Annotated in this window: 59 protein-coding genes, 2 tRNA genes and 1 pseudogene (2 of these 62 cut by a window edge); 36 read left to right on the top strand and 26 right to left on the bottom strand. The window is 57.6% G+C overall.

Annotated features, from left to right (window positions below):
* On the bottom strand, positions 1-596 hold the 5' portion of the coding sequence (gene thyX / locus ACR0MO_RS00865; protein ID WP_480872304.1) for an FAD-dependent thymidylate synthase. Its footprint begins 316 nt before the window's first position; the window shows 596 of its 912 coding nt (coding positions 1-596); the start codon lies at positions 594-596; its stop codon lies beyond the left edge, outside the window.
* Between the two features lie 177 nt (positions 597-773).
* On the opposite strand from thyX, the gene ACR0MO_RS00860 reads away from it, so the two are divergent.
* The 3 genes from ACR0MO_RS00860 to ACR0MO_RS00850 are packed head-to-tail and all read left to right on the top strand — an operon-like array spanning position 774 to position 2,661.
* Positions 774-1,202: a VOC family protein gene (locus ACR0MO_RS00860; protein WP_170449626.1), complete on the top strand. Its 429-nt coding sequence runs from the start codon at positions 774-776 to the stop codon at positions 1,200-1,202.
* Positions 1,199-1,900 carry a DUF1194 domain-containing protein gene (locus tag ACR0MO_RS00855; RefSeq protein ID WP_480781103.1) on the top strand — a complete coding sequence of 234 codons (702 nt, stop codon included), beginning with the start codon at positions 1,199-1,201 and terminating at the stop codon, positions 1,898-1,900. The genes ACR0MO_RS00860 and ACR0MO_RS00855 overlap by 4 nt, the downstream gene beginning before the upstream one ends.
* Positions 1,897-2,661 (top strand): DUF1194 domain-containing protein, encoded by a 765-nt coding sequence (locus ACR0MO_RS00850; protein WP_480626202.1) that lies wholly within the window; start codon positions 1,897-1,899, stop codon positions 2,659-2,661. Before ACR0MO_RS00855 ends, ACR0MO_RS00850 begins: the two co-directional genes overlap by 4 nt.
* Here the strand turns inward: ACR0MO_RS00850 and ACR0MO_RS00845 are convergent.
* The 3 genes from ACR0MO_RS00845 to ACR0MO_RS00835 all read right to left on the bottom strand — a co-directional run bounded on the left by ACR0MO_RS00845 (position 2,608) and on the right by ACR0MO_RS00835 (position 3,829).
* Positions 2,608-3,105 (bottom strand): winged helix DNA-binding protein, encoded by a 498-nt coding sequence (locus ACR0MO_RS00845; RefSeq protein ID WP_170449617.1) that lies wholly within the window; start codon positions 3,103-3,105, stop codon positions 2,608-2,610. The two genes, ACR0MO_RS00850 and ACR0MO_RS00845, sit on opposite strands and share 54 nt — an antisense overlap.
* A 77-nt stretch (positions 3,106-3,182) precedes the next feature.
* Positions 3,183-3,440 (bottom strand): succinate dehydrogenase assembly factor 2, encoded by a 258-nt coding sequence (locus tag ACR0MO_RS00840; RefSeq protein WP_170519632.1) that lies wholly within the window; start codon positions 3,438-3,440, stop codon positions 3,183-3,185.
* Positions 3,437-3,829: a helix-turn-helix domain-containing protein gene (locus ACR0MO_RS00835; protein ID WP_170622043.1), complete on the bottom strand. Its 393-nt coding sequence runs from the start codon at positions 3,827-3,829 to the stop codon at positions 3,437-3,439. Before ACR0MO_RS00835 ends, ACR0MO_RS00840 begins: the two co-directional genes overlap by 4 nt.
* A 91-nt stretch (positions 3,830-3,920) precedes the next feature.
* Here ACR0MO_RS00835 and ACR0MO_RS00830 point away from each other — a divergent pair, with 91 nt between their 5' ends.
* Together ACR0MO_RS00830 and ACR0MO_RS00825 are read left to right on the top strand one after the other, a co-directional pair.
* Positions 3,921-5,123, top strand: a complete 1,203-nt coding sequence (locus tag ACR0MO_RS00830) for a pyridoxal phosphate-dependent aminotransferase (protein ID WP_170622044.1) — start codon at positions 3,921-3,923, stop codon at positions 5,121-5,123.
* A 12-nt stretch (positions 5,124-5,135) separates the two neighbouring features.
* Entirely contained in the window at positions 5,136-5,537 is a 402-nt protein-coding gene (locus ACR0MO_RS00825) for a hypothetical protein (protein WP_170622045.1), read from the top strand.
* A 3-nt stretch (positions 5,538-5,540) separates the two neighbouring features.
* Here ACR0MO_RS00825 and ACR0MO_RS00820 read toward each other — a convergent pair whose 3' ends face one another.
* Positions 5,541-6,893: an MATE family efflux transporter gene (locus ACR0MO_RS00820; protein ID WP_480626204.1), complete on the bottom strand. Its 1,353-nt coding sequence runs from the start codon at positions 6,891-6,893 to the stop codon at positions 5,541-5,543.
* A gap of 127 nt (positions 6,894-7,020) precedes the next feature.
* Positions 7,021-7,944 carry a polyphosphate kinase 2 gene (gene ppk2, locus ACR0MO_RS00815; protein ID WP_170449603.1) on the bottom strand — a complete coding sequence of 308 codons (924 nt, stop codon included), beginning with the start codon at positions 7,942-7,944 and terminating at the stop codon, positions 7,021-7,023.
* Between the two features lie 120 nt (positions 7,945-8,064).
* Between ppk2 and ACR0MO_RS00810 the strand changes: the two genes are divergently transcribed.
* Positions 8,065-8,946, top strand: a complete 882-nt coding sequence (locus tag ACR0MO_RS00810; protein ID WP_480708376.1) for an alpha/beta fold hydrolase — start codon at positions 8,065-8,067, stop codon at positions 8,944-8,946.
* A gap of 3 nt (positions 8,947-8,949) precedes the next feature.
* Here the strand turns inward: ACR0MO_RS00810 and ACR0MO_RS00805 are convergent, their stop codons facing one another.
* On the bottom strand, positions 8,950-9,558 hold the full coding sequence (locus ACR0MO_RS00805) for a peroxidase-related enzyme (protein WP_170449600.1): 609 nt from the start codon (positions 9,556-9,558) through the stop codon (positions 8,950-8,952).
* Between the two features lie 198 nt (positions 9,559-9,756).
* Here ACR0MO_RS00805 and ACR0MO_RS00800 point away from each other — a divergent pair, with 198 nt between their 5' ends.
* Both ACR0MO_RS00800 and parE read left to right on the top strand, forming a co-directional pair.
* On the top strand, positions 9,757-10,749 hold the full coding sequence (locus ACR0MO_RS00800) for a Hint domain-containing protein (RefSeq protein WP_170449597.1): 993 nt from the start codon (positions 9,757-9,759) through the stop codon (positions 10,747-10,749).
* A gap of 139 nt (positions 10,750-10,888) precedes the next feature.
* Positions 10,889-12,847 (top strand): DNA topoisomerase IV subunit B, encoded by a 1,959-nt coding sequence (gene parE, locus ACR0MO_RS00795; RefSeq protein WP_480889289.1) that lies wholly within the window; start codon positions 10,889-10,891, stop codon positions 12,845-12,847.
* Between the two features lie 5 nt (positions 12,848-12,852).
* On the opposite strand, the gene ACR0MO_RS00790 is transcribed toward parE, so the two are convergent.
* Positions 12,853-13,350 (bottom strand): hypothetical protein, encoded by a 498-nt coding sequence (locus ACR0MO_RS00790; protein ID WP_170628453.1) that lies wholly within the window; start codon positions 13,348-13,350, stop codon positions 12,853-12,855.
* A gap of 464 nt (positions 13,351-13,814) precedes the next feature.
* Between ACR0MO_RS00790 and ACR0MO_RS00785 the strand changes: the two genes are divergently transcribed.
* The gene (locus tag ACR0MO_RS00785; protein ID WP_480889287.1) at positions 13,815-14,096 is read left to right on the top strand and encodes a hypothetical protein; all 282 of its coding nucleotides are present in this window, start codon (positions 13,815-13,817) and stop codon (positions 14,094-14,096) included.
* Positions 14,097-14,102: 6 nt separating this feature from the next.
* Here the strand turns inward: ACR0MO_RS00785 and ACR0MO_RS00780 are convergent, their stop codons facing one another.
* Entirely contained in the window at positions 14,103-14,942 is an 840-nt protein-coding gene (locus tag ACR0MO_RS00780) for an EamA family transporter (protein ID WP_480889285.1), read from the bottom strand.
* A gap of 91 nt (positions 14,943-15,033) precedes the next feature.
* Positions 15,034-15,804, bottom strand: a complete 771-nt coding sequence (locus ACR0MO_RS00775) for an alpha/beta hydrolase (protein WP_480580551.1) — start codon at positions 15,802-15,804, stop codon at positions 15,034-15,036.
* Positions 15,805-15,908: 104 nt separating this feature from the next.
* Here ACR0MO_RS00775 and ACR0MO_RS00770 point away from each other — a divergent pair.
* A pseudogene (locus ACR0MO_RS00770) lies at positions 15,909-16,655 on the top strand (hypothetical protein); the annotation flags it as partial.
* Positions 16,656-16,662: 7 nt separating this feature from the next.
* Here the strand turns inward: ACR0MO_RS00770 and ACR0MO_RS00765 are convergent.
* Positions 16,663-17,337: a TIGR04283 family arsenosugar biosynthesis glycosyltransferase gene (locus ACR0MO_RS00765; RefSeq protein WP_480889282.1), complete on the bottom strand. Its 675-nt coding sequence runs from the start codon at positions 17,335-17,337 to the stop codon at positions 16,663-16,665.
* A gap of 73 nt (positions 17,338-17,410) precedes the next feature.
* On the opposite strand from ACR0MO_RS00765, the gene ygfZ reads away from it, so the two are divergent.
* Together ygfZ and ACR0MO_RS00755 are read left to right on the top strand one after the other, a co-directional pair.
* Complete coding sequence (gene ygfZ / locus ACR0MO_RS00760) at positions 17,411-18,148, top strand: CAF17-like 4Fe-4S cluster assembly/insertion protein YgfZ (RefSeq protein ID WP_480890868.1); 738 nt, start codon at positions 17,411-17,413, stop codon at positions 18,146-18,148.
* 111 nt (positions 18,149-18,259) lie between these two features.
* Entirely contained in the window at positions 18,260-19,201 is a 942-nt protein-coding gene (locus ACR0MO_RS00755; RefSeq protein WP_480889279.1) for an ABC transporter transmembrane domain-containing protein, read from the top strand.
* Positions 19,202-19,252: 51 nt separating this feature from the next.
* Here ACR0MO_RS00755 and efp read toward each other — a convergent pair whose 3' ends face one another.
* On the bottom strand, positions 19,253-19,816 hold the full coding sequence (efp, locus tag ACR0MO_RS00750) for an elongation factor P (RefSeq protein ID WP_170449576.1): 564 nt from the start codon (positions 19,814-19,816) through the stop codon (positions 19,253-19,255).
* A gap of 218 nt (positions 19,817-20,034) precedes the next feature.
* Between efp and ACR0MO_RS00745 the strand changes: the two genes are divergently transcribed.
* Positions 20,035-20,355 carry a DUF6280 family protein gene (locus tag ACR0MO_RS00745; protein WP_480889277.1) on the top strand — a complete coding sequence of 107 codons (321 nt, stop codon included), beginning with the start codon at positions 20,035-20,037 and terminating at the stop codon, positions 20,353-20,355.
* Positions 20,356-20,421: 66 nt separating this feature from the next.
* On the opposite strand, the gene ACR0MO_RS00740 is transcribed toward ACR0MO_RS00745, so the two are convergent.
* Positions 20,422-20,991 (bottom strand): cobalamin biosynthesis protein CobQ, encoded by a 570-nt coding sequence (locus tag ACR0MO_RS00740; protein ID WP_480889274.1) that lies wholly within the window; start codon positions 20,989-20,991, stop codon positions 20,422-20,424.
* Between the two features lie 61 nt (positions 20,992-21,052).
* Here ACR0MO_RS00740 and ACR0MO_RS00735 point away from each other — a divergent pair, with 61 nt between their 5' ends.
* Positions 21,053-22,510 (top strand): cobyric acid synthase, encoded by a 1,458-nt coding sequence (locus ACR0MO_RS00735; RefSeq protein WP_480889272.1) that lies wholly within the window; start codon positions 21,053-21,055, stop codon positions 22,508-22,510.
* A gap of 4 nt (positions 22,511-22,514) precedes the next feature.
* Here ACR0MO_RS00735 and ACR0MO_RS00730 read toward each other — a convergent pair whose 3' ends face one another.
* From ACR0MO_RS00730 to ACR0MO_RS00720, 3 genes are all read right to left on the bottom strand, one after another.
* On the bottom strand, positions 22,515-23,291 hold the full coding sequence (locus ACR0MO_RS00730) for a hypothetical protein (RefSeq protein WP_480889270.1): 777 nt from the start codon (positions 23,289-23,291) through the stop codon (positions 22,515-22,517).
* A gap of 74 nt (positions 23,292-23,365) precedes the next feature.
* Positions 23,366-24,784 carry a TolC family outer membrane protein gene (locus ACR0MO_RS00725; RefSeq protein ID WP_480889268.1) on the bottom strand — a complete coding sequence of 473 codons (1,419 nt, stop codon included), beginning with the start codon at positions 24,782-24,784 and terminating at the stop codon, positions 23,366-23,368.
* A 95-nt stretch (positions 24,785-24,879) separates the two neighbouring features.
* A complete protein-coding gene (locus tag ACR0MO_RS00720) occupies positions 24,880-25,533 on the bottom strand; it encodes a protein-L-isoaspartate O-methyltransferase family protein (protein WP_170449561.1) in 654 nt (217 codons plus the stop codon).
* A 228-nt stretch (positions 25,534-25,761) separates the two neighbouring features.
* Between ACR0MO_RS00720 and ACR0MO_RS00715 the strand changes: the two genes are divergently transcribed.
* Positions 25,762-25,835, top strand: a tRNA-Cys gene (locus ACR0MO_RS00715).
* Between the two features lie 73 nt (positions 25,836-25,908).
* Here the strand turns inward: ACR0MO_RS00715 and ACR0MO_RS00710 are convergent.
* Positions 25,909-27,087, bottom strand: a complete 1,179-nt coding sequence (locus ACR0MO_RS00710) for a tyrosine-type recombinase/integrase (protein ID WP_480889266.1) — start codon at positions 27,085-27,087, stop codon at positions 25,909-25,911.
* Between the two features lie 137 nt (positions 27,088-27,224).
* Entirely contained in the window at positions 27,225-27,821 is a 597-nt protein-coding gene (locus tag ACR0MO_RS00705; RefSeq protein WP_480889264.1) for a hypothetical protein, read from the bottom strand.
* 364 nt (positions 27,822-28,185) lie between these two features.
* Between ACR0MO_RS00705 and ACR0MO_RS00700 the strand changes: the two genes are divergently transcribed.
* Entirely contained in the window at positions 28,186-29,991 is a 1,806-nt protein-coding gene (locus ACR0MO_RS00700) for an AAA family ATPase (RefSeq protein ID WP_480889262.1), read from the top strand.
* 322 nt (positions 29,992-30,313) lie between these two features.
* On the opposite strand, the gene ACR0MO_RS00695 is transcribed toward ACR0MO_RS00700, so the two are convergent.
* Together ACR0MO_RS00695 and ACR0MO_RS00690 are read right to left on the bottom strand one after the other, a co-directional pair.
* Positions 30,314-30,550, bottom strand: coding sequence for a helix-turn-helix domain-containing protein (locus tag ACR0MO_RS00695; RefSeq protein WP_480889259.1), 237 nt, complete (start codon positions 30,548-30,550; stop codon positions 30,314-30,316).
* A 67-nt stretch (positions 30,551-30,617) separates the two neighbouring features.
* On the bottom strand, positions 30,618-32,465 hold the full coding sequence (locus ACR0MO_RS00690; protein ID WP_480889257.1) for a phage major capsid protein: 1,848 nt from the start codon (positions 32,463-32,465) through the stop codon (positions 30,618-30,620).
* A gap of 914 nt (positions 32,466-33,379) precedes the next feature.
* Between ACR0MO_RS00690 and ACR0MO_RS00685 the strand changes: the two genes are divergently transcribed.
* A tRNA-Ser gene (locus tag ACR0MO_RS00685) sits at positions 33,380-33,480 on the top strand.
* 68 nt (positions 33,481-33,548) lie between these two features.
* On the opposite strand, the gene ACR0MO_RS00680 is transcribed toward ACR0MO_RS00685, so the two are convergent.
* Genes ACR0MO_RS00680 through ACR0MO_RS00670 form a run of 3 tightly spaced genes read right to left on the bottom strand, consistent with a single transcriptional unit; the run spans position 33,549 to position 34,987 of the window.
* A complete protein-coding gene (locus ACR0MO_RS00680) occupies positions 33,549-34,580 on the bottom strand; it encodes a tyrosine-type recombinase/integrase (RefSeq protein ID WP_170449559.1) in 1,032 nt (343 codons plus the stop codon).
* Positions 34,577-34,768 (bottom strand): hypothetical protein, encoded by a 192-nt coding sequence (locus ACR0MO_RS00675; protein ID WP_024096637.1) that lies wholly within the window; start codon positions 34,766-34,768, stop codon positions 34,577-34,579. The genes ACR0MO_RS00680 and ACR0MO_RS00675 overlap by 4 nt, the downstream gene beginning before the upstream one ends.
* 24 nt (positions 34,769-34,792) lie before the next feature.
* Positions 34,793-34,987: an Arc family DNA-binding protein gene (locus ACR0MO_RS00670; protein ID WP_024096636.1), complete on the bottom strand. Its 195-nt coding sequence runs from the start codon at positions 34,985-34,987 to the stop codon at positions 34,793-34,795.
* An 84-nt stretch (positions 34,988-35,071) separates the two neighbouring features.
* On the opposite strand from ACR0MO_RS00670, the gene ACR0MO_RS00665 reads away from it, so the two are divergent.
* Entirely contained in the window at positions 35,072-35,386 is a 315-nt protein-coding gene (locus ACR0MO_RS00665; RefSeq protein ID WP_040103946.1) for an Arc family DNA-binding protein, read from the top strand.
* Positions 35,387-35,388: 2 nt separating this feature from the next.
* On the opposite strand, the gene ACR0MO_RS00660 is transcribed toward ACR0MO_RS00665, so the two are convergent.
* A complete protein-coding gene (locus ACR0MO_RS00660; RefSeq protein WP_170574424.1) occupies positions 35,389-36,030 on the bottom strand; it encodes a hypothetical protein in 642 nt (213 codons plus the stop codon).
* 158 nt (positions 36,031-36,188) lie between these two features.
* Here ACR0MO_RS00660 and ACR0MO_RS00655 point away from each other — a divergent pair, with 158 nt between their 5' ends.
* A complete protein-coding gene (locus tag ACR0MO_RS00655; RefSeq protein WP_040103945.1) occupies positions 36,189-36,401 on the top strand; it encodes a helix-turn-helix domain-containing protein in 213 nt (70 codons plus the stop codon).
* 2 nt (positions 36,402-36,403) lie between these two features.
* Positions 36,404-36,604 carry a hypothetical protein gene (locus ACR0MO_RS00650; RefSeq protein ID WP_170449555.1) on the top strand — a complete coding sequence of 67 codons (201 nt, stop codon included), beginning with the start codon at positions 36,404-36,406 and terminating at the stop codon, positions 36,602-36,604.
* A 189-nt stretch (positions 36,605-36,793) separates the two neighbouring features.
* Here the strand turns inward: ACR0MO_RS00650 and ACR0MO_RS00645 are convergent, their stop codons facing one another.
* Positions 36,794-37,471 carry an IclR family transcriptional regulator gene (locus tag ACR0MO_RS00645; protein WP_170449553.1) on the bottom strand — a complete coding sequence of 226 codons (678 nt, stop codon included), beginning with the start codon at positions 37,469-37,471 and terminating at the stop codon, positions 36,794-36,796.
* Between the two features lie 92 nt (positions 37,472-37,563).
* Between ACR0MO_RS00645 and ACR0MO_RS00640 the strand changes: the two genes are divergently transcribed.
* From ACR0MO_RS00640 to ACR0MO_RS00605, 8 genes are all read left to right on the top strand, one after another.
* The gene (locus tag ACR0MO_RS00640; RefSeq protein WP_480470251.1) at positions 37,564-38,538 is read left to right on the top strand and encodes a Bug family tripartite tricarboxylate transporter substrate binding protein; all 975 of its coding nucleotides are present in this window, start codon (positions 37,564-37,566) and stop codon (positions 38,536-38,538) included.
* Complete coding sequence (locus ACR0MO_RS00635) at positions 38,538-39,026, top strand: tripartite tricarboxylate transporter TctB family protein (protein ID WP_170449549.1); 489 nt, start codon at positions 38,538-38,540, stop codon at positions 39,024-39,026. Before ACR0MO_RS00640 ends, ACR0MO_RS00635 begins: the two co-directional genes overlap by 1 nt.
* Positions 39,027-39,029: 3 nt before the next feature.
* Positions 39,030-40,535: a tripartite tricarboxylate transporter permease gene (locus ACR0MO_RS00630; RefSeq protein WP_170449546.1), complete on the top strand. Its 1,506-nt coding sequence runs from the start codon at positions 39,030-39,032 to the stop codon at positions 40,533-40,535.
* A 127-nt stretch (positions 40,536-40,662) separates the two neighbouring features.
* Positions 40,663-41,697 (top strand): zinc-binding dehydrogenase, encoded by a 1,035-nt coding sequence (locus ACR0MO_RS00625; protein ID WP_170449544.1) that lies wholly within the window; start codon positions 40,663-40,665, stop codon positions 41,695-41,697.
* A 735-nt stretch (positions 41,698-42,432) separates the two neighbouring features.
* On the top strand, positions 42,433-43,431 hold the full coding sequence (locus tag ACR0MO_RS00620; RefSeq protein WP_480889250.1) for an ABC transporter substrate-binding protein: 999 nt from the start codon (positions 42,433-42,435) through the stop codon (positions 43,429-43,431).
* A gap of 57 nt (positions 43,432-43,488) precedes the next feature.
* On the top strand, positions 43,489-44,577 hold the full coding sequence (locus tag ACR0MO_RS00615) for an ABC transporter ATP-binding protein (RefSeq protein WP_170449540.1): 1,089 nt from the start codon (positions 43,489-43,491) through the stop codon (positions 44,575-44,577).
* Complete coding sequence (locus tag ACR0MO_RS00610) at positions 44,574-45,476, top strand: ABC transporter permease (protein ID WP_170449538.1); 903 nt, start codon at positions 44,574-44,576, stop codon at positions 45,474-45,476. Before ACR0MO_RS00615 ends, ACR0MO_RS00610 begins: the two co-directional genes overlap by 4 nt.
* 10 nt (positions 45,477-45,486) lie before the next feature.
* On the top strand, positions 45,487-46,290 hold the full coding sequence (locus ACR0MO_RS00605; protein ID WP_170449536.1) for an ABC transporter permease: 804 nt from the start codon (positions 45,487-45,489) through the stop codon (positions 46,288-46,290).
* An 8-nt stretch (positions 46,291-46,298) separates the two neighbouring features.
* On the opposite strand, the gene ACR0MO_RS00600 is transcribed toward ACR0MO_RS00605, so the two are convergent.
* Positions 46,299-47,006: an IclR family transcriptional regulator gene (locus ACR0MO_RS00600; protein ID WP_170449533.1), complete on the bottom strand. Its 708-nt coding sequence runs from the start codon at positions 47,004-47,006 to the stop codon at positions 46,299-46,301.
* A gap of 106 nt (positions 47,007-47,112) precedes the next feature.
* On the opposite strand from ACR0MO_RS00600, the gene ACR0MO_RS00595 reads away from it, so the two are divergent.
* The 8 genes in view from ACR0MO_RS00595 to ACR0MO_RS00560 are tightly spaced (each overlapping or abutting the next) and all read left to right on the top strand, a layout consistent with a single transcriptional unit that may run on beyond the window.
* On the top strand, positions 47,113-47,862 hold the full coding sequence (locus ACR0MO_RS00595) for an arginase family protein (protein WP_170449531.1): 750 nt from the start codon (positions 47,113-47,115) through the stop codon (positions 47,860-47,862).
* Entirely contained in the window at positions 47,855-48,529 is a 675-nt protein-coding gene (locus tag ACR0MO_RS00590; RefSeq protein ID WP_170449529.1) for an arginase family protein, read from the top strand. The genes ACR0MO_RS00595 and ACR0MO_RS00590 overlap by 8 nt, the downstream gene beginning before the upstream one ends.
* Entirely contained in the window at positions 48,529-49,404 is an 876-nt protein-coding gene (locus tag ACR0MO_RS00585; RefSeq protein ID WP_170449527.1) for an arginase family protein, read from the top strand. The genes ACR0MO_RS00590 and ACR0MO_RS00585 overlap by 1 nt, the downstream gene beginning before the upstream one ends.
* On the top strand, positions 49,401-50,411 hold the full coding sequence (locus ACR0MO_RS00580) for an agmatinase family protein (RefSeq protein WP_170449524.1): 1,011 nt from the start codon (positions 49,401-49,403) through the stop codon (positions 50,409-50,411). The genes ACR0MO_RS00585 and ACR0MO_RS00580 overlap by 4 nt, the downstream gene beginning before the upstream one ends.
* Positions 50,408-51,103 (top strand): hypothetical protein, encoded by a 696-nt coding sequence (locus tag ACR0MO_RS00575; RefSeq protein WP_170449522.1) that lies wholly within the window; start codon positions 50,408-50,410, stop codon positions 51,101-51,103. The genes ACR0MO_RS00580 and ACR0MO_RS00575 overlap by 4 nt, the downstream gene beginning before the upstream one ends.
* Positions 51,100-52,545, top strand: coding sequence for an aldehyde dehydrogenase family protein (locus ACR0MO_RS00570; RefSeq protein WP_170449520.1), 1,446 nt, complete (start codon positions 51,100-51,102; stop codon positions 52,543-52,545). Before ACR0MO_RS00575 ends, ACR0MO_RS00570 begins: the two co-directional genes overlap by 4 nt.
* Complete coding sequence (locus tag ACR0MO_RS00565; RefSeq protein ID WP_170449517.1) at positions 52,545-53,741, top strand: CoA transferase; 1,197 nt, start codon at positions 52,545-52,547, stop codon at positions 53,739-53,741. Before ACR0MO_RS00570 ends, ACR0MO_RS00565 begins: the two co-directional genes overlap by 1 nt.
* Positions 53,738-54,513: the 5' portion of a citryl-CoA lyase gene (locus ACR0MO_RS00560; RefSeq protein ID WP_170449515.1), read on the top strand. The gene runs 52 nt beyond the window's last position; 776 of the gene's 828 nt are visible here — the first part of the coding sequence; its start codon is at positions 53,738-53,740; the stop codon falls past the right edge of the window. The genes ACR0MO_RS00565 and ACR0MO_RS00560 overlap by 4 nt, the downstream gene beginning before the upstream one ends.

The following is a 54,513-nucleotide window of genomic DNA, read 5'->3' as shown; positions in this document are numbered from 1 at the left end:
AGGTTCATCCGCGCCAATTCGCGCGCCAGCCCCTGTTGGCCGTCCTGATTGATCATCGCCTCGTAATTGTCATAGCAACGGGTGCTGTCTGCCTTCAGGATTTCCAGCACGCGCGCGGCCTCTTCTCCTTCCAGCGCCGAACCGCGCCCCTGATTGTTCACCTCGGACTGGGCGGCGACATGTTCGGGCGCGGGGATATAGAACTCACGATCCAGAATCGAATACCGCGCCGAGTATTCGTTCACATTGGCGGTCCGGTGGCGAATCCACTGACGGGCCACAAAGACCGGAAGCTTGACGTGCAGCTTGACCTCGCACATCTCGAACGGGGTCGAGTGCCAGTGCCGCATCAGATAGCGGATCAGCCCCTCATCATTCTGGACGGATTTCGTGCCTTTGCCATAGGACACGCGCGCCGCCTGACAGATCGCGGCATCGTCGCCCATATAGTCGATCACGCGCACAAAGCCGTGGTCCAGCACCTGATGCGCGGTATACAGGTGATTTTCCATTCCCGCTGCAACGACGCGGCGTGTTTGATGCGACTGCGCGCGTTGCGCTTCGATCTCGGCCTGTTGGTCGGCAGACAGCGGCATGAAAACATCCTTTCCGATAATGAGTCGCCGCCTACTATATATCGTCAATTCCGGCGCTGGAACCGCATGATGTGCCGCACATGGACGATTTCCGGAAATGTGTTCGCAGCCCCCCTCGACACGCCCCCGCAGCGCGCTAAGCTGATGGCGAACTCATGCAGAATAAGGATTGCCGTGATGGGGCTGAAATATCTTCACACTATGGTTCGGGTGAAAGATCTGGAAAAATCTCTGGCGTTCTACGAGTTGCTCGGCCTCAAGGAAACACGCCGCTATGACAGTGAAGAGGGCCGGTTCTCGCTGATCTTCATGGCGCCTCCGGGGCAAGAGGATCGACCGATTGAACTGACCTATAACTGGGATGGCGACGACGAGCTGCCAAATGACAGCCGCCATTTCGGCCACCTCGCCTATGGGGTCGACAATATTTACGAGACATGCCAGCACCTTCAGGACAATGACGTGGTGATCAACCGGCCCCCGCGTGACGGGCGCATGGCATTTGTGCGCTCGCCCGACAATATCTCGGTCGAACTGCTGCAGAACGGCGATGCGCTGGAACCGGCGGAACCCTGGGTCAGCATGGGCAACACCGGCCACTGGTGATCCGCACCTTGATAGCCGTGGGTCTGGCCGCGCTGGCCAGCCCTGCCCAGGCCGAGACCTGCCGTCTGGCCCTGGCACTGGCGCTGGATATTTCGGTGTCGGTGGATGAAAGCGAAGACTCGCTGCAACGGCAAGGGCTGGCCGCCGCCCTGATCGCGCCCGAGGTTCAAGAGGCCTTTTTCTCCTCACCCATGCCCGTTGCCCTGGCTGTTTACGAATGGAGCGGGCGGTCCACGCAGCATATCATCATGGATTGGCGGATGATCCGGAACACCGGCGATCTGCTGGCCGCCGCGACACAGATCAGCCAATCCGAACGGTCGGATGCCGGGTCGGCTACGGCGATGGGCTATGCGCTGGCCTTTGGGGCGACCTTGCTGCAACGGGCCCCGCCCTGCCTGTTTCAGACGATCGATCTGTCGGGGGACGGGTCGAACAATGACGGGTATGGCCCGCAGAACGCCTATCGGCACTTTCCGTTCCGCGACGTGGTGGTCAACGGGCTGGTCATCAATGCCGCTGATTTTGAAGGCGAATTGTTCCTGATCCCGTTTTTTGAGAACAACGTTCTGCACGGCCCCGGCGCGTTTCTTGAGGTGGCGCAGGGGTTTGAAGATTTCGAACGCGCAATGCGCCGGAAACTGGAACGGGAATTGCGGGGCCTGCAAATTGGGGCGTTGCAGGACGTGACCGAATGATGCTGCGCATCCTGATGACATCGCTGTGTCTGCTCGCGACTCACGCCACCGCTCAGTGCAGGCAGGCTCTGGCCTTGGGGTTGGACGTGTCGGGCTCGGTCGACGCGCAGGAGTACAGGTTGCAACTGCGCGGGCTTGCGGCAGCTCTGCGTCGTCCGGACGTAGCGCGTTTGATCCTGTCCAATCCTGGCGCGCCTGTACGGATTGCCGTGTTCGAATGGAGCGAACCCGATCATCAGAAACTGCTGTTGGACTGGACCGAGATCCGCACCCAGTTTGATCTGACCCGCATTGGGCAACAGCTAGATGCCGTGAAACGCAGCCCTGCCCCGCAAGGCACCGCCGTGGGTTCGGCCATGGCCTTCGGTGCCAATCTGCTGATCCGGCAAGAGTGTTGGAAGCGGACGCTGGACCTATCCGGCGATGGCAAACACAATCTGGGGCCGCATCCGCGCAAAGTAAAATCTCAACTGCACTCCACCGGCATCACAATCAACGGGCTGGTCATTGGCGCAGACGATCCGAGACAAGGCGATCAACGGCAGGTGCAGGTCGGTGAGCTTTCAGCCTATTACAACACTTGGGTCATCCTCGGCCCGGATGCGTTTGTCGAGGTCGCCCTGGGATTTGATGCCTACGAAGATGCCATGGCGCGCAAACTGATCCGAGAGCTGGAGGGCCTTGTGCTGTCGGACGCGCGCCCCGGATCAGTAGATATAGCGGATTTGGTCCGTCCAGTAACGCTCGACCCGGCGCAATGAGTTTGTAATATCATCGATCCCTTCCAGGCCCAGCACACCGCGATTTTGCAACCCTTCGGCATGGCGGGCAAACAGGTCTGACACAATGTCCCGAATCTCGCGCCCGCGCGGCGTCAGGCGCACCCGGACCGAACGTCGGTCTATCTCGCACCGTTGATGGTGCATATACCCCATCTCAACCAGTTTCTTGAGGTTGTAGCTGACATTGCTGCCCTGATAGTAACCCCGGCTCTTCAACTCACCCGCCGTCACCTCATGATCGCCGATGTTGAACAGCAACAGCGCCTGAACTGCGTTGATTTCCAGCACGCCGACCCGCTCGAACTCGTCCTTGATCACGTCCAGAAGCAAGCGGTGCAACCGTTCCACCAGGGCCAGCGCCTCAAGATAGCTGGTCATGAACCCTTTGGTCCCCGGTGCCGAGACCTGCAATTCCATACTCATCCAACCCTCCGATTCAGTCGTGCCTTTCCGACACGATGAACCGAAATCCCGAAAAATCAGTTAAGTCTGTTTTATCCTTACTTTTGAAAGGTCTGGGCGATATCCGCGATCAGGTCGGCCAGTGCCTCGGGCGGTTGGACCTGCCCTGTCACCCATTGATACAGGTCCTGATCGTTTTCGCTGAGCATCGCATCATAGGTGTCCAGACCGTCGGCATCCATTCCGTCAAGATTGCGGTCAGCATAGGCGGTCAGGATCAGGTCCATCTCTTTGATGCCCCGCCGCATCGACCGCATTTTCATCCGTTTGATCCGAATATCGCGGGGTTCGGTCATTTGCTGGCCTCCAGCATCAGGCGCAGTTTCTTTTCCAGCCGCGCGGCGCGTTCCGAGCAGGCGCGCATCTCGCCCCGGATGGCGCGCAGTTCGGCCACGGCCCCCGCCAGATCCAGATTTGCATGCTCTTCGTCCACAGGCGCATCCATCCCCTCGCCTTCGCCGGTCAGCAGCCACTTGATCGAGACGTTGACCATCCCCGCCATCATCGACAGACGGTTGGCGCGCGGCTCGGACAGGTCGTTTTCCCAATCCCCGATCGTTGACTTCTTGACCCCAAGCCGACGCGCCAGTTCGGCCTGAGTCATCCCCGCCGCCTCGCGCGCGCCTGCCAGCCGATCCCCAAATGTCGCCGCGTCTGGTCCGAACCAATCGTTTTCGTCGCTCATTCAGGTCTCCGATTCCCGGTTTCATATCGCTTGATCGTCATTCGGGCGCACCCTATGACAGTCAGGCTGAACATACAAACCGAGGCCGCCCATGAGTTTCCTGTCTGCGACATTGTCCCGCGTCAAACCTTCGCCGACCGTCGCAATGACGGCTAAAGCGGCCGAATTGAAGGCCGCCGGGCGGGATGTCATTGGCCTCAGCGCCGGTGAGCCCGATTTCGACACGCCGCAGAACATCAAGGACGCCGCCGTTGCCGCGATTGCCGCTGGCAAAACCAAATACACGGCCCCCGACGGCATCCCCGAGCTGAAACAGGCCGCTTGTGCCAAGATGAAGCGCGATCACGGTCTGGATTACACACCCGCACAGATCTCGGTCGGGACCGGCGGCAAGCAGACGCTTTATAACGCGCTGATGGCCACGATGAATGACGGGGATGAGGTTATCATTCCCGCCCCCTATTGGGTCAGCTACCCGGATATGGTGCTGCTGGCCGGTGGCACACCGGTTGTTGTCGAAACCAGCGTCGAGAACAGCTTCAAACTGACACCCGAGCAGCTTGAGGCCGCGATCACCCCCAAGACCAAGTGGTTCATCTTCAACTCGCCGTCGAACCCCACCGGCGCAGGGTACAGCCGGGATGCGTTGAAAGCTCTTACCGATGTGCTGATGCGCCACCCGCAGGTCTGGATCATGTCGGACGACATGTATGAACATCTGGCCTATGACGGGTTCGAGTTTTGCACCCCTGCCGAGGTGGAACCGGGGCTTTATGATCGCACGCTGACCTGCAACGGGGTTTCCAAGGCCTATGCGATGACCGGCTGGCGCATTGGTTACGCGGCCGGGCCGGTCGAGATCATCGCAGCCATGCGCAAGATCCAGTCTCAGTCGACCTCGAACCCCTGCACGGTCAGCCAATGGGCGGCGGTCGAGGCACTGAACGGAACGCAGCATTTTCTGGCCACCAACAACGAGATTTTCAAACGCCGCCGCGATCTGGTGATCGGCATGTTGAACGAGATTGACGGGGTGCAATGCCCCACCCCCGAAGGCGCGTTCTATGTCTATCCGTCCATCGCCGGGCTGATCGGCAAGACCACCCCTGCAGGCACCCTGATCGACAATGATGAAGCCTTTGCCACCGCCTTGCTGGAAGAGGCCGACGTCGCCGTCGTCTTTGGTGCCGCCTTTGGCCTGTCGCCGAACTTCCGCGTCAGCTACGCAACCTCGGACGAGGCACTGACCGAGGCCTGCACCCGCATTCAGACCTTCTGTGCGTCCTTAACCTAGGCGGAGCCTTTCATGTCCACTGAATTGCCAGAATACTACTTTCGTGTCCGCGAGAATGGTGCGGCAGTCTTTCGGATCGACACCGAGAACCGCCAGCGCCGGATCGAGATGGACCAGATCGCGGTCATCAATATCCGCAACGGCGAGGTCAAACCACACGGGCAACGCACGCTGAGCGAGGCCGACAAGACCGAAATCGCGCGCTGGATGGACGAACGTAAGGCCCTGCTGGCCCAGCGCGACATCGACGACATCCATCGCGCGGTCGATTACCTGAACCTGACCACCCAGTGGGCGCAGTCCAAAGCGACGGACGAACAGCTGGAAGACGTCACCGACAGGCTTTTGATGGCAATGCACGATCTGCGCTCGGTCCTGGTGCGCAAAAAAGCGGACCGGATGGGGAAAGAGTAACGGCTATTCCGCCGGAACCCCAACCTCGCGCACGGAACGCATCCAGAACCGGGCCATCAACAGCACCGCCGCGCAGGCCAGTCCAAGCACAAGGCCCAGCCAGACGCCAATTCCGTCCATCCCGCGGATAAAGCCGAAATAGTATGACGACGGAAGCCCCACGACCCAATAGCTGAGCGCCGCCATCAGCATCGGAATTTTCGCATCCTGCAAGCCGCGCAACAGCCCCAGCGCAATGACCTGAGCACCATCCACCAGTTGGAACAACGCGGCCATCGCCAGCAGCCCGGTACCGATCATCAGGATCTGCGCGCGCTGCGGGTCGTCCGCCTCCATGAACAGGGAAATCAGCGGCTCGGCGCAGGTCAGGAACAGGATGATCGTCAGCACGGACATAACCAGCGACATGGCAGTGACCGCGATTGCACCTTTCTCAAGGTGCGGGCGATCCCGACGGCCCAGCGCGTTGCCAGCCCGAATGGTCGCGGCGTTGGACAGGCCCAGATGCACCATGAAGGTGGCCGATGCCAGATTGAGCGCGATCCCGTGCGCGGCCAGAGGTACCTGCCCCAGCCAGCCCATCATGACAGCCGATGTGGCGAACAACGTCACCTCGGCCAAAGTCGTCAATCCGATGGGTACACCAAGGCGCAGAACGCTTCCGAACATCTCCCAATCGGGCCGCCAGAACCGGCGGAACAGGCTGTGTTCCGGCAGCACTTTCACGGCATAAATCACAACCGCCACCAGCGACACGACCTGCGTCACGATCGAGGCGATCGCCGCCCCCATGACCCCAAGCTCGGGCGCGCCCCAATTGCCGAAGATCAGCGCATAATTCGTCAGACCGTTGACGACCGCAGCGACAACGGTGATCCAAAGGACGATCTGTGTGCGCTCCAGCGCCGCAAGGTAGGATTTCAGCACCATCACCAGCAGCGCCGGGAACAGACCCCATCCGGCCACACGCAAGTATTCCGCTGCGGTTTCAGCCACTTGCGGCTCTTGCTTCAAGGCGATCAGGATCGGGTGCGACCACCACAGCAGCGGCATCATCAGCGCCGCATACAGCAAGGACAGCCACAGCCCCATCCGGGTCGAGCGGCGAATGCTGGTCTCATCCTCTTCGGCCGCAGCGGTGGCCACCATGGGCATGACAGCCCAGCCGAACCCGGCCCCAAACAGGAACAATACAAAGTAATAGCTGCTGGCCAGCGTCACCGCCGCCAAAGCCTCGACCCCGTACCAGCCCAGCATGATCGTATCGGTCAAGCCGATGGCAAACTGCGCCAGATGTCCACCGACCAACGGCAGGCCCAGAACAGCAATGGCCTTGAAATGGGCCGGATATGTCATCACCTTGTTCATCCGACCAGCCATATGCCCGGCTTGACGCCGGGACAAGACCAGATCAAGCAAATTTCAAATTGAGACTAATCCGGCCTCTGCCTGCCATCGGTGCAACGCGAAACAGGGGGAACCTTCAGCGCGTCTCGGGGTGCAGGGCAGTACCCAGAATATGCTCGGACCGGTGGATGACGTGATGGGCCTGCCCGACGATCAGGGGATCGGGTTCGCCAACGATCTCATGATCCTTGCCGGGGTAGTCCAGCGTCGATAGGAAATGGCGCATACAGTTCAAACGCGCGCGTTTCTTGTCGTTCGATTTGACAATGGTCCAGGGCGCATCAGCGGTATCGGTGTAGAAAAACATCGCCTCTTTCGCCTCGGTATAGTCGTCCCATTTGTCCAGGCTTGCCTTATCGATGGGCGACAGCTTCCATTGTTTCAATGGATCGGTCTCGCGGCTTTTGAACCGGCGCTGTTGCTCGTCCTGCGTGACCGAGAACCAATATTTGTAAAACTGAATGCCCGAGCGGACCAGCATCCGCTCCAGATCCGGTGTCTGCCGCATGAATTCCAGATACTCGTTGGGCGTGCAGAACCCCATCACACGTTCCACCCCTGCCCGGTTGTACCAGGACCGGTCGTAGAACACCATTTCGCCCACTGTCGGCAGTTCCTGCACGTAGCGTTGGTAATACCACTGGCCCTTCTCTTCCCATGTCGGTTTGTTCAACGCGACCACACGCGCCTGACGCGGGTTCAGATGCTCCATGAACCGTTTGATCGTGCCGCCCTTGCCGGCCGCGTCGCGCCCTTCGAACAGCAGGACAAAGCGCTGCCCTGTCTCCTGTGCCCAAAGCTGCACTTTCAGCAGCTCGGCCTGTAACAGCGCCTTTTGCTTTTCATAGGCCGGACGGGCCATCTTGCGCCCATAAGGGTATTTCCCACTTTCAAACGCCTTGCGGATTTCTTCCGGGCCGGGTGTTGAGTTTTGCGTGTTTTGAGGCGGAACCTGCTGGTTCGGAACGGATTTCAGATCGAGTTGAGCCACTGCGTCCATGCACATTTTCCTTTTTCACTGTCCTGCAGAAGCTCTAGCAGAAACAGGGAAAATGCGCTTTGATTGGTATCAAACTGATGCCCGAAAACGCCGATTGTTCCGAAGTCGTAGGAGAGAGAGTTGGACAGCACCTTCACCGATCTGAACGGCCAGACATTTTTTGTCCGAACATGGGGCGACAAGGCTAATCCTCCGTTGCTGATGCTGCACGGGTTTCCGGAATATGGCGGTGCGTGGGTCGATCTCGCCCCGTATCTTTCACAGCACTTCCTCTGCGTCGCACCGGATCAGCGCGGATACGGACAAAGCTGGGCGCCAGAAGGCGTTCGGCACTATGCGCTTTCAAAGCTGGTCGGGGACATGGCGACGCTGATCGAACAACTGGGGGCACCGCTTGCCGTTCTTGGGCACGACTGGGGTGCATCGGTGGCCTACGGGTTGGCGATGTTCCGGCCTGATCTTGTCAGCCATCTGATCATCGCCAACGGTGTGCATCCGGTTCCGTTTCAGCGGGCCATGGCGGCGGGAGGCGCGCAATCCGAGGCCTCGCAATACATCAACCTACTGCGCGCGTCCGATGCCGTGCAAAAGCTGGCCGATAACCGCTTTGCCAGGCTAGAGCGGTTCTTCCGCCACGGTATGGGCCTTGACTGGCTGTCTGATGACCGGATGGAGGACTACCGGGCCGAGTGGGCGCGCCCCGGACGGCTGGAGGCGATGTTGAACTGGTACCGCGCCTCACCCCTGGTCGTGGCCAAACCGGGTGAACCGCTGACCCACCTGCCTGAATTGCCGCTGGACCGGCTTCATATCACCTGCCCCCATCTTCTGCTTTGGGGCCCAGAGGACAAGGCCCTGTTGCCCGAAACAACAGAAGGGTTAGAGGACTTTGCGCCAGACCTGACGCGGATCGCGATTCCGGGAACCGATCATTGGCTGCACCACCAGAACCCCAAAGCCGTGGCTGAGGCAATTCTGGGCTGGCTCGGACATCCCTCATAAACCTTACCGATGCCCCCAATCGTCAGGATTGTCCGAATTGTTGGGCGACAGGCCCAGCACATCGCCCTTGGTCGAGCAGCCCAGCCCCAGAACCGTGCGGTTCGCGTAAGAGAAATAGGCGCAGACCTGATTGATCTCGAGGATTTCGCCATCGTCCCACCCGGCCTCCCGCAGGGCAATCACATCCGCCTCGACCATTTCCGCCGGAGCTTCGGTCAACTTTCGCGCATACCCCATCGCCGCAATCTGCGCCCTGTTCAGCGGCGCATCATCGGGACGACGCTGCTCAATCGCTGCTCGGATCTTATCGCCACGTGCCGGGTCCTTCAGCAGCCTTTGCAAGCCGTTGAAATGATGCTCGACACAATAGCTGCATTGATTGAGCGAACTGACCCAAACACCAAGCGTCTCAAGAAACCACTTCGGCACCGTGTTGCCCGAATGATGCAGCACGTTTTTGTAGATCGCCATATGGCCTTCCATCGAATGTGGCCGCAGCGAATGCGCCATCATGATGTTGTCCACATTGTTGCCGGGCCCCGTGACCCGCTCATAAAGGGTTCGTAGCTTCCCCGTAGCTTCGGCAAAGGGAATTGTTCTGATCCAGCTCATACGCGGCCTGCCCGTTTTGGAGAGTTTCAGGCAACATATAAACAACAGAACCCATGCCCGAGAAGAGCGTGTATCGCCTGAATATCCCTGCCAGCCCCCGGTAATCACTAAACACGACTGAAATGTGTTTTTTCACACCCATGTCGTGTATTGTAGAATTCTATTTGTTGAAAAAGTTGTACCGCGCGAGTTGGCAGAATGAAATTTGTCACGATTCTAGAAATAGATAACGACCCGCTTGGCTTTACGGATGTCACCGTCCTGAATTCCTTTCAGGTCGCCGTTATTGACGATGACGATACGCTGGAAGACCCTGATGCCGATGGCAGTCAGCAGTTGGATGTATCCAGCGTTCCGGGGTTCATCGGTGATTCAACAAACTTTCAGACCTTTGAAACTTATAGCGGAGACATTGGCGGATCGCCGGTCACATTCACGCTGATTCAGTTTTCCGACCCCCAATACATCATTGTCACATCAGGCAATGTGGATGTTGGCGACACGATCGAAAACACCAACAATTCGATCATCACCGCCCCGCCGGTGGATTATGACACCCTGCCCTCTTTCGTCTGCTTCACTGCCGGGTCGCTGATCCTGACCCCGTCTGGAGACAAGCGGATCGAGACCCTGCGCCCGGGCGACCCCGTAATCGTTGCGGATGGCAGCAGCCGCCCTGTCCGGTGGATCGGACGGCGGCACCTTTCGGTGCGCGACCTGAGAAGACAACCGAAATTTTGCCCCATTCGCATCAGAGCCAACAGTTTTTCGCACGGCTGCCCGGCGCGCGACCTGCTGGTTTCGCCGCAACACCGGATCGTTGTGTCGTCTTACAATACGCAGCTGTTTTTCGGCGACGACCTGATGCTGGCCCCGGCCAAGGGTCTTGTAACCGGCGACGCGATCTCTCAACTGCCGCCGGACCGGGACGTGGATTATGTTCATATCCTGTTCGACCAGCACGAACTTGTCCGTGTCGAAGGCGTCTGGTCCGAGACATTCTTTCCCGGCGACACAAGCCTTGACGCCATGACACGTGCCACCCGGCAAGAGCTTCTGGACCTGTTTCCCGAGCTCATGACGCCCAATGGTCCATTCAGCGAAACCGCCCTACCTGTCCTGAAACCGCATGAGGCGCGTTTGCTGCGATCTGATCTAACCTCTCCTGCCGGAACTGTCTTTCCGCTTTAGCGTTTGAAAGGGACGGCACACCGTCAATCCAAGTTCGACGGTGATCGCAAGCAATTTGTCCACAACACCTCGTGGCCCTCTTCCCCCGAACCACATCCCCTGCCATAATGGGGGAAACTCAAAAGCAAGAGCAGCCCATATGCCCGACGATCTGTTGACGCCTGACGCGACCACTACCTATGACGCCTCGTCCATCGAGGTGCTGGAAGGTCTGGAACCGGTCCGCAAACGCCCCGGCATGTATATCGGCGGCACGGATGAGCGTGCGCTGCACCATATGGTGGCCGAGATCCTCGACAACTCGATGGACGAAGCGGTTGCAGGCCATGCCAACCGGATCGAGGTGGAACTGCACGCAGATTACGCCCTGACCGTTCGCGATAACGGGCGTGGCATCCCGATCGATCCGCACCCCAAGTTCCCCGACAAGTCGGCGCTTGAGGTGATCCTGTGCACCCTGCACGCGGGCGGCAAGTTCTCTGGCAAAGCGTACCAGACCTCGGGCGGTCTGCACGGTGTGGGTGCGTCGGTGGTGAACGCTCTGTCGGATTCGATGGTCGTACAGGTGGCGCGCGACAAGACGCTGTTCGAACAACGGTTCTCTCGCGGTGTCCCTCTGGGCCCCGTGGAAAAGATCGGCGCAGCCCCCAACCGGCGCGGCACCACGGTGACATTCCACGCGGATGCCGACATCTTCGGCCACCACAAGTTCAAACCCGCGCGGCTGTTCAAATCCATCCGCTCCAAGGCCTACCTGTTCTCAGGCGTCGAAATCCGCTGGAAATCCGCCATCGATGACGGTGAAACCCCGACCGAGGCCACCTTCCATTTCCCCGGCGGCTTGTCCGACTATCTGAAGGAAACGATGAACGGCTCGTCCACCTATGCCGAGCAGCCCTTTGCGGGCACCGTGGATTTTCAGGAAAAATTCGGCACCCCCGGTAAGGTCGAATGGGCGATCAACTGGACGCCCTCGCGCGATGGGTTCATTCAGTCTTACTGTAACACCGTCCCCACGCCCGAAGGCGGCACCCATGTGGCCGGGTTCTGGGCTGCGATCCTCAAGGGGATCAAGGCGTATGGCGAGCTGATCAACAACAAGAAGGCCGCGCAGATCACTCGTGATGACCTGATAACCGGCGGCTGCGCGCTGGTGTCGTGCTTTATCCGCGAACCGGAATTTGTCGGCCAGACCAAAGACCGTCTGGCCACGGTCGAAGCGCAGCGGCTGGTCGAAAACTCGGTCCGCGACCATTTCGACAACTGGCTGGCGGCTGACACGAAATCCGCCGGCGCCATTCTCGACTTCCTGATACTGAGAGCCGAAGAACGTCTACGCCGACGGGCCGAGAAGGAAACACAACGCAAGTCCGCCACTAAGAAACTTCGTCTTCCCGGCAAGCTGGTGGACTGTTCTAGTTCAACACGCGACGGCACGGAATTATTCATTGTCGAGGGCGACTCGGCGGGCGGGTCCGCCAAAATGGGCCGCGACCGCAAAACACAGGCCCTGCTGCCCCTGCGCGGTAAAATCCTGAACGTGCTGGGCGCGGCCAGTTCGAAACTTGGTACGAACGCCGAGATCAACGACCTGACCCAAGCGCTGGGTGTGGGGCTTGGCACCAAGTTCAACGTCGACGACCTGCGCTATGACAAGGTCATCATCATGACCGACGCGGATGTGGACGGGGCGCATATCGCCTCGCTGCTGATGACGTTCTTCTTCACCCAGATGCGGCCCATGATCGACGCGGGCCACCTGTATCTGGCCTGCCCGCCCCTGTACCGCCTGACCCAAGGCGCCAAGCGCGTTTACTGTCTGGACGAGGCCGAGCGGGATGAGTGGCTGGAAAAAGGTCTGGGCGGCAAGGGCAAGATCGACGTCTCGCGCTTCAAGGGTCTGGGCGAAATGGACGCCAAAGACCTGAAAGAGACCACGATGGACCCAGGCAGCCGTAAACTGATCCGCGTCACGATTGATGAGGACGAACCCGGCGAGACAGGCGATCTGGTCGAGCGCCTTATGGGTAAGAAGCCCGAACTGCGGTTCCAATACATTCAGGAGAACGCGCGGTTTGTGGAGGAGTTGGATGTTTGAGGGAACTACTCCATGCAAACTGCTGAACAATTGCATCTTCCTGGTACCGACTCGGCCACACGAACCTTAAGCGTCCAATTGAGCCCAGAATTTTCGACATAACAGACGCAAGCTTGGCTCTGGTGGGATTCTCCTGCTGTTGAAAGCGCACAGAATTTTTTTTGCCCCAAATCCAAATCTTGGTTTTTTGGATTGTCTTTCTGCGCAACGAGAGAAAACTGTGAGATTTCCGGCTTCCAAATGGGCCCTACTTCTCCTTGTTCTCCTTGCTCTCCCTGAATACCTTGGACACCTTGGTCCCCTTTAAAACCTCCATCATCTTTCATCTTAGAGAATAAAGCCTCACGAATATCGTCATCGTTGACAACGGCGCGTGCAACGACGGGGATTTGAGTTGTCTGAACGCCGACTTTGACGAGGCCGAATGCAACTTGACCGAAAAAAATGATCAACGCGGTAGCGACTGATGCAACTACTGTAGTAATAACCCTATCTCGATTCATAGAACTTCTCCAATTTGTTGGCCGGTAAATTGATTTTCTAAACTTCCATGATCTTATCAATTTATCTACGAAAATGCACTCTTGACCATCCAGTTGCTAGCTGAGGAACGTTACACTACGCTGGAACTTGTGAGTACCAACCGATTTGACCACCGTTAAATGGGTGCAGACGCCAACCGAGCCAGCCACTAACCTCACGCACGGCTCGGGGGTAGGTACGAAAGCACGCCCAGTCGGGTTGGTCGGGCGCGTACTTGATGCCTTGCACCAAGCATTGTGTATCAGGTGAGGAACACCTCTTCACCCCGTAGGCCGGGCTTCAGCCCGGCACCCGAAACGCCCTTGCCTAACCCGTTGATCCCGTTCACAGTTACCCTCAACCCGTCATCCATGAACGATATTTGAGGCTCCGGGCGTCCAAGACCCAATTTGACCACGAACAGATTTTCGAACGGGAGGACGACATGAAAACACTAACACTTGGGCTGGCCTTTGGCCTGCTTGCGTCGCAGGCCGCCGCGCAGCAGGTGCTCAGCACTGCGTCTCCGATCCCGGATGGGGCCGAGACCCGGTTTTGCTATTACGAAGGCATGGCCTATTCGATGGACTCGTTCATCGTCATCAGCGGCGACAATACCGTCACACCCACGGTCAACACACGTGAGGAACGGTTGCTGCGCTGCGTCCGCAGCGAGGCCGGGCCGATGCATTGGAAGCCGCAAAGCACGTTTCAGGTCAGCAAGTAACGCCTGTCAAACGGCCAGTCCGATCAGGGCGACCCCACCCGCCATCAGGACGGCTGCGCCGAGGCGACGAATCCAGTTGCCCTCGTGCAGGAAGATGAACCCGATCAGGGCGGCGAAGATGACGGATGTTTCGCGCAGGGCCGAGACCGCGCCCAGCGGGGCGAAGTTCTTGGCGTAAAGCACCAGACCATAGGCCGTCATAGAGACCAGCCCGCCAAGGATACCGATCATCCAGACCTTGGCGGGCAGTGCCGCCAGCGTGTCCCGCTTTCGCACCCCTACGAACCCCGCGATGAACAGGTGCAGGAACGCGCCCCAGGTCCAGTAGCTGAGCGTATTGCCCGACAGCCGCACGCCGATCCCGTCGACCACCGAATAGATCGAGATACAGAACCCTGTGCCCAGCGCAAAGCCCAGCGCGCTGCGCCCGACGCCGGAGCGCAGGGCGCTCCAACTGCTGAGTTGGATGCCGAGCGCGATCAGGGCGATCCCAGCCCAGGCTTGCAGGGGCAGAACCTCGCCCACCAGCAGCATGGCCCAGAGCGAGACCAGAGCGGGCACGATGCCGCGGGCGATTGGGTAGACGACGCTGAGGTCGCCGTGCTGATAGGCTTTGCCCAGCATGAAGTAATAGCCGAAATGCACGACGGTCGAGAGGGCGATGTAGATGAAGCTCTCGGCGCTCGGCAGCGGCAGCAGCAGGATCATCACCGAGGCCGGAATGACGTGCCCAAACGCCACAAGGCCCAACGTCGTGGTACGGTCAGCGGCGGTTTTTACGATGGCGTTCCAAACCGCGTGCAGCAAAGCCGCCGTGAGAATGATGAGGATGACAAACAGTGTCACGCTTGTGCCTTCCGCGCTGAGTATTGGCCCTGATTGGGTCAATCGCGGAGTTTGCACAGCGTTTGGGCGATCTCAATACGGGATGTGTGGCCTAACCCAGCTTTTCCTGCAGCCAATTGGCGATTTGTGCGGCTGGACGCTCCCACCCCGGCTCCATAAACAGGAAATGCGCGTGGTTTTCGACCGGCAGGAAAGTCGCGCGGTCTCCATACAGTTTCGCCAGCGCCCGGCAGGTGTTGGGGTTCACAGCCCGATCCTCGGTGCCGGAAACGATCAGTACCGGGCAGTCGACCTTGTCGATATCGACCTTCATGGCGTGGTGGTCATCGAACATCCAAAAGAACATCTCGAACATCACCCGCCCGCTTTCGGGGCCGAGTTGGTCGAACACCGCGTGCTGCTGAGCCTCGGGCATCTTGTTGAGCGCGAAGGGGGCCATCAGGTCGAACTCGACCCGCATGGGCTGTTTCCAAAACGCCCCGCCCTCCATCAATGCGCGCGGGACGGCGCGTTCGTCGTCGGTTTCGGGCAGCGTGCCCCAGGCGGCGTTTGGGTTGATCAGGACAATCGCACTGGCCAAGCCGCGCGCGGCCACCTGCTGCGCCACGACGCCCGCGATCGCGTGGCCCAGAAGGACGGGTTTGCTGTCCAATCCCTGAACGAACTCGGCAATGTCACCGGCATAGTCCGTGACACTGGTATCGGTCAGACCCGGGTCCGGTTCAGCCTTCGGGTCACCGCCGTGATAGCGCAGCGCCGGGGTGTGGACGGTCCAGCCGCGATCACGGAAAAAACCTGCGTAATCTTCCATACACCATGGGCCCGCAAACGCGCCGTGGATCAGAACGATGTCTTTGGTCATGAAAATCTCCCACCTCAGCGCGTCCAGTATGAGCATCCTGTAAAACGAAACAACTGCGCGTGATCGCTGTTGCGTGAGGGGGCGGACCACTTAAACTCAGCCCCATGACATTTGTGACCGAAAACCAGTTGCCACTGCTCATCCTGTTCTTTCTGATCGGATCGGTCGGAACAGGCTTTCTGTTCCGCAAGCCAGCAGGGCACCGGGCTTGGAAACTGGCTGATCTGGTCTGGGTCGTATTGGGCGGCATCGGGGCTTTGGTGGCGGTTCTGGCGGGGCTTTACACGGCCGACAGCTCTCGGCTGGACCGACAGATTGATGTGGCATTTGCGGCCTCATCAGCCTTTGACCGCGACGCTGCGCGGTTCCGGTTGCGGTTCTGCGATCCGGCCTATGACCCGGATACAGGCGTTCTGTGCGAGAAGGTCGAGTTTCTGTCGGCCTCAACCGCCAGCAACGCAGATCTGCCCCTGTTCATCGAAGTCACGAACGAGGTCGCCCCGCTGCAAGGGCTGCATTTCCTGTTCGGCCGGGACGACAAGGACGAGATGGAGCAGATGGCCGCCAAGGCCGATGCGTTCGATATCGACCAGTTTCTGGTCTTCACCTCGATGGATGACGAAACACAAACCGCCATCGACAACATGCGCCGCAAGGTGCCCGCGATTGCCGGAGACTATCTGATCCTGGCCCAAAGCTATGACGACCTGATCCAGCAGGTCAGCAAGCTGAAAGACGAATGGGAATATCTGCAGGCCAACGCGCATATTCTGGTCTTGCAGATCGTCGCCTTGTGTCTGGTCAGTTTCGCAGCACCTTTCCGATTGGGGAAATCCATTGTCGAGCTGCGGACAACCCTTATCGCCGATACGACTGAGCCAGCTGTTCCGGATCGGCCCCAAGAAGATACCGTGTCAGAGTCCACAGATTCCGAGCACCCCGCCGCAGCCAGCCCGCCCGCTCATAGCGTTCCGCACTTGTAACGGCCCGCGGGTCAAGCAACGTGATCCGCGGCAAGGCACGGGCAAGGGCGACATCCTCCATCAACTGCTGATCTTTGTATTCCCCCGCGCGGATATAAAGATCGCGCGGGACAAGCAGACCCTGATCGCCATAGGGCAAACTGAACAGACGGCTGCGCAGATTGGCCCAACCGGCGACCCATCGCGGAGCGATCCCCTTGGCCCGAAACGCCAGCCGAAACGCCGCCGGGGTTTTGGACGCCAAATGATCTGCCACGGGTTTTGCCCATCCCGGTTCCAACACAGTATCGGCATGCAAAACCAACACCCAGTCACCTTTTGTCAGCGCGCATCCTCGCCTGAGCTGCCCCCCGCGCGAGGCGGGTCCTTCGACAACCTCGGCCCCGGCTTCCTCGGCTATATTCAAGGTCTGGTCGGTGGATCCGCCATCGCTGATGATCAGTTCGCGGATCAGACCGGTGTGCAGCCCCTCCATCAGAGCCTGAAGGCAGGCGGGCAACGCGGTTTCAGCGTTCAGCGTGGGGATCACGATGCTGATCGGGGCAGGCACGGCGGATAACCTCTGGTCTTGGCAGCGGAACTTCCTATATCACGAGGCCAAGGCAAATGACGAGGACCCTGCCATGCCCAATCGCCGCATCCTGCGCCTGACCGGCTCGGACACCGAGAGCTTTTTGCAGGACCTCATCACCAACGATATCGGCGGGTTGGACACGGGGCTGGTCTACGCGGCGTTGCTGACCCCTCAGGGCAAGTATCTGGCCGACTTCTTCCTGAAGCGTGACGGCGATGCTGTGCTGCTGGACGTGGCCGAGGACATGGCGGATGGGCTGGCCAAGCGGCTGGGCATGTACAAGCTGCGGGCGGACGTGACGATCGCGCCTTCGGGCCTGAACCTGCAACGCGGCACTGGGCCCGCACCGGACGGTGCCCTGCCCGATCCGCGCCATGACGATATGGGCTGGCGCGCATATTCTGACAGCCCCGAAAGCGATGACGGTACCGATTGGGACGCCATCCGTGTGCGCCACTGTATCCCCGAAAGCGGGGTGGAACTGACACCAGACAGCTACATTCTGGAATCCGGGTTCGAGGCTCTGAACGGCGTGGATTTCAAAAAGGGCTGTTATGTCGGTCAGGAAGTCACCGCCCGCATGAAACACAAAACCGAGCTGCGCAAAGGGCTGCGTCGCGTCCGGATCACCGGCACCGCGCCCGCCGGGACTGAGATCACGGCCAACGGCAAACCGGTCGGAACCCTGTTCACCCAATCCGGCGATCACGCCATTGCCTATCTGCGCTTTGATCGCGCAAGCGGGCCGATGTTAGCAACAGACGCTGCCGTCACTCTGGCGGACTAATCCGGCGCTGTTGCCGATCCGTTACGCTTGGGTTGCTATGCACACCCTGCCGGTTTGACGTAACCATCCCCACTGTCACAGTACGGGCAACGGAACCACCCGGATGCCCGTATGCTACAGCTTTACCTTGCGATTTGGCGCGCCAGTGCCGGACGGCAGATCATCCTGATCGTGCTGTCCTTGGCCGTTGCGGCGCTGGCCGCCGTACCCCTTGAGTTTCAGCGCGACATCATCAACCACCTGACCTCGGACGATGTTGGAACCGAGCGGCTGATCCTGCTGGGTCTGGGTATGATGGGTGTCATCCTGCTGAGTCTCGGGCTGAAATGGGTTCTGGGCTACCGCGCGGGCACTCTGGGCGAAGACCTCATTCGCATGATCCGACAACGGCTGCTTTGGCGTTCGACCGATTTGAACGAATCCGGTGAAACAGTCCGCAAGGGCGCGATGAGCACGGCCATCTCGGCCGAGGCCGAAGAGTTGGGCAAATTCGCAGGTGGCGCGTTCTCGGACCCTGTGGTGCAGATCGGCACATTGATCAGCGTGATCGGCTATATCTCGTCCACCCAGCCGGGGCTTGGGATGATCGCGTTTTCGATGATTGTGCCGCAGATCATCATCGTCTTGCTGTCGCAGCGCAAAGTGAATGTCTTCGTCGCCCGCCGCGTACAAATTCTGCGCAGTGCCACCGACAGCCTGACGGTCGAAGACCTTGAGGCCGTCGAAAATGACATCGATGCAATGTTCGACGATATCTACGAAACCCGGCGAAGGATGTTCCTGTGGAAACTGTCCGCCAAATTCCTGCTGAGCGTCATCAACGGCGCGGGCACGGTCGGGGTGCTGATGCTGGGCGGCTGGCTGGTTCTGCAGGGCAGAACCGATGTGGGCACCGTGGTCGCCGCCGTCAGCGGGCTGGGACGCATCCAGGGGCCGACGGCCTTTCTGATCGCCTTTTACCGGCAGGTCAGCGCCAACCGCATCAAATACGAGTTGATGCTGGAGCTTTTCGGCCCGGACCCGACCCGCTATCGGCGGATGCACAGAAAATAGAAAACCGCGCGGGCGGGTGCCAGCGCGGTCTCTTGGTCCACGAACGCAGCGTTACGCGCGTTCGGAATATTCCATGGATTCGGTGTTCACAATGATCATCTCATCCTGCCCGATGAAAGGCGGCACCATGACCTTGACACCATTGTCCAGAATCGCCGGTTTGAACGAGTTCGCAGCGGTCTGACCTTTGACCACCGGCTCGGTCTCGACGATCTTGCAGGTCACTTTTTGCGGCAGCGTCGCGTTCAGCGCTTCGCTTTCGTAGAATTCGACCACGATGGTCATGCCGTCCTGCAGAAACGGGCGGCGTTCGCCCAGCAGGTCAGCGGGCAGTTCGATCTGCTCATAGGTCTCGGCATCCATGAACACCAGCATGCCGTCGGACTCGTACAGGAACTGCTGATCCTTCTGCTCCAGACGCACACGTTCGACCTTGTCCGCCGAGCGGAACCGTTCGTTCAGCTTCGATCCGTTGCGCAGGTTGCGCAGCTCGACCTGGGCAAAAGCGCCGCCTTTACCGGGCTTTACGTGATCCACTTTTACAGCCGCCCACAGCCCGTCGTTATGCTCAAGCACGTTGCCGGGGCGAATTTCGTTCCCATTTATCTTGGGCATGACATAAATCCTTCACAAACGGTTGATGCGTCAGTTGCGGTCCCTATATCTGGCAGGACCAACCCTGACAAGACAACGAGACCTGATGCTGCACTTGCAGCAAGCCATGCACATGACGCAACGCAACTATGCATTTTAGGTGTATCCGAATCGCACCTAATAGGTCATAAGGACCGTCACGCCGAAAATGCAAGAGCAAGAACAACAAGGAAGACGAGATGAGAGATTTCGTTGACGGCACTGCCTTTAACAACGAGCAAGGCAATCGTGCACGCAAACTTTTCGCGGCCGTCGTGTTGGCTGCACTTGATGACGCTATCGCCGATGACAAGAAATACGGCAATGGCCCCGAACAGATTGCCCGCTGGGCACGCTCGCGCGATGGGCGCGAGGTGCTGTCCTGCGCCGGTATCGACCCGAATGAACGGGTTGTCAGCGGACTGATGGAGTTCGTTGGCCGTGGCGTGCGGACCTCGGTCGCGCTGTCGCGTGAAGAAAGCGAGCGTCGCAATGCCGCTCAGCAGGCCAAAGCTGCCTAGACACCGGGCGACTTCCCTTTGAAAAAGCGCGCTCCGTCAACAGGGGCGCGCTTTTCTGTTGCGGGGTCAGAAAAACAGCAGCCACTGGCGCAGCACCCAGACCTCGGCCATCAGCAGCAGGGCAAAGAACAGCTTTGCCGTGATGGACAAGCCGCGCCTCCACAAGGTCACATAAGCCAACAGGCAGATCATGGCGGATACAGGAGCCACCCACAGCGCATGATGGGCACTGTCCCAATAGCTGACCGGGCTGTGAAAGACCCAATCGCTGATCGGCCAGAACTGAGGCCGCCCGTCGCCCGCGTGCAGGAAAAAATCCATCACCAGATGCAGCAGTCCTGCGGAAGCGGCCACCGTCAGAAACGACCAGTCCCGCCACATCCCCAACGCCAAAGCCAACCCCCACAGAATGAATGAGTTGTCGATGGCAAAGACCGTTTGCCAGGCGGGCGAGAAGTAAAGTTCGTCAAACACGACCTGTGGCGGGATGCCGAGGATATACAGCGACGTCCCCGCCATCAGATACAAGGACAGATCCGGCAGCAGTGATCCCAGCACCGCCGCCCACAGGATGCGTCCCCGTGCGGGCCGCGCAAAGGCGGCAGCACTGATCAAAAGATGCGCTGGCGTGTTCATCCGGGGCTTTCCCTTTGGCCTTAAATCAGGTCATCTGCGCGACAAGGTATAGGAGACGACCATGGTTCGCGCCATCATGATTCAGGGCACCGGCAGCAATGTCGGAAAATCGGTATTGGTAGCCGGACTGGCGCGCGCTTATACGCGACGCGGGTTGCGGGTGGCCCCGTTCAAACCTCAGAACATGTCAAACAATGCCGCCGTGACCGAAAACGGGGGCGAAATCGGGCGCGCTCAGGCCCTGCAAGCGTGGGCTGCGAACCGTCCGACGCATACCGATATGAACCCGATCCTGTTGAAACCTGAAACCGACACCGGCGCGCAGATCATCGTTCAGGGCCAGCGCGCAGGCACGATGAAGGCCGGGGATTACCGCAAGGACAAATCCAAACTGCTGGGGGCCGCGCTGGAAAGCTTCGACAGGCTGTGCAGCGACGCCGATCTGGTGCTGATCGAAGGCGCGGGCAGCCCGGCGGAAACCAACCTGCGCAAAGGCGACATTGCCAATATGGGCTTTGCCTGCGCTGCCGGTGTGCCGGTGGTGCTGGTCGGTGACATTCACCGGGGCGGCGTGATTGCGCAGATCGTTGGTACTCAGGCCGTGCTGGACCCCGGCGATCTTGAGATGATCAAGGGCTTTGCCGTGAACCGGTTCAAGGGCGACGTGTCCCTGTTTGATGAGGGCCGCGACGACATAGCCGCGCGCACAGGTTGGCCCTGTCTGGGCGTGGTGCCGTGGTTTCACGATGCGTGGAAGCTGCCCGCCGAGGATATGATGGACATCCGCTCACACACCGGCGGGGCGTGCAAGGTCGTTGTGCCTCAGCTTGAGCGCATGGCCAATTTCGACGATCTGGACCCGCTTTCCGCCGAACCCGGTGTGAGCGTCGAGGTCATCCCCGCAGGCCGCCCCCTGCCCGGCGATGCCGACCTTGTGCTGCTGCCGGGCAGCAAATCCACCATTGGCGATCTGAACTATTTCCGGGCGCAAGGCTGGGATATTGACCTTCTCGCCCATGTACGCCGCGGCGGGCATGTTCTGGGCTTGTGCGGCGGCTATCAGATGTTGGGCAAAACGATTTCGGACCCCGACGGGGTGGACGGTCGGCCGGGCAAGGTTGAAGGGCTGGGCCTGCTGGATGTGGATACTGTCATGGCCGGTAAAAAGCATGTCACGCTGACCCAAGCGTGCGCCCTGCCCAACCGCGAACCGGTCAGCGGGTATGAGATTCATATGGGCGAAACGGAAGGCCCGGATTGTGCGCGGGCCTGGCTAGAGGTTGAGGGCCGCCCCGAAGGCGCCGCCAGCGCCAATGGGCGCATTCTGGGCAGCTATCTGCACGGCATATTTTCGTCCGACGCGTTTCGGGCGCAGTTTCTGGCAAAACTGGGTGTGAAATCCGAAACATCCTATGAGGATGGTGTCGAGCAAACGCTGGATGATCTGGCCGATCACCTTGAGCAGAACATGAACCTGGATTTACTGTTGGACCTTGCGCAGCCGCCGCAGCGGGGCTGAGCGGCTATTCCAGCTCCTGCGCTGCCAGCGCCCGGTGAATCTCACGCCGGACCATCTTGCGCACATTGCGGGTGATCCGTTCGCCCAGCACGCCCTGAAGCTCTTGCCGGACAACTTCGGCAATCATGTCGCGCAGCGCGTCTTCGTCGATTGCCACGTCGCGCGTGGGCACAGCGTCTTCAGCCACAGGCATGACTTCGGGCGAACGAATGAAGGTGGCTGGTTGCGGTTCTTCCTGCTCGGGCTCGACCGCTGCAGCCGCGTCCTCAACGTCTGTTGCCTGCTCTACAGGCACATCCTCTGGCTCGGGCTCTTCGAACCCTGAATCCGTGGTCCAGGCGAGGCCCTGAGTCGGTGTCCCCGAATAGGCATCGTCACTGTCGCCATCGGGTTCCCACTGATCCTCGGTCCGGGCGATCGCAGCCTCCAGCGCTTCGATCTTCGCGCTCAGGCTGGTTGCGGGGTCTTCGGTGGCCTCAGGCTCTGGCGTGGCCTCTTCCTGACGCGGAGTGTCACTGTTGGCCGCCGCATCGGCCTTCACGATGTCACAGGCGCGCAGCAGCATTGGTTTCGCCGATTCCTCGGCGCTGTATTTCGGTTCCAGCTTTAGCGGGGGCTGTTCAACCTGAGCGGGTTTTGAGATTCGCAACGCCTCGGTCAGCACCAGACGCCCGGGCTTGCGCGCGCCCGAGGACGGGGCTTTGCGCCCCTCTTCGCTGACCAGACGTTTGACCGAAGACAAAACGTCTTCGATCCCGGCTTTTACGACATTGTCCGTCATTTTGCTCTACCGCTCTTTCCTCAGGCCCGAGTGTAGCCAATCCTGTCAGAGCGAACAACAGATAGTATTGCCCGTCAGTCCCGACGCAACGCTTTGAGGACGCGATCCAGGTCTTTGCTCTGTTTGCTGACCTGTGCAGGGGCTTTCTTGACCAGATTATAATACAGCGTCGGGTCATAGATCTGCACCGCCAGACCCAGACGTTCCGCCGTCAACAGGCCCTGAGCCTGCAACAGCTGATAGGCAGCGCGCGAACGCTCGGTGCGCGAGGCGACCTCGTTCAGCTGCGCATCCAGCAAATCCTGCTGCGCGTTCAGAACGTCCAGCGTGGTCCGTGCGCCCAGGGTTGCCTCTTCGCGAATCCCGTCAAAGGCGACCTGCGAGGCGCGTACCTGCTCGGTCGATGCCCGCAGGCTGGCCGAAGCGGCCTGAAAGTTTGCATAGGCTTCGGACACGCCCTGCGTGATGTCCTTTTGCACGTTCAGAAGGTTCGCGCGCGACGCATCGCGGGTGGCCATCGCCCGGCGCACCGATGCCGCCAGACGTCCGCCGGCATAGATCGGCTGGTTGAAGTTCAGCGAGACACTCGCATTTTCGGTGTCATCGTCATTGTCATAGCTTTCCGTAATGCCCGCATCCGCATTCAGCGTGACATTCGGTCCCAGATTCGCCCGCTGCTGCTGGACCTGCAAATCAAGCGCACGCACTTCGTGCTGGGCCGCAAGAATGGCCGGATGGTTGCGGCGCGCGAACGAGATCGCCTCGGACTCGGACCGGGGCAGTGACGGAAGGCTGGGCTGACCAGCGGTCGCCCCCGGTAGTTTGCCGACGGCATTTACATATTCCGCCTGCGCCGTGCTCAGGTTACCACGTGCAACCGCCAGATCGGCCTGGGAACTGGCCAGCTGTGCCTCAGACAGGGCGACGTCGGTACGGGTGACTTCGCCCACTTCGAAACGGTCCCGCGAGGCCCGAAGTTCCTCGGCCGACACATCGACGTCATTCACCTGAATCTGCACGGTTTCCTCCTGCAGAACGACGTTGAGATAAGCGTTTGCTGCGCGGAACAGAATGGCCTGCTCGACATCGATCAGGCTTTGGCGCGTGGACAACACGATTTCCTGCGCGGATTGCTTACCGAGAATCGAGAACCCGCCATCATAGATCAACTGGGCCAGCGTGAGGCCGGTAAAGAATGCCGAAGGCTCGTTCCGGACCACTATACCGCTGGTCGTTGTCCGCGTGTAATCCTGCGAAACGCGCACTGTCCAGTTGATGATCGGACGCAGCGCGGACACCGCAATGGCAACATCTTCATCAGCGGCACGCAACAGCGCGCGGTTCTGTTCAAGAAGACCGCTGGTGTTATACGCCCCGATAAAGGCATCGGTCAGGTTGTCCGCCCATGCCAGGCGTACAGGCATAACGCTAAGGGCAAGACCAGCGGTCACCGCCAAGGCCCTGACCAGCTTACCAGTTGCCGTTCCACGCATCACCAAATCCTCTCAAATCAAAATTACACTGCCCTACGGGAAGTTTGCGTTGCCGTTTTCAACTAATCAAGGTGGCAGAAAAAACCACCGCCCGACTATAGCGAAAATGCACACTCGACTGAAAAACTGTCCAGTGTCGGCGCACTGGCGTTGAACGCGTCGCGCCAACTGACCCGGTCACCCGCCTTGCGCCCGATCCGAACGACGCCCAGACCATCCTGCACAAACAGACAGGCGATGCGCCCGTTGTCTTTCAACTGACCCAGCAGAGCGTCCGGCACCTGCTGCACGCCGCCCTGTATCATGATCACGTCGTAAGGCCCGTGTTCCTCGGCCCCTTGCTCCAGCGGGCCCACATGCACCACGGCATTGTCTGCATCTGCCTCGGTCAGGGCATCCTGCGCTTCTGCGGCCAGCGCCTCATCGCTTTCAACAGCAACCACCAGTTCAGCCATGCGCGCGGCAACGGCGGTGGAATACCCCAGCCCCGGCGCGATATCCAGAACCGCCTCATCTTTGCAAATATTCACAGCGTCCAGCATCTTGGCCAGAGTCCGAGGCTCCAGCATGCTGCGCCCGTCCCCCAGATCGATTATGCCTTCAACATAGGCGGCCTCGCGCTGCGCATCCGGCACAAAATTTTCACGCGGGACGGTCAGCATGGCATCGATGATCGGGAATTTCGTGACATCAGAGGGCCGAATCTGCGTATCGACCATAGTGCGGCGTCGGGTTGCGAAATCTGTCATTTGATCTCTCGTCTGAATTCCCACGTTTTTTTGGCTTTTGCCACATCCCGCAGCAACCGGCAACGGCCCTGTTGCCACAGCCCGGCCCGTGCGACAGGTTTGTGATCCGGCCCAGATCAGCATTTCCCGCCTCAGGCGCCAAAATTACACGCAATCCTCTGGACGCCCCATAAGAAAGCTGCTAAAACGCCTGTCACACCACGGCAAGTATTTGATTTTACTTGAAAAGGCGAGTTGGCGGAGTGGTGACGCAGCGGATTGCAAATCCGTGTACACCGGTTCGATTCCGGTACTCGCCTCCACTACTTTTCAATGGGTTAGAAGCATTGGCAATTTCTGCCGAAGTGCATTTTACAATCCATTTTACAATTCCGTTCACGCTTTGCTCTCCTTGGCCTCACTTAGAAGCGTCAAAACGTCATCAGTTTCACCCGGCGAAACTTGCGCGTAACGCTCAATCATTGCCGCAGCAGTGCGCAGAGACCACCCCATGCATCCGGCGATCTGAGAGAGAGATAGACCCGCCCGCAAAAGCCTCGTGGCTGCCGTACCACGGGCGTCGTAGAGCCGCAGGTCATAGCCTAAGCTTTGTGGTGTTAGCCCTGCCTTGTCGCGCCACTGACGTACGCCCTCAGACGCCCGATGCTCGGTCAACGGCTTGCCGCTCGCGTTGGTCAGGATAAGCAGTCGATCATCAGGTGTTGCGTCAATCACTTGGGCCATAGCTTGACTGACCGGCACAAACGCAGATTTGCCACGCTTGTTGGTTTTGATGCGAATCCGACGACCGCCCGGCGTTGGCTCAACGTGGGCGCGCGACAGCCTTATCAGATCGCCGGGGCGCATGCCTGTTTCACAGGCGGTCACCAAAATACGCACCACCCATTCCGGCGCTAGCTTTTTGACAGCCTCAACGTGTTCTGGAGCCCAAACAACATCGGATCTGTCGGACCGGTACACTTTTTTGAAACTGCAATGGTGCTCGGCGAGCTTTCCAGCATCCCGCGCCCAATTCAGAATTCTGGTTACCACGGTTCCGGCATAGTCATACTGTTTCGGTGAGTGAGCCCATTGCGCGCGCCATTCATTCACCTCGGCACGCGATGCGGCCTCCACAAACATAGCCACCGGGTCTTTCTTGAATTCAGTTGAGAACCGAAGCGCCCATTTCTTGTAATCAGCTTGCGTTCGCGGCTTGAGCGCCTGAAATTCGGCAGACTGCAGGTACGCTTCAACTAAAGCCTCAGTCATGTTCCGATCAACCTTGGGCGCAGCGGCGGCCATCGCAGCGGTGTAAGCTGCAAAGAACTCGGCATTTTTCGGAAAAGGCCGGGGGTCTTTCCAAAAACCAGTTCCCTTGCGACCACGAAGCGAGAAATAGTAACAGACAGAGCCATCGGCGAGCTTGGCTCGCACGCGATGGACCTCCGGGGGCAAGTTACCGCGCGGCACGGCGAGCCCTCCTTGCTGCGACCAAGCTATCGTTCTCGCTGCTATCAGAAGAATGAAGCCCTTGAGCTTCATCAAGACGGCGGCGAACCAAAGCAGGATCAAAATAGCCTCGCCGCCCCGGAACAGGCGTTATGCGCATCGAAGCGCACCAGTCACGAAAGGCAGCGTTCGTGCCCGAGTACCCCAGGCGGTGTGCAAGGTCATCCGATGTGACCAGTTCAATACCGAAGCTGCCGAGGTTATCCATTGTCGGCCTCAGTGAAAAAAACGGCGGCGAAGCTGAGACCGAGAGACGCTGCAATCTGACCGCAAATATCGGAAAGGTTTAGCACGATCCGAGGCACGGCCCCGCGCCCCTCAACTGCCCCGATCACGGCGCCGGGAACACTATCTCCCTTATTCAGATCAAACATTGAGTCAGCGCCTGATACAATCGCCAACCGGCTTTGCTGGCGTTCTGCCCCCTCATTCGCAAAGATCAAATATGTCTCACCAACGGCGAACAACTTACCCGGCGCCCGAATGTGCGCTGATCTGGGTTGGATTTGATTGGGGTTAGGTTGCTGGCCATAGTAGGCGAACTGCGCTCCCGCCCAATACGCTTCGCGAACGTCGACTCCGCAGTCGATCAGTGCGAACGCTATGGCCCCTTGCACGACTGTCTCGAGCGAAAGCTGCCGTAGCCTCCCGCGCCCCGGTCCTCTTGATGCAACGGATTTCACCCCTTCCGGCACGAACACTTTGTTCATGTCGAAGTGGTTTTGCCAGCGACGAGACGTATTCCCCATCGCAATCAGTGCCTTATCGGCAGGAAAATATAGCCCCTCGGACGACATGGGAAACGCTACCTCCACGCAAATTAAATTACAACAGGCATGGTGAATTTATTACCATAGGTAGAGTCATGTTGCGCGAAATGGCGGTTTTGTACGGTGAGGAGCACGGACGCAACAAGAGGAGATAGATGGAAACGATAGAAGCTTAAGGCACGAAACATAAATGCAAGATACTATTTTATTACATCTTTTCAGCAGCCATTCATATGAGCGCACTGCGATTTTGGCTAAACGTTGATCTTTCCTATGGAGCCCCACTGCGCTACCCATAAGCTGTTTCCAGCTACCAAACTCGGTGACGCGAACACAGTTTCGCTCGATGGTTTGAACTAAGGTCATGACAAAAAAAATTTGAAGGCAACGAATGTACCTAAAAAACGCATTGATACTCGAAAGTGGACCATTAAAGGACCTTGAACTCGAATTTGAGTTCACAAACGATGGGTTACCCAAGCCAACCCTAATCGTAGGGAAAAATGGGTCGGGCAAGTCAAATTTTCTATCTTACATAACAGATGCGCTTGTTGAGACTGCAGCCAAAAAGTTCTCAGACGTAGCTCCCAATCGTCTTGCTGGTGGACATGTTTGGCATCGACTTGTTGGCGGCCTCACCATTCGCTCTGGCAGCGAATATGAAGCGGCTTTCCTAAACTTTTCCGACAACAACTACTCATTTGTGTATGCAAGTAAGGGCGGAAAACTTGACAAAGGGCAGATACAAAATCGCCTTAATGCCTTCCCCGGAGTTCCTGACTGGCCAGTTGAAGGCTCGCACAAGTCGGTGACAGGCCCAGATTACCGCATTGAACCTATGTTTCGGAACGACTGCTACGTCAGCTTCCAGTCGAACCGAGGTGAAAAACCTTACTGGTCAACAGTTGAGGATACCCCAGAAGAAGCGATTTTCGAGAACCGCCTCCAGAACTTATTGAGAAAACCAATCACCGTTCATTCTTGGAATAGCGACATTAAGCCGTGGCTAGTTGATCTGCTTCTTGATTACTTGATTGACGTAGGCTCGCTTGTCCAAAACCCACAGGGGTTACAACAAGCCGTTGTTGCAGCAGCCCAAAACATCACGCCGTTGCACAACGTAAACACCCTACTACAGCATATCTTGGATGTGCCGGCTGCCCGACTAATCCGATCAGGTAGAGGCGGCGGAACTAGGAAATTGAGCGTACTGGACGGTCAACAACCCTTGCTCCCAAGCTTGGATTCGTTTTCGTCGGGACAGTCAATGCTGTTCGGAATATTCTGCACTATACTTCGCTACGGCGACGCCGCAGGCGTGCCGAAACACACCCAACAAATTGAAGGTATCGTTGTTGTCGACGAAATCGACGCGCATCTGCACGCGGATCTGCTGCACGACAAGCTGCCGAAGCTGATGCAACTGTTTCCCAAAGTGCAGTTCATAGTTACCACGCACGCGCCACTGCTGCCTCTTGGCATGGAAGAAGTTTTTGGCGTCGATGGATTTTCACTCGTAGAGTTACCGACCGGAAATAAAATCTCACCCGAACGCTTTAGCGAATTTCAAGCTTCGTTTCAGTATATGAAAGACACGAAGTCCTTTGACGAGGAAGTCACGAGAAAGGCGTCTGAGCTAGAGCGACCATTGGTACTTTGCGAAGGTCATACAGACCCCAAGTATTTCCGAACAGCCGCCCAGCTCTTGGGTTTCGAAAGGATCGCAGAAAACGTCGACTTCGACTGGATAGGTGTAATGTCTGGCGGCCAAGCTAAGGACGGCGGCGAAGGGCAGTTGAAGCAGGCCCGCAAAACGCTGCAAAACAATCCGCAATTTCTAAAGGCCCACACCATCTTACTGTTTGATTGCGATGTACAGAACGTTCCTCAATTGGACGATGGGTTGCTTCATGTGCGGGTGCTTGACCAGAACGAAGAAAACCAACGTTGCAACAAAGGCATCGAAAACTTGCTGCCAGCGGATGCTCTAGAAGATGAGTTTTTTGCGACAACCACTCATCAAAATGGTGCAACTGTAGTTCAGACAACGACTCTCGATAAGAACAGCCTCTGTGACCATCTTTGCGATCAAAAACGCGACCCAGCCGATTTTGAGAGTTTTCGAACGGCTCTGGAAGTCATTGAAGCTACCTTGTTTCCAACGTCCGACGAAGACGCAGAAGCCGTCGAAGACTAAGGTAGAAAGCACTGGCGTAACGGGAACCGATCAAAGGGGCCGATAGTGGACGCAGACGCGATTGGTTAGGTTGTCCTCTGGGCGCGCGTTCGCGCACGATCACGCGCGCGCTGTGCGTCCTTTATCTTCTCCAACTCCTCTTCGATGCAGATATAGGCTGGCAAAAATTCGTCACCGTGAAGTGCAACGAGTTGAGCTGCTCCCGCCAACGCACGGCTGAATAGCTGAAAGTCCGAATCGATATTTTGTGAAATCAAAGCTTCATTCCTATTTTCGTGAACATGACTGCTGGCGATGTACACAACTTGAAGCGCCGAAAAACTCAATCAACATCAAATGTAATACGGAAATTGATCCCATTGAGCTTACGAACGAATGTCGGATAGGTCATTCCAGCCAAACGTGCCGCCTCAGCTTTGTTGCCATTGGCCTTATTTAACGCTGCGCAGATGTACTCGGTTTCAAGCTGTCTGATCGCTACACTGAGCGGCACCCCATCGTTGATTGCTTGTATGCCCATATTGCCCATTTTTTCTGTTGCCAGTGCTTCGCAACTCATTCCCTTGCCCCATCTTGAATTCAGGTGATGCGCGCCAACATCCGGCGCGCATCTGGTTAATTTTGCGTTAAGGTGTCACGATATCTGTGATGGCGGCGAACGCCTCAGCGTGTCGAACCGAGATATCCCATTCGGAATGAGCCACAATTCGGACGTTACCCTTTGCTGCCTCGGTCATCTCGTCAGTGATGATGTCAATACCACCCCACTGCCCGATCAAAAGTTCCTTCCAAGAACCATAGATGAGCGCGGACAAGCCGGTCCCTGACCCTTTCGAAATGCTCGCGGGCACATTGTTGGTAAATGCCGCCGTGGTGCCCGCAATGTTGAGGCCATTTTCCCCAGCTGTGAGGATGGCAGTATCGCCACCGGCGAACTTTGGCGTGCTCAACATCGCCGACTTGACCTTGTGGTTCGACAAGAACCCCGGAAAATCCATTGGCACATTGGTGGTATCGACAGCGGCCATGAGTTCCGTAACCTTGGCCCAAGAGATTTCTTCGCCGTCAGCGCCCATGGCAACAGCGCCGATTCCCGGCGTTTGTAGAATGCCTTGCGGCTGAACAGCCGAGCCCGGCCCGTCAATCGCGGTAGCATCGACCGCGACGGCAATTTGCTGCAAAAGATCATTTCGCAGTATCGCATCAAGCCCGGGCACAGATTGCTTCAATTGGCGCCGGGAAATTCGCACATTTGCACTCAGTTGGCGCAATGACAACGTTACATCACCAAACCCCGGAGTGCTTTCATTTGCTTCCGCATCTTCGGCAATCCACTGTGCGGTCGTTCCCGCATTCATCTTTGGAATTGACAAGTCTTGATTGAGCATCGGCAGTACGGTTGCGCCCAATGCAATCACTTGGGTTTGAGGGCGCAATGCGTCGATAAAGGCTTCACCAGCATGTTCTGTGCCGATCATGGATGCGGCGTTGGAAGTTGTCAGCAAATCACGCTTGGCCAAAGCGACCGGTGGCACATACAGGCCGTTTGGTGCTTTACCGGTGATGTGGCGCATTTCTTGTGAGCACTCACGCTCAAAACCAGCATCGGACCAGTCCTTGGTCATCTGGGCATTGATCGCTCGGGTCAAAGAGTAGCTTTGTTCACCAGACCGATGAACTGCGGCGTAGGTCACATTGGAGGTGTTGCGTTCTTGATCGTGACTTTGCCTGTCGCCGATATAGGTGAGTGCGATCTGCCGGAACATCTCACGCGAGGTACCTTTTTGGATCGCATCCGATACCATTGAGGGCTCAAGATCGAGTTGCACACCAATCGCATTGATTTCGGTTACGCGCTTGCGTTCTTCTGCGACCGCTTTTTGTGCCTCACCAGACCGCGTTTCCATTTCCGTATTCATTCGGGTGTCCTTTTTTAAGGGGAGCGCCACCTCCGTGTCTGCGCGACCGTATCCAACGGAAGGATCAGCAGGGATGGCGACAAACGAGATTTCCTTGGGCGTCCATTTGGTCACACGCATGACGCGGTAACCGTCTTTCTCGCCTTCTTCTTTTGCTTCGGCGATGGCGTAGCCAACGCTGACGCAGGTTACGTCTCCGGCCTGCACAAGGCCGAGAACGGTGTTGGCTTCTGGGGTGTCGGAAAAGCGCACCAAAGCATGCCCTTTGCCCGCGCCCAGCCATGCCCGTTCAATCACACCAATCTTGGAGTCCAGAACGGGCATGTGGTCTTTCAAAAGGGGAGCGGCGCCCGAATTCAGGCGGGTCAAATCCACCTCATTAGTGCCGTGCCCCAAAACTTCCCAAAATCCCTCGCCTGTGTCTGGGTTATGGCGCAGGTATGGGGTTTCGGAAGAGAACGAGATTTTCAATCTGCGTTCGTCTTTCCCATTTGGTTGGATTTCTATGTCAAAAGATGAACGTTTCAGCGTCTTATCCTCAACTCTGTAGAGCATTAAAAATACTCCACTTTTTTGATTGTTGCGCCGATTTGAGCGAGCGTTCGGTCCGAAACTGAGAATTTTTGGTGCGGTACTCTTCCCGCGCCCGAGAACTGGTCAAGGTTACGTGCAGCCACCACAAACGTCTCTGGTTGCGCGTCTGCATGACCGACCCAGAATTCGGGCCGGATGCAAGCCGACTGAACTTGATGCCAACTACCAATCGCGGAAAACAACAACCACAACCCAAAGTGCTGGCCACCAGAAAATGAAAAAATTCACGAGGCACATGCGCTCGAATTACCCATGAAAGATCACTCGCCAAAGAACCTATGCGGGCTTGGGCTTGGGCTGGTGAGCGTGGTGGTGGAGGTGAGTGCGTCTCAATGTTTTTAGTTTTTTTGGTATATATAAATTTTCTCACGCATAATAGGGCTATCACCACCCTCACCCCCTCCACCACATCCTTTATTTTCAAATAGTTAGAGGGGTATATAGTGGTGAGTTTGTGGTGACTGTGGTGACTTTTGAATACCGAAATGGTGTTTTTTGCCCCATTCCTTCTCTGCCGGACTACGGCAGAGGCCGCATTAGTCTCCTGTCCTCGAGTAATCGGGGTGATTTTTTTGCACCCCACATCACCCGGGGCGCGGGACAGCAAGCGCAGGAATGGATGAACCGATGGCCCCCGGCGATGAGGTGAATGAACAAGGCTTGATAGTGGACTGACGCCATGAAAAGCATTTCGGCGCTTTCTATAGAGACCCCCGCGCAATGACTGCCCGCTGCGCCCTATTGAGGCTGGCCAGAGACTGGCCATGTGCTGATGGCCAATCATGCGAATTTGTTTTGAAGCGCCGCAGCTTGGCGGCTCGAGAAAACCAATAAAACCCTTTTACGCGCTGCTGCTAAACCATTGATCTTTCGTGGGCGGAAAGAGGCGTATTTTACAAATTTATGTAATAAAAACAGTATCCTAATGTGGATTGCAAATCCGTGTACACCGGTTCGATTCCGGTACTCGCCTCCAATAAAATCAATGACTTGCGTCATTCCCCTTCTCCTTCACTGCCATTTTTGAAACAAGCGTTGAAACTTTCACGTTTCGGTCTTGCTTCGTTCCATTTGATTTCTTGCCTCTTGGGCGCGCTTCGCCAGCTCTCTTTGCCGGATCGGCCCGCCATATTTTTTCAGCATCTCAACGCCTGAATGACCGGTGACAGCTTTGACCATCTCGTCATCGCATCCAGCCAGATAAAGCTCGATCGTTGCGTTTTTTCTGAGCCCGTGCGTTTTGTAGTAGCTCGCCTTCTCGTGCTTCATCTTCTTTTTGATGGCACGCATTTCCTCGGCGACTATACGGTAGCTCACTGGTCGACCCTTCGCGTCGGTCACAACAGTGCCGTCTGTTCGCGCAATTCCGTCGAGATGGGCCTTCAGCCGGTCGGTAAGCGGGATCCACAGCGGCTTGTCGGTTTTACCCTGAGTGAAATCGAACCCTGCGTCGGAAAAGTGTGCCCACTTCATTTTCACTACATCGCCGATACGCTGGCCTGTACCAACGCAAAGCTCATAGACCAGCCGCGCCCGCTTTGAAGCCAGCACTTCGAACTCTTCACGAACATCATCTGGCCAAGGTTCCCAGCCATCACTCTGCTGTTTGAAGAGCGGAATGCCCTTCGCCGGATTGCCGTGCTCTTTCTTGATGAAGCCGATCAACCGGGCGTGATTCATCAAGACGACCATGACCTGGACAAGATAGTTGGCTTGCCGCCAGTGATCCGCATTTGCCCGGTGCAGTTCATAAATGTGGTGGGTTTCGATCCTAGCCGGGTCTTTGTCGGCCCAGATCTCACGAATGTGGCTGATATAGCGCCGATAGTCGGATCTCGTACGGGGCTTCAGCTTCTTGTAGGCGTCGCTCTCGTAGTAGCTAAGAATCAACGCCTCAAAATTGCGTTTCACCGGCGCTGGCGCTGGTTTTCCCTTCAGCAGGCGATTGTAATGATCCCAAAATTCCGGCGTGCCCGCTTCCTCGTGCATCATGACCGAGATACCGCGTGAACGCCGCATGAACCGTAGGTAGCCCCTGTCATTATAGACGTATTTTGGCAGGCTCTTTCGGGTCATTCGCCCATTCTCAAGTCACTATTGAGAAAGTCGTCGGCTGCCTCTGGCGCGACCATGTTGGCATCGACGATGACGCTGCCGTCAGGCTTAATCTCGAACTTCGCGCGCTGCCAGCCTGCCTCCCGCGCCTCACGGATGAAGGCCGAGGCTGCCTGCTTCGCCTTTGTCTGTGCACTAGCTTTGGTCATCTTATCGACACCTCTCTCACCTCGTTAACAACGCGCATTATCACCCTGATCCATATTGATATTTCCGATTGCTCCGCGCGTAGAACGTCTGTCTTTCGCCGCGCGAATGGCGCGGATCACTTCTGAATTTTGGGAGTTTCCATTGCGATCGGACTCCGCTTTGATCCACTCCTTGAGCTCTTGCGGAAGCCGAAGCTGCATTGGTTTACGACTGTTCATGAAACGCCTCCAGGTTGAAACCATATTCAACTAGTGGCATTTAGCCACTATTGCGTCAATCGCTTTTTATGGCACAGTGCCACCATGCCAGAACAAAGCTCTCAAAATCAGGATAAATTCATCGTGCGGCTGCCAGACGGCCTGCGCGATCGAATACGCCTCGCAGCCGAGGCCAACCATCGCAGTATGAATGCTGAGGTCGTTGCCCTACTCGAAGAAAACTATCCGGCCCCAGTGCCGGAAAAACTGGACGACCCCGCCGCGCGACTGTTGTTTTGGCTCGCCAAACGCATCCGCAGAAGGAACCCGAAGCCCGGAACTCCCAGAGATAAGCAAGCCGCCCTGTATGAGCGCATTGCGGGCGATATCGCGGAACGTATGAAGGACATCGGCGAATAGCCTTAGTAGGCCACCCACTCATATCCATGGTTGCCTTCGTGATCTTCCCATTCGACACCGACCCCGCGACGCCAGCTTGACGACGAACAGCGCCGTGACGGCAGAACCCATTGCGGGGCGGCCGTTGGTGTCGTGCGTTGCCAGCCAAATTCGCCTTGTGTGCCGTAGGTCCCGAGGCGCATGTTATAACTCTCAGAACAATCATCGTCGCGGCCACGTTCGCGATGGCTGTAGTGCCGAACATCCCAAACACGGATCGAGCGCACAAAATCGAATTCCAGACCACTGATGTCGATATCGGCACCGTCTTCGACCACCTGAGCCAGGATGACTTGGCCAAGCGTCTGACTTGATTGGTTGCTGGCCTCCCAGACTTTAGGGGCAATACTTTGCAACGGCGCGCGCTCAGAAACCCCCATCGGGCAGCGCCAGATTTGCAACGGCGGCTCAATCGGCCAGGGCGTGATCCGGCGGATAAACACTGCTCGGGCGTGGGCACATTCTGCTGACGCGGGCCAACCACCGGCCAGGCAAAGCAGAATGGCGCAATCGACCTGATAGGCCTTTGCCGCCTGCGGGGCCACGGTTGAAAGAAGAGCCACGACAGCTCCGGCGCTCAAATTTCTGATAAGTCTGCACCACATATCAATAAATGCCTTCTGACTACATTACTGCATTATTGATACACTAGCTCCAACCTCAACCTTCACACCATATGCGAGCATAGGGTTTATGATGTTCGCGCGCGTTTTGTGGAATATATTCCGTAGAGCGGTTCTTGTGATCTGGCCGAATACAGGCCATGAAATTACGGGAACAAGTAGGGTTAAATATCCGGAATCTAAGAAATTCCAGAGGGTTGAGCCAAGAACAATTAGCATTAGCTGCCGACCTGGATCGTAGCTACATCAGCGAGATCGAACTCGCGAAATTCTCAGCATCGATCGATGTTCTGGAGCGGATTGCCCATGCTCTCGACATCGCTCCCAAGGAACTGTTTAACGAGAGGGGCTAGTTTTGCCCGAACTTGAGAGTGTTCGCACGACGGCCGAAGCCATCGGTCGCATTACGTGTATCAAGACTGGCGAAGAAATCGGTCTGCTGTATCAGTGGGATAACGGCGAGACGCAGGCAGCGTTATACGATGGCGGCCATCCTAAAACACCACACCGCTCAGATCACCCCGCTGAACCGGACCTTGGTGCAAAACGCAGCTAACGCCCGGAAAGAGCCATCCTGTGAATTCGGTTCTCTCGCTGTGCGCGCTCGCAGAACTTTCGTCATAAAATTACAGCGAAGATCCTTGCTGTGCTGCAGCAGGAATAACGGTCACTCGCACCTCTGACGGTGAATTCGTCAACGGAAATGGCTGAATTGCCTTTCAGGCCACCCTAAATCGGGGCTTGTTCAAGCCAGGGCTTGGCCCAAGGCTCTCGCAGTCGACACAACGGCGGCACGTGCCTTGGTAAGTGCTTCATAGTCAAACCTTTCGCGCGGCCCAGACACCGCGAGAGCCCCGTAAAACTGTCCGGTCGCGTCTATGACCGGAGCAGCGACAGCCGAGACATGGGGATTCCGCTCGCCTTGCGAAATACAGCTTCCGTCCGCCGCGAGACGCGCTTTTGCGGCACTGTTGCCCAGATAGTAGGCAGCCAAAATATGAGCTGACGCTCCTGAACGCATGGTCAGGCGCGTGCCCTCTTCAAGGTGGTGCCGTACCGGATCGGGTGAATTCTCACGATACAGGCATACCCGCTCATCTTGATCGGGAACATGGAACGAAGCCGTCTCGCCGGTTTCGCCAACAAGTTTGCGCAAGGCGGGGCGCACGGATTCGCCGAGTTCGAAATTCAGGCGGTACAATCCGCCAAGCCGCCACAATGCTGGCCCAAGACGAAAACGCCTGTCTGGACCGCGTTTCAGATAGCCATATCGTTCCAGAGACGCCGCAAGGCGGCTGATGTTACTTTTGTGAAGCCCTGTTTCCGAAGCGATTTCCGTCAACGTCAACATTTGTCGTTCTGTCGAGAAAGCTTCGAGAATTGACAACGCCTTTTCGACGGACTCGACGCGGGCCTGCTTCATTTGTTCCACTCTGCGCAACTACGTTTATATAATGTTGCCAGCATCGCAACAACTTGTCTACCCTCCGGCTCATCTTTTAGGGAGGAACTGAAGTGAAATTAAGCAAACTATTCGCAGCAAAGGCTGCACTGGCGACCGCGGCCGTGATGACTTTCGCGGTTCCGGCGCAGGCCACGGAATGCGTCGCAGGGGCCAACCCCGGCGGCGGCTGGGATTTCACCTGCCGTCAGATCGGCAAGATCCTGTACGACATCGGCGCGGTCGATAAACCTGTACAGGTTACCAACATGCCCGGTGGCGGCGGCGGCCTGGCCTTTACCCATGTGGTCACCGACCGCAACGATGATGCCGACCTGATCGTGGCAGCGTCGTCGGCGACCAGCACCCGTCTGGCGCAGAACGCCTATGCTGGCATGACTGCCGATCAGGTGCGATTTGTCGGCGCTATCGGGATTGATCCGGGCATACTGGCCGTGGCCGCCGACAGCCCGTACCAATCGCTGGGTGATCTGGTCGAGGCGGTCAAAGCCGATCCAGGCTCGGTCGCGTTTGCCGGCGGTTCATCCACAGGCGGGTTCGACCACATGAAACCGCTGATGGTCCTGAAGGAGGGCGGCTTTACCGACATCACCAAGGTGAAATATATCGGGATGGACGGCGGCGCCGATGCCATCACACAGACCGTGGGCGGATTTACGCAGGTGATGACCGGCGATTTGTCCGAAGTTGTGGGTTTCCTGGCCAATGGCGATCTCCGCGTGATCGCGGTGCTGACCGAAGAGCGCGTGCCGGGGTTTGAGGACATCCTGACCGCCAAGGAACAGGGCTACGACGTCGTTGCTGGTAACTGGCGTGGGCTTTACATTCCGCGCGGTGTTTCTGACGACACGTTCCAGATGTGGGCTGGCAAGCTGCAGCAGGTTGCTGACAGTCCTGATTGGGCCGAAGCCATGGCTGCTAACGGCCTGGCACCGTTTACCATGGTTGGAGATGATTTCCAGGGCTATGTCGATAACCTGATCGTCGACATTCGCCAGATGTCGAAAGAACTGGGGGTTATCCAGTAATGGCCTCTGATCGGATTTTTGGTCTGATCGCTCTGATCACGGCGGTCGCGTATATCGCGGCTGCCACTCAGATCCAGACCAACCCATTCTCGGGCGAGTTTTTACCCAAGCTGTTCCCGCTCTTGATTGGCGGTGTCGCAGCAATTGCCTCTTTGGTTTTGGTCTTCAAACCCGATCCAGACCCCGAATGGCCCGACGGCCGAACATGGGGCAACCTGTTGGTCGCAGTGATTGTGTTGGCTTTCTATTCGGTGCTGATGTCACCACTTGGTTTCATCCTGCCCACAGCAGTAGCGGCCACAATCCTAAGTTACCAAATTTCACCGAACCGCAAGAAAGCCATCCTTGCTGGGATCGGTCTGTCGCTCGGTCTGTTCGTTGTCTTCAAGTTCATTCTGATGCTGGGAAACATCGTCGCATACCGCATCCCAACGCCTGCAAAGCTATGGGAAGCAATCTCAATTCTTATTCCATTCGTGGGGCACTGATCCATGGAAACCCTCGCAAATCTCGCCCTTGGCTTTTCGGTGGCACTGTCGCCTTACACTTTGATGCTGGCCGTGATCGGTTGCTTTATTGGTACCATCATCGGCGCCCTGCCTGGTCTGGGCCCATCGAATGGCGTCGCCATTCTGATCCCGATTTCCTTTGCACTTGGTCTTGATGCGACCGCAGCTTTGGTCTTAATGACCGCCGTTTACTACGGCGCAATGTATGGCGGGCGGATCAGTTCCATTCTGCTGAATATTCCAGGTGATGAACCTGCTTTGATGACAACGCTGGACGGCTACCCGATGGCCAAGCGAGGCGAAGCTGGCAACGCGCTGGTTCTGTCTGGTGCGGCCTCTTTCGTTGGTGCATTTCTGGCCACTGTCGGCCTGATACTCCTGGCCCCCGTGCTGGCGCGAGTAGCGTTTCTGTTCGGACCGGCCGAATATTTTGCTCTTTATATGCTGGCCTTCTGCACGCTGGGTGGTATGGCCTCGAACAACCAAGCAAAGTCAGCCATCGCCGCTTGCATTGGCCTTGGTATCGCGGTGATCGGGGTAGATTCCTCGTCTGGCCTGCCGCGCCTGACAGGCGGCAACTTGCACCTTTATGACGGCGTTGATTTCTTGGTGGCCATCGTCGGACTTTTTGCCATTGCCGAGTTGTTTTTCTTTGTCGAAAGCCATGGCAAAGGATCATCCATCGGTGTGGTTTTGGACAAAGTCTCGATCCCTTGGAAATACATCCGAGACACGAAATGGACGATGCTGCGCTCATCTGGCGTCGGTTTCATCGCAGGTGTTTTGCCCGGTGCCGGTGCTTCATTGGGATCGTTCCTGGCCTACATGACAGAAAAATCCATCGCCGGCGAAAAGGGCGGCTTTGGCACCGGGGCGCCCAAGGGCATTGCCGCCCCCGAGGCAGGCAACAACTCGGCCGCGGGCGGAGCGCTGGTGCCTATGTTGACGCTTGGCGTACCAGGCTCTGGCACAACGGCCGTTCTGCTGGCGTTGCTCATGACATTGAACATCACACCGGGACCGACGTTGTTTCGTGACAACCCAGATGTTGTCTGGGGCCTGATCGCATCGCTGTTGATCGCAAACGTTGTGTTGCTGATCATGAACGTGCCGATGGTGAAAATCTTCGTAAAGGTCCTCTCAGTGCCTGCGTGGATCCTGCTGCCGGGTGTCACAATGATCTCGACCACAGGGATCTTCGCACTCACTGGCAGCTACTTTGATCTGCTGATGCTGGTCGGCTTCGGGATGCTGGGCTACATCCTGCGAAAACTGGATATCCCAACGGTGCCCGTGATCCTTGGCATCCTGCTGGGCGGCCATATGGAGGACGCCTTGCGCCGCGCTATGACCCTGTCAGACGGCGACGTGGCCTATCTGTTCTCGTCCCCGATTGCGATCGGGCTGTGGGCGGCGGCGGTTGCTGGCTTCATCGCGCCAATGTTCCTGCGCAACATTCTGCGAAAGCCGCAGGCGATCACCGACTGAGGATCACATCACCGGGCATCGTCAGGTTGTTGGGAACCTGACGATCCCTCGCAGTCAAAAGCGAACGGCCGGTTTGAAACAGCGGCCACAGAGCTATCTGCTTTGGCTTTGAAACAAGGATACGATAATGCGAGCAGCTGTTGTTCGAGATTTCAATGAAGATCTCTCTATCGAAAAGGTTGACGACCCGGCCTGCCCAGACAACGGGGTCATTCTGAAAGTTGCGGCTTGCGGGGTTTGTCGATCAGATTACCGCGGTTGGTCAGGCGGACATCCCAAGGTGCAGAACGGATCTATCTTGGGACACGAATACTGCGGAACCGTTGTAGAGGCTGGCCCGCAGGCACAATACAAAGTTGGCGACCGGCTAATCGCACCGTTCATTCTTGGGTGTGGCAAATGCCTGGCCTGCAACACCGGCGTTTCCAACACATGCGCAAATCAGATCGTACCCGGATTTGGGACGCCGGGAGCCTATGCCGAATATGTCGCTGTGCCGCTTGACCACAATTTGGTTTACCTGCCGGACAGTTTACCCCCCGCGTTGGCCGCAGGATTGGGATGCCGCATCACGACCGCGTGGCATGCGTTGACCGATCGCGCCGGTGTTCAGGCGGGTGACTGGGTCGCGGTCCACGGAGCGGGCGGGATCGGCCTCTCGGCTTTGCTTCTGGCAAAAATGCTGGGTGCGCAGGTTGTCGTCGTTGATATCGTTGAAGAAAAACTAAAATTTGCCAAGCAACACGGTGCCGACGCGGTGGTGAACGCAGCCAAAAACGACGCCGCAGAGGCAATTCGGGAAATCACGGGCGGCGGCGCGCAGGTCTCAATCGAAGCCCTCGGAATTGAAGCCACAACAAACGCATCTTTGGAATGCCTTGCGATGTTAGGCCGGCACGTTCAAATCGGCGCGCCATCAGGCGATGGCCTAATGCAAATTAGTGTTCGGTCGATCTACTCTAAGCAGCTGTCCCTTTTTGGGACACGCGGCATGCCATCATGGAAGTATCCAAACCTCCTTAGCATGATCGAACGCGGGAGCGTCGATCTCAGCCCAATGGTCGCAAGAGAAATCGCGCTCTCAGAGGCAAGCACGGAATTGCGCGCAATGAAGGGGCCTACGCCTCCGGGAACGGCAGTTATCACCAATTTTCTGAAATAAACTAAAATGTTAAAAGCCAAGGCTGAATACTCTTAGCAAGGAAAATGGAATACAGTAATGAGCTCTTTCTCAGCATTCGCCGCTGCTTGCCGGGATGCCTGGCGCCAGATCGCGAACGTCCCACGATCATCATGACTATTCGGGAAACCCGTGCATTTGCCGATGTTTCGCCGGAAAACGCCGAGACCTGGCGAAAGGCCGGTCTCAGCATGCGACGGCATCGCGGATCGCTGCGGGATTTCATGGCGGCTCAGAGCCCAAAGCGCCGAATGCTGCGGCAAGGTTCAAGTGGCGCTAACTGTTATAGAAGCTGCCATTCACATTTGCGGATCAACGGTATGCAAGTGAGAGATTGCGTTCCGCTCAATCCCCCAAAGCTTCACTCGGCGGCAATGAACTTGGGGGCAGGTAAAGATCGTTTCCGATGCCATCTTCGCAAGATCGAAACGAGATAAACACAGCTCATAAGCGCGAAATATGACGTTTTGTTCGGCTCTGAGGCTCCGGAAACGAGAGGGGTAATCCTACGGAGTCAAAAGAATCCTTGACCAATTCCAACATCAGCTCTAGTAAAAATGAAATAGCGTTTTGAAGAGTGAAACGCTGAGGGATAAAATGCGGAGTCGCTCATATCGCGGACCCGCAAGCCAACCAACAGTTAGGGAGGAGCCTGACATGATTAAAGATAACCGAAAATTGACGCTTACTGCGGGTCTCGTGGTTAGCAGTCTGGCAATGGCTGCGCCTGCCTTCGCCGAAGGCGAGGTGGTGTTTTCATCCTGGGGAGGCTCCTTTCAGGATGCCTTGCGTTCCGCCATGCTGGAACCCGCAGCCAGCGCATTGAATGTCACGGTCAAGGAAGATACGACAAACGGCATCCAGGACGTGCGCGCACAGATCACAGCGGGTGCCGTCGCCTGGGATGTGACCGAGCAGGACTTGCCCTCGTGCGAGACGCTCAGCCGTGAAGGTGCTCTTGAGCCGATTGATTATTCGGTTGTCGACACGACGGGTATCCCGGAGGAGCTGATCCACGAAAACTACATCGGCTTCATCAACTTCACCAAGGTGATTGCCTATCGCAAGGATGCCTTTGGCGACAATGGTCCGTCCAACTGGGCAGAGTTCTGGGATCTGGAAAACTTCCCCGGCAAGCGCGGCATGCACGGCAAGGTGAACTACAATCTTGAGGCCGCCCTTATGGCCGATGGTGTGCCTATGGCAGAAATCTACGACATTTTGGCCACGGACGAGGGCATGGAGCGCGCCTGGGCCAAGTTGGGTGAGATCGCACCCGAAGTTACCGTTTGGTATCGTGGCGGATCACAATCCGCACAATTGCTGCGTGATGGTGAAGTAGACGTGATTCACATGGGCCATAACCGCGTGGAAAGTGTGATCGCATCAGGCATTGACGTTGCATATGCATTCGATGGTGGCACGATGGATGTCGATTGCTTGCTGGTGCCCAAAGGCGCGCCGAACGTCGAAAATGCGATGCGCCTGATCAATGAATTGCTGAGTGCCGAAGCGCAGGCGCGGCTGGCCGTGACAATGCCGCTGGGCCCGGTCAACACGGGTGCATTCGATGCCGGGATTATCTCGGAAGAGATGGCGGTCAAGGTCAACACCCATCCCGACAACTACGGCAAGCAACTTCTGGTCGATCCGAACTTCTATATCGGCCAGTTGGGTGAGTTGACCGAAGAGTTCGACACGCTGATCCAGCAATAATCCAATTTGGCGCAGTGCATCTCGTGCTGCGCCTTTTTCGTCAGGTTAGGAGCCCCTATGTCACCTGCTGCCCAATCCCTTCCCATCGACATTTCCAACCTTTGCAAGGCCTACGGTGCGGTCAAAGCGCTCGATGACGTATCGCTGAATATTTCTGCAGGTGAATTCCTGACACTGCTTGGGCCATCGGGCTCGGGCAAAACGACGCTTTTGATGGCACTGGCCGGTTTTGTACGCCCAGATGGCGGATCGCTCCGTTTTGGCGGTCAGGAAATGATTGCGACGCCGCCCCATAAGCGCGGCCTCGGCATGGTTTTCCAAAGCTATGCGTTGTTCCCATTCATGACGGTGGCTGAAAACGTGGCCTATCCGCTGAAAATCCGCGGGGTTTCCAAAAGCGATCAAAAGACCCAAGCCGAACGTGCGCTGGATACGGTACAGCTTGGCGGCTATGGAGATCGGCGTATCACTCAATTGTCTGGCGGCCAGCGACAGCGTGTGGCTCTTGCCCGCGCCATGGTTTTCGAGCCGCAGATCATCCTCATGGATGAACCCCTGTCCGCGCTCGACAAAAAGCTGCGCGAACATATGCAGATTGAACTGAAGGCGCTCCATGAAAAATTGGATGCGACCGTTGTCTACGTAACCCATGACCAGCGCGAAGCGCTGACGATGTCAGACAGGATTGCGGTGGTCAATCACGGTCGGATCGAGCAGATCGATACACCCGAGCGGCTGTATCGCCAGCCACACAGTTTCTTTGTGGCGGATTTTATCGGCGAATCCATTTCGGCGCCGGTGAAGGTAGCCAATGATGCGGCGCAGCTTGGTGGGCGTTTGCTGAAATCCAATTCACCCATCGCCCAGGGACGGGGTGGCCACCGCCTGGTGATCCGGCCCGAATTGCTGGAGGTCACCGCGGGTGCAGTACCTGAAACTGCCAATGATCTGTCCGGCCGGGTCAAAGACATCATTTATCAAGGCGACAGTGTGCTGGTTATCGTTCAGCACGACAGCGCAGGCGAGATCAACTTGCGTGTCCCTGCCAATCGCGCTGGCCAAACCGGGCTGCCTTCCAAAGGAGAGCAAATTGGCCTTGCCCTGCATCCCGAAGACACGATCATCGTACCGGAGCATGTGGCATGAGTATCGCCGAGGTCTATGAAGGTGCAGGGACGCTTCAGAACGCCAGCACGCTCAAAACTGAAGAACGCCGCGAAAGATTGACGTTTTTTGGGCTTTCGATGCCCGCGGTTGTGACGATTCTTGTTGTCGTGTTTCTGCCAATTTTCTGGTTGTCTTCGCTCTCGTTTTACAATGCGGCGGGCGAGTTGAGCATGGAAAACTACGCGCGCATCTTTGAAAGCGCTTTGTACCGTCGGACCTTTGTTGTCACCTTTCAGATCAGCATCGCTGTGACGGTGATTTGTGTCCTTCTGGGATATCCGCTGTGTTACTGGCTGACCAGGATGCCGAACAGAACGGCTGCCATTTTGATGGTTTTCGTGCTGGTCCCGTTCTGGACGTCGGTTCTGGTGCGGACATATGCCTGGCTGGTGCTGTTGCAGCGGAATGGCATCATCAATTCGTCGCTGATGTCGCTTGGCATCGTCGAGGAACCGCTGCAACTGGCGCACAACCTCACGGGATCAATCATTGGCATGGTACATATCATGCTGCCGTTTCTGGTTTTGCCGCTCTACGCCACCATGCGCAACATTGACACCGACCTGGTTCGGGCCGCTGTGGGGCTTGGCTCCAGCCCGCGCGGGGCATTCTGGCGGGTGTTTTTCCCGATGTCCCTGCCGGGCCTTTTTGCCGGCATCGTGCTGGTCTTCATCCTGTCACTTGGGTTCTTCGTCACACCTGCTTTGCTGGGCGGTGGCCGCGTGCAGATGCTGGCGCAACGCATCGAAAGCACAATCACGGTCTATTCCAATTGGGGTGCAGCATCCGCATTGGGCGTTGTCCTGCTGCTGCTGGCTCTGGCGATGATCTGGCTGATGAACCGTGTCTTCGGGCTCGACAAACTCTTTATGCGCTGAGGAACTGAAAATGGAACAAGTCGGACAACGTAAAATCGACGGTCTGTGGCTGACTGTGGTCGGCATCGCGGTACTGTTCTTTCTGATCCTGCCAACGCTAATTGTGATCCCGATGTCGTTTTCGGGGGCCTCATATCTGGAGTTCCCACCAACGTCATTTTCGTTTCGCTGGTACACGGCCTATTTCACCTCCGCAGAATGGATGAGCGCCACAAAGACCTCACTGATCGCGGCTGTATTGACCACGGCGATCGCAACACCTTTGGGCTCACTTTGTGCATATGGCCTGCATTGCTCTGCCCCACGGATCAGGAGCGCTGCGCAGATCCTCGTGATCATGCCCATCGTCGTACCGGTGATCCTGATCGCCGTCGGCGTGTTCAGTCTTTATGCCAAGCTGGGCCTCAACTACACGCTGACCGGAATCGTGATCGCCCATACCGCGCTGGCGCTTCCCTTTGTGATCGTGACCGTGATGTCGGGTTTGCAGAACTACGATTTCAATCAGGAACTGGCGGCGCGCAGCCTGGGTGCATCCCGAGCCTACGCGTTGTGGACGGTGACTGTGCCGCAGGTCAAATTCTCGATCCAGACCGGGGCCTTTCTGGCCTTCATCACATCGCTGGACGAGGTGGTGATTTCGATGCTGGTCTCGGGTGGCGAAAAGGCCACAATCACTCGTCGCATGTTCAATTCGCTGCGCGATCAGCTAGATCCGACCATTGCAGCGATCTCGACCTGCCTGATTATCGTGTCAATCTCGGCGCTCATCGGCGTGCAGTTGATTGGCCGCAGCAAGAATGCTGACAAATGATGGGCTCTTTATATCTGACCAATCTCGGCCCGGATCTGGCGGGCGGCATCGAGCACCGCGGCGCGATAGCCTTCGACAGTGGTTTCGTCGAAGCGAACGCGCAGGCCCGACAGGCTGACTGCACCCAGCAGCTCGCCCTCAAGCCCAAGAACCGGAACCGACAATCCAGCAACGTCCGGATCACGTTCACCAAGGCTGAGATAATAGCCGGCCTTCCGAATGTTGGCGGCCTGTTTGCCTTGCCTGATAGAATAGGCATCCAGCACTCGGCCCGACGAGCCAATGCCCAGCGGAATGACCTCGCCCTCCTGAATATGATCCCGCGCAAGCCTAGGCGAGTTGACTCTGTAGAGGCAAACGCCGGAGTTGCCGCGTTGCACATAAAACGACGCGCTTTCCCCCGTTGCATTCACCAGGTTCGCCAGCACAGGGCGCACAATAGGCCCCATGCGGAGGTTCTGGCGAAATACGGATCCAAGACGCCACAAAGACGGGCCGAGGTGAAACAGGCCTTCGCCGTCTCGCGTGATATGGCCAAACTTTTCAAGAGAGACGCTCAGCCGCAAGATTGTTGCTTTATTGACGCCACTACGGTCCGCAACTTCTTTCAGAGACAGCCCCGCATCGCCGGGCTCAAAGCTGTCCAGCACACGCAATGCGCGTTCGACCGCTTCGACACCACCATTCGTGTCGGGGGTTCGGGGCTTGTCGGGCATGGGCAGACCTTTCGACGCAAATCCGTCACTTTTTATAGCTGGTTTGAACGCAATTGGAAATCGCAAATAATGAAGGCATCTGGCAATGAATAGCGCGCAGAAACAAATGATAACAACTGGTTATGCTGGCCTGCCATTTGGCGAGATTTCGCAATGCGATGCAGGATCTGTCGGGCTTTTGGGTGTTCCAAGCGAAGTCGATAGCGGGCCACGTTCCGGCGCCTCCTTGGCACCGGATGCGCTGCGCAAGATGACCGGACAGCTTGGAACTAGCCTGCCTGTAAACGGCCGGGATCTGGGTAATCTGGACCTGTCGGGCGATTGGTCCGGCGTATTGAAACAGCTTGTGGCGCAAATGGTGGATCGCGGCATTGTGCCCGTCGTTCTGGGTGGCGCGTCTGATGTCGCCTCTGCTGTACTGGGGGCCTTGCCTGATCTGCCGGTTGTCGCGGCCATGCCACTGGCTCGGCGTGATCTTACAGAACGACCAGCAAACACGATTTGGGTGGGTTTGAATGGCGGGCAACCTGCCGATGTTTGGGATCAGATCGCTCAGCGCACGATGGATTGGCGTACCGCCCGGCGGTTGGATGAAGGGCACGCAGACTTTTCTGACACGCCCGAGCGCACTGTTCTCTGGATCGACATATCGGTCGTTGATCTGGGGCATGCAGCCGGTGCTATCGGCCTTAACCCCGGCGGAATGAAACCCGAAACCTTGGTTTCCGTCATTGGGGCAATGTCCTGCCGCTGGCAGGCGATTGTGATCACTGGCCTTGCGCCTGCCCGCGACACGCGTGGCATGTCGGAATTGGCGGCCATTGAAACCCTGAACGCGGCTTTGCGTCATGGGTGATGCGGCGCAAATACAGTTTGACGGGATCCCCAGTTTTCTGGGCATGCCTGTTGGCGATCTGGAAGACCTCGTGCCTGGGCAAGTCGCGGTAGCAGGATATTTTTGTGACAATCTCGACCGACCAGCGGCAGAGCAACGCTACCTCGCGAGGCAATTACGATACGCCTCCCGGCCCGGAAAGGCCCCCGCGAATGCCATTGACCTGGGGGACGTGAATGTATTTCCGCTTGAGCCGGATAAGCATTTTTCCGCAATTGTCTCGCAATGCGAGGCGGTTCTGGAAACCGGTGCGCGGATGGTGCTGGTTGGCGGAGATTCCAGCGGACTGAAGGCGCTTAGCATCGCGACACAAAAAGTCACAGGTGCGGATGTTCCTGTTATTCCGGTCACAGGGGGCGTTGCGGGGCAATTGTCTCACGCTCAACCGGTCATCCTTTCTGTGGATTTACAAGAGCTTGCGGGCAAATGGGTGTCGCACCCACGTCGCCTGACCGGGATGTCACCTGCACAGATGATCGCGCAAATTGACACTACCCCAGGCAATGTCACCGCCGCAGCAGTTTTCGGACTTGCCCCGGCGTTGGACGATCGTGGCAGAACTGAAACCTGCGCCGCGCTGGCGATCTTACAGGCGGTGACAGAGCGTCTTGAGAAAGGAGCTGGCTGATGCCTTTACGATCGGCCCCATTGCCGCGCATGGCAGGGCAACTGTCGTTCATGCGCGCACAAACCAAAGCAATCGGAGAAGTCAGGCCCGGCGATCTGGCAGTGCTGGGCGTCCCGTTTGAAGACACCAGCGCGCCGCATGCCGGGCAGTCCCTGGCGCCGCGTGCGTTGCGCGAAACCTCGGTCTATTTCGGTTGGCATGCAAACCCACAATTCAGTCACCCGGTAGATGTCGATGCACGTCAGGACATCAGTACCGACGGTCTGCACGAGCGGCTCTGTGACCTCGGAGATATAGCAGCAGGGTCTGAGGACGCGATCCACGCGGCATTGAGAGCAGCAACGCGTCAGATCAGCCGCAATGGTGCCTGCGCCATAATACTGGGTGGGTCGGATCGCATGTCCGAGACAGTGCAGAGCGCGCTGCCTCATTGTCAGACAGCGCAGCTTGGCGGTACGCCAGATAATGCGCGCGACTTTCATGTGGCACCCTTGCCAAATGGGGCGGGTATGACCTGCAGCTTGGATACTGCTGCGGAGCTTGCAGCGTATTCAAGGTGGCGGGATATATCAAAGCCGCTGTTTGTGCGGTTTGATCTCTCGGTGTTTGAAACGTCGATCAGCGCGCTGTGTGATCGGCCCCGTTTGGGGGGGCTTGATCTGGATACGGTGGTGCAATGGCTCAGCGCTCTGGGTCAGCACGAGGTCAGTGCCATCATGTTGACCGGTCTGAACCCGAACAGGCCCGGAATGGGTGTGGTGAAGGTTGGCCAACGACTGATGGTTACGGCTCTTCTGGCATTTATCTATGCGCGCCTCGGATTTGGGATTGAGCATCCGGGTCGCCTAACTTCCAAGGAAAATGTACTGACATGACTGCAGCTAATACAACATTCCACCCGCCCCTGGCTCAACCGGGATATCGGCTGTTTGATGGGCCTTTGCGTGACGTGACCGACGTCAATGCGGATCAGATCGGCGTGGTGGGCATGCCGAGCGACTGGACACATTCCAGCCGCCTTGGCACAAGGTTCGGCCCCGAAGCATTGCGCAGGGCGACAAGTCTTCTGCAATCTTTGCGTCCGCAGGGAGCCAGCTTTGATCCAGACACAAGCCGCCGCACCGTGCCTGCGACCGACTGGCTGATCGATTGCGGCGACGCAGAGATCACAGCGCAAGACGTTGATGCAACGACCGAAGCCATCGCCACAATGACTGAAACGCTGACCGTTGCAGGGGCGATCCCTCTGGCATTGGGTGGTGATCACTACAATAGCTTCCCGGCCTGTCTGGGCTATTCCCGCGGGCTGGCTAAACGTGCACCAAACGCGCGTTTTGGCTATATCCAGATCGACGGTCATCTGGATTTCTCCGACCGGCTGGGCGCGTGGGGCAGCCACAACCACGCAACCAATGCACGCCGGATTTCTGAACTGCCCAACATTGATGTGTCCAATATGGTCTGGATCGGCATCACGGGCTGGGTCGATGGCGGTGATCTCGCGCTCATCGAAGAACAGGGCGGTCGGGTGTTTTCAGCTGGCGATGTGCAAAAACTCGGAGCGCCCGAGGTGATGCGCCAGGCCTTTGCGCATGCCATGCAGGGCTGTGACGAGCTTTATCTGTCCATCGACATCGACGCGATGGACGCGGGCTACCTTCCCGGCACAGGCTCCATCGTGCATAGCGGCATTACACCGCGTCAGTATTACGATCTGCTGGATGGACTGGCCGAGGCCCCCTTGGGCGGGTTGGACATTGTCGAGGTCTCACCCCCGCTTGATCCCTCACAGCGCACGGAATTCCTTTCGGCGGAAATGCTGTTCCGGGTTCTGCGCCGCTTCCGCACTCGACCTTTGAAAGGGCTGGTGACAGAGCAATGATGGACTATATCGGAACCCGTCAACTGGGTGGGCTATCACATGTAGGGCAAATCCTTGCCCCGGCAACCCGACCCTGGATCACGGATCTTGCAGCGCTTTGCCCCTACGAGGGTCTGCAACCCGGTAACCTCCCGGAATTTGAACATGACCCGGATTGGGACAACTGGGCGCTCACTGACAGTCCAAAAGACCCGACCAAACGCCTGAACTGGCATGTGTTTCAACAGGGAGGCACCCGGTATCTGGTGGCCGACCGGATGCTAATGAGCCGCGTTAGCTGGCAGGATCTGGACGATGCCGGGTATGTCTATGGCACAGAGGTGTCCATCGATGGCACTACGTTTCGATGCCGGTTGCTGACCGGTGGTGATACGCCCCGAAATGACCCCTATCAGGGTGCGACTGGGCCCAATGAATGGGATGCGTTGGTGGGCGGTGCCGCCGTGTCAAACGCGCCCCAACCGGACCCAGCCAATGGTGCAGCCCCGCTTCGCCCGGATCACCTGACCTCACCTCATAACCGTTTGTGGAATTGGTTCGGGGCGGTCAGCTGGACCGCCGAACCTGTCGCCAACCGTGCCGATGGGCGGGTATGCCGGGGCTATCACGGCCCGACCTATTTTTATGTGAACACTGTAGACCACCGGCATGAAGATATCGGTTGGCGACCAGTTCTTGAGGAAGTGCAATGACTGTAGACCCCTTTCCCAACTATATCGCCGGAACATGGGCCGCTGGCAGCGATGCTGTTCCAAACATCAACCCATCTGACCTGAATGACACGATTGGCAATTACGCGCAGGCAAGTGCCAACCAGACGGTTGAAGCGATCGAAGCCGCGGCTGCCGCCTTTCCGAAATGGCGCGCGACATCGCCTCTGGTCCGGTTCGAAGCACTGGACCGGATTGGGTCGGAAATCCTTGCCCGTGTGGACGAACTGGGCGACATGCTGGCCCGCGAAGAGGGCAAAACCCTGTCCGAGGCCAAGGCCGAAGCGCATCGTGCCGGGCATTTGTTCAAATATTTCGCGTCTGAGGCGTATCGTGCTACGGGCGACGCTTACCAATCTCTGCGCGAAGGTGTGTCGCTTAAGGTTGTACGCGAGCCGATCGGCGTCGTCGGCGTGATTACGCCCTGGAATTTCCCACTGGCGATCCCGGCATGGAAAATTGCGCCCGCTCTGGCCTATGGCAATACGGTCGTGTTCAAACCTGCCGAACTGGTGCCCGGTTCTGCGTGGATGTTGTCCGACATCATTGCCCGTGCGGGCCTGCCCGAGGGTGTGTTCAACCTTGTAATGGGCAAAGGCCGTGAGGTCGGGGAGGCGATCGTTTCACACCCCAAAGTTTCTGGGGTCACGTTCACCGGCTCCACACCTGTCGGTCGCAATATGGGGGCTGCGCTGTTCGCCCGCGGGGCCAAAATGCAGCTTGAAATGGGGGGCAAGAACCCGCTGGTTGTCCTCAATGATGCGGATCTGGACCTGGCGGTTCACTGCGCTTTACAGGGTAGCTTTTTCTCGACCGGGCAACGATGCACGGCGTCGTCCCGCCTGATCGTCACTGAGGGAATTCACGACGCATTTGTCGACCGTCTTTGTGCGGCCATGAAAGATCTCAGGATCGGTGATGCGCGCGGGCCAGAAACCCAGATTGGCCCGGTGGCCAGCGAGGCGCAGCTGGCTATCGACAAACGATACGTTTCTCAAGCCATGGATGAAGGCGCAACGCTTGCCGCAGGTGGCGGCGAAGTCAGATCCAAAACCCCCGGACATTACTTTGCTCCGGCCTTGTTTACGGGTGTGTCACCACAGGCAGCCGTGGCGCGGGACGAAATCTTTGGACCCATCGCCGCTGTATTGCGCGTGTCGGACTATGATGCTGCCCTTGCTACCTCCAACGACTGCGAATTTGGTTTGTCAGCGGGCATCGTCACGCGGGATGCGGCCAAGATCGAACATTTCACACAGAACGCCGAGGCAGGCATGATACAAGTTAATCTGCCCACAGCAGGCATGGATTTTCACGCGCCATTTACCGGCCGAAAAGGATCATCCTATGGCGCGCCGGAAAAAGGCAGCTATTGCCGCGAGTTTTTCACGGCAGCCAAAGTTGTACACGAAGGGCGCGGATAATGACGCAGGCACCTTTGAAGGGCATTCGCATTCTTGATCTGACCAATGTGCTGGCCGGTCCGTTCTGCTGCCACCACTTGGCGCACTTGGGGGCCGAAGTTATCAAGGTTGAGGCCGCTGGGCGGGGCGATCTCGCCCGCCAACTGGGGGCTGACCCAGAGCTGAACAAGGCCAACATGGGTGTGTCTTTTCTGGCCCAGAACGCGGGTAAGAAATCGGTCACAGTCAACCTGAAGAACGCACGGGGCCGAGAGATTTTTCTAAAACTCGTCGAAACGGCAGATGTTGTGGTGGAAAACTTCCGGCCCGGTGTCATGAAGCGCCTTGGCGTGGGCTACGAGACCCTAAAAGAGGTCAATCCGACGCTGGTCTACTGTGCCATCTCGGGCTTTGGCCAGGAGGGCCCGTGGATCCGCCGCCCGGCCTATGATCAGATCATCCAGGGCACCTCGGGTGTGATGTCGATCACCGGCGGTGGCGAAAGCGCGCCATTGCGCGTTGGGTATCCGGTGGCAGACACGGTGGGCGGTATCACCGCAGCATTCGCGATTTCATCTGCTCTAAACGCCAATCCGCGCGGTACGTTCATTGATGTTTCGATGCTGGAATCGGTGCTGGCGACAATGGGCTGGGTGGTGTCGAACTATCTGATCGCAGGCGTCAATCCGACCGCCAACGGCAATGAGAATCCCACTTCGGCGCCTTCCGGCGCGTTTGAGGCAAAGGGCGGGTTGATCAACATCGCCGCCAACAAGGACCAGCAATGGGAGCTTCTGACTGACCACCTGGGTTTGGCCGCGTTGCGCGAACGTCCTGAATATGCCACGCGTGAGGATCGCAAACGCCACAGGCTGGCTCTGAAAACGGAGCTTGAGGCCGTGCTAAAGACCCGACCACCGCGCGACTGGGCCAAGGAGCTCAATAGTATCGGCGTGCCCTCGGGAGCGGTTTTGACAGTGCCGGAGGTACTGGAAATGCCGCAGGTTGCAGACCGCGGATTTCTTGGCCAGTTTGAAAATGTACCCGGCGTCGGACGAGACATTCAGGTCGCCACGACCGGCATCAAACTGGACGGCAGCGCGCCCACCGTCGATGCGCCACCGCCCACGTTGGGGCAGCACAACACTGAAATCTGGAGTGAGTTAGGGCTTTCACCGGAAGACATTGAAAAACTGGCAAAGGAAGGCGCGATATGACGGACACCGCAGGACGCAAAGATGCCGATGACATGCGCCACTGGTGGCGCACCGCAATTATCGACATGGCGCCAGGGCGGATCGCCTTTCGCGGCCACCCGATCCAGGACCTTATAGGAAATGTCAGCTTTGCTCAGATGATCTGGCTCATGGTGCGGGGCGATATGCCCACGTCAGAACAGGCGGCACTTTTTGAATGTGCGCTGGTGGCGGGCGTGGATCACGGTCCGCAAGCGCCTTCGATAGCTGCCGCCCGCATGGCAGCGACCTGCGGGCTTGGGCTCAACAACGTCATGGCCACCGGGGTCAACATGTTGGGTGACGTGCATGGCGGCGCTGGTGAACAATGCGCCGAACTTTATCTCGACGTCGCCAAACGGATCGATGACGGCGCCGAACAGGACGCTGCCGTCCGCGACGGTATCGCCGTCTGGCGTGAGGAAAATGGCAAAATTGTCTCGGGCTTTGGCCACCGGTTCCACAAACCCGTCGATCCCCGCGCACCAAGGTTGATGGAGCTGGTACGCGAGGCCGCGAAGTCTGGTACGGTGGATGGGCGGTTTGCCGACATCGGTGAGGCGGTTCAGGCGGAAATCGGACGCAAGCGCGGTACTGAGATCGCAATGAATATAGATGGGGCCACGGCTGTTATCTTTTGCGAGCTGGGCTTTCCACCCCCGCTCTCCCGCGGTCTGTTCTGTCTCTCCCGCTCGGTAGGCGTCTTGTCTCATGGCTGGGAACAAATGCAGCAGGGCGGCCGGAACAAAGGGCC

The organism is Ruegeria sp. K5 (assembly GCF_056531805.1).
This window is presented reverse-complemented; position numbering and strand designations above follow the sequence as displayed.

Excerpts from the sequence above, each read along its gene's own strand:
- ACR0MO_RS00775 (WP_480580551.1), bottom strand. The coding sequence starts at position 15,804 with ATGACCAAAGACATCGTTCTGATCCACGGCGCGTTTGCGGGCCCATGG.
- ACR0MO_RS00605 (WP_170449536.1), top strand. The coding sequence starts at position 45,487 with ATGGAACAAGTCGGACAACGTAAAATCGACGGTCTGTGGCTGACTGTG.
- ACR0MO_RS00825 (WP_170622045.1), top strand. The coding sequence starts at position 5,136 with ATGTCCACTGAATTGCCAGAATACTACTTTCGTGTCCGCGAGAATGGT.
- ACR0MO_RS00730 (WP_480889270.1), bottom strand. The coding sequence starts at position 23,291 with ATGACGGACAATGTCGTAAAAGCCGGGATCGAAGACGTTTTGTCTTCG.
- ACR0MO_RS00745 (WP_480889277.1), top strand. The coding sequence starts at position 20,035 with ATGAGAGATTTCGTTGACGGCACTGCCTTTAACAACGAGCAAGGCAAT.
- ACR0MO_RS00785 (WP_480889287.1), top strand. The coding sequence starts at position 13,815 with ATGAAAACACTAACACTTGGGCTGGCCTTTGGCCTGCTTGCGTCGCAG.
- ppk2 (WP_170449603.1), bottom strand. The coding sequence starts at position 7,944 with ATGGACGCAGTGGCTCAACTCGATCTGAAATCCGTTCCGAACCAGCAG.
- ACR0MO_RS00860 (WP_170449626.1), top strand. The coding sequence starts at position 774 with ATGGGGCTGAAATATCTTCACACTATGGTTCGGGTGAAAGATCTGGAA.
- ACR0MO_RS00830 (WP_170622044.1), top strand. The coding sequence starts at position 3,921 with ATGAGTTTCCTGTCTGCGACATTGTCCCGCGTCAAACCTTCGCCGACC.
- ACR0MO_RS00645 (WP_170449553.1), bottom strand. The coding sequence starts at position 37,471 with ATGAAGCAGGCCCGCGTCGAGTCCGTCGAAAAGGCGTTGTCAATTCTC.
- ACR0MO_RS00845 (WP_170449617.1), bottom strand. The coding sequence starts at position 3,105 with ATGAGTATGGAATTGCAGGTCTCGGCACCGGGGACCAAAGGGTTCATG.
- ACR0MO_RS00800 (WP_170449597.1), top strand. The coding sequence starts at position 9,757 with ATGAAATTTGTCACGATTCTAGAAATAGATAACGACCCGCTTGGCTTT.
- ACR0MO_RS00565 (WP_170449517.1), top strand. The coding sequence starts at position 52,545 with ATGACGCAGGCACCTTTGAAGGGCATTCGCATTCTTGATCTGACCAAT.
- ygfZ (WP_480890868.1), top strand. The coding sequence starts at position 17,411 with ATGCCCAATCGCCGCATCCTGCGCCTGACCGGCTCGGACACCGAGAGC.
- ACR0MO_RS00805 (WP_170449600.1), bottom strand. The coding sequence starts at position 9,558 with ATGAGCTGGATCAGAACAATTCCCTTTGCCGAAGCTACGGGGAAGCTA.
- parE (WP_480889289.1), top strand. The coding sequence starts at position 10,889 with ATGCCCGACGATCTGTTGACGCCTGACGCGACCACTACCTATGACGCC.
- ACR0MO_RS00835 (WP_170622043.1), bottom strand. The coding sequence starts at position 3,829 with ATGAGCGACGAAAACGATTGGTTCGGACCAGACGCGGCGACATTTGGG.
- ACR0MO_RS00655 (WP_040103945.1), top strand. The coding sequence starts at position 36,189 with ATGAAATTACGGGAACAAGTAGGGTTAAATATCCGGAATCTAAGAAAT.
- ACR0MO_RS00700 (WP_480889262.1), top strand. The coding sequence starts at position 28,186 with ATGTACCTAAAAAACGCATTGATACTCGAAAGTGGACCATTAAAGGAC.
- ACR0MO_RS00670 (WP_024096636.1), bottom strand. The coding sequence starts at position 34,987 with ATGAACAGTCGTAAACCAATGCAGCTTCGGCTTCCGCAAGAGCTCAAG.
- ACR0MO_RS00680 (WP_170449559.1), bottom strand. The coding sequence starts at position 34,580 with ATGACCCGAAAGAGCCTGCCAAAATACGTCTATAATGACAGGGGCTAC.
- ACR0MO_RS00705 (WP_480889264.1), bottom strand. The coding sequence starts at position 27,821 with ATGTCGTCCGAGGGGCTATATTTTCCTGCCGATAAGGCACTGATTGCG.
- ACR0MO_RS00740 (WP_480889274.1), bottom strand. The coding sequence starts at position 20,991 with ATGAACACGCCAGCGCATCTTTTGATCAGTGCTGCCGCCTTTGCGCGG.
- ACR0MO_RS00575 (WP_170449522.1), top strand. The coding sequence starts at position 50,408 with ATGATGGACTATATCGGAACCCGTCAACTGGGTGGGCTATCACATGTA.
- ACR0MO_RS00665 (WP_040103946.1), top strand. The coding sequence starts at position 35,072 with ATGCCAGAACAAAGCTCTCAAAATCAGGATAAATTCATCGTGCGGCTG.
- ACR0MO_RS00610 (WP_170449538.1), top strand. The coding sequence starts at position 44,574 with ATGAGTATCGCCGAGGTCTATGAAGGTGCAGGGACGCTTCAGAACGCC.
- ACR0MO_RS00570 (WP_170449520.1), top strand. The coding sequence starts at position 51,100 with ATGACTGTAGACCCCTTTCCCAACTATATCGCCGGAACATGGGCCGCT.
- ACR0MO_RS00630 (WP_170449546.1), top strand. The coding sequence starts at position 39,030 with ATGGAAACCCTCGCAAATCTCGCCCTTGGCTTTTCGGTGGCACTGTCG.
- ACR0MO_RS00840 (WP_170519632.1), bottom strand. The coding sequence starts at position 3,440 with ATGACCGAACCCCGCGATATTCGGATCAAACGGATGAAAATGCGGTCG.
- ACR0MO_RS00735 (WP_480889272.1), top strand. The coding sequence starts at position 21,053 with ATGGTTCGCGCCATCATGATTCAGGGCACCGGCAGCAATGTCGGAAAA.
- ACR0MO_RS00725 (WP_480889268.1), bottom strand. The coding sequence starts at position 24,784 with ATGCGTGGAACGGCAACTGGTAAGCTGGTCAGGGCCTTGGCGGTGACC.
- ACR0MO_RS00580 (WP_170449524.1), top strand. The coding sequence starts at position 49,401 with ATGACTGCAGCTAATACAACATTCCACCCGCCCCTGGCTCAACCGGGA.
- ACR0MO_RS00660 (WP_170574424.1), bottom strand. The coding sequence starts at position 36,030 with ATGTGGTGCAGACTTATCAGAAATTTGAGCGCCGGAGCTGTCGTGGCT.
- ACR0MO_RS00820 (WP_480626204.1), bottom strand. The coding sequence starts at position 6,893 with ATGACATATCCGGCCCATTTCAAGGCCATTGCTGTTCTGGGCCTGCCG.
- ACR0MO_RS00790 (WP_170628453.1), bottom strand. The coding sequence starts at position 13,350 with ATGAATCGAGATAGGGTTATTACTACAGTAGTTGCATCAGTCGCTACC.
- ACR0MO_RS00620 (WP_480889250.1), top strand. The coding sequence starts at position 42,433 with ATGGCTGCGCCTGCCTTCGCCGAAGGCGAGGTGGTGTTTTCATCCTGG.
- ACR0MO_RS00755 (WP_480889279.1), top strand. The coding sequence starts at position 18,260 with ATGCTACAGCTTTACCTTGCGATTTGGCGCGCCAGTGCCGGACGGCAG.
- ACR0MO_RS00590 (WP_170449529.1), top strand. The coding sequence starts at position 47,855 with ATGGGTGATGCGGCGCAAATACAGTTTGACGGGATCCCCAGTTTTCTG.
- ACR0MO_RS00585 (WP_170449527.1), top strand. The coding sequence starts at position 48,529 with ATGCCTTTACGATCGGCCCCATTGCCGCGCATGGCAGGGCAACTGTCG.
- ACR0MO_RS00635 (WP_170449549.1), top strand. The coding sequence starts at position 38,538 with ATGGCCTCTGATCGGATTTTTGGTCTGATCGCTCTGATCACGGCGGTC.
- ACR0MO_RS00720 (WP_170449561.1), bottom strand. The coding sequence starts at position 25,533 with ATGACAGATTTCGCAACCCGACGCCGCACTATGGTCGATACGCAGATT.
- ACR0MO_RS00595 (WP_170449531.1), top strand. The coding sequence starts at position 47,113 with ATGATAACAACTGGTTATGCTGGCCTGCCATTTGGCGAGATTTCGCAA.
- ACR0MO_RS00600 (WP_170449533.1), bottom strand. The coding sequence starts at position 47,006 with ATGCCCGACAAGCCCCGAACCCCCGACACGAATGGTGGTGTCGAAGCG.
- ACR0MO_RS00675 (WP_024096637.1), bottom strand. The coding sequence starts at position 34,768 with ATGACCAAAGCTAGTGCACAGACAAAGGCGAAGCAGGCAGCCTCGGCC.
- ACR0MO_RS00695 (WP_480889259.1), bottom strand. The coding sequence starts at position 30,550 with ATGAGTTGCGAAGCACTGGCAACAGAAAAAATGGGCAATATGGGCATA.
- ACR0MO_RS00690 (WP_480889257.1), bottom strand. The coding sequence starts at position 32,465 with ATGCTCTACAGAGTTGAGGATAAGACGCTGAAACGTTCATCTTTTGAC.
- ACR0MO_RS00615 (WP_170449540.1), top strand. The coding sequence starts at position 43,489 with ATGTCACCTGCTGCCCAATCCCTTCCCATCGACATTTCCAACCTTTGC.
- ACR0MO_RS00625 (WP_170449544.1), top strand. The coding sequence starts at position 40,663 with ATGCGAGCAGCTGTTGTTCGAGATTTCAATGAAGATCTCTCTATCGAA.
- ACR0MO_RS00850 (WP_480626202.1), top strand. The coding sequence starts at position 1,897 with ATGATGCTGCGCATCCTGATGACATCGCTGTGTCTGCTCGCGACTCAC.
- efp (WP_170449576.1), bottom strand. The coding sequence starts at position 19,816 with ATGCCCAAGATAAATGGGAACGAAATTCGCCCCGGCAACGTGCTTGAG.